The 47,483-nt window shown below is 65.3% G+C and carries 44 protein-coding genes, 1 other RNA gene and 2 pseudogenes (1 of these 47 running past the window's edge); 22 read left to right on the top strand and 25 right to left on the bottom strand.

Annotation, left to right across the window (positions count from 1 at the left end; all coding sequences use genetic code 11):
* Positions 1 to 276, top strand: a 276-nt coding sequence (locus EAV90_RS16575; RefSeq protein ID WP_129144028.1) for an ISAs1 family transposase, incomplete at its 5' end; no start/stop codon positions are given.
* A 29-nt stretch (positions 277 to 305) separates the two neighbouring features.
* Here the strand turns inward: EAV90_RS16575 and EAV90_RS16570 are convergent.
* Both EAV90_RS16570 and EAV90_RS16565 read right to left on the bottom strand, forming a co-directional pair.
* Positions 306 to 1,379 (bottom strand): tartrate dehydrogenase, encoded by a 1,074-nt coding sequence (locus EAV90_RS16570; RefSeq protein WP_129144027.1) that lies wholly within the window; start codon positions 1,377 to 1,379, stop codon positions 306 to 308.
* Positions 1,380 to 1,400: 21 nt separating this feature from the next.
* Positions 1,401 to 2,699, bottom strand: a complete 1,299-nt coding sequence (locus EAV90_RS16565; protein ID WP_129144026.1) for an MFS transporter — start codon at positions 2,697 to 2,699, stop codon at positions 1,401 to 1,403.
* Positions 2,700 to 2,979: 280 nt separating this feature from the next.
* On the opposite strand from EAV90_RS16565, the gene EAV90_RS16560 reads away from it, so the two are divergent.
* Both EAV90_RS16560 and EAV90_RS16555 read left to right on the top strand, forming a co-directional pair.
* Entirely contained in the window at positions 2,980 to 3,897 is a 918-nt protein-coding gene (locus tag EAV90_RS16560) for a LysR family transcriptional regulator (RefSeq protein ID WP_129144025.1), read from the top strand.
* 36 nt (positions 3,898 to 3,933) lie between these two features.
* A complete protein-coding gene (locus EAV90_RS16555; RefSeq protein WP_129144024.1) occupies positions 3,934 to 4,758 on the top strand; it encodes an aspartate dehydrogenase in 825 nt (274 codons plus the stop codon).
* Positions 4,759 to 4,761: 3 nt separating this feature from the next.
* Here the strand turns inward: EAV90_RS16555 and EAV90_RS16550 are convergent, their stop codons facing one another.
* The 8 genes from EAV90_RS16550 to EAV90_RS16515 form a co-directional block, all read right to left on the bottom strand.
* The gene (locus tag EAV90_RS16550; RefSeq protein WP_129144023.1) at positions 4,762 to 6,066 is read right to left on the bottom strand and encodes a PQQ-dependent sugar dehydrogenase; all 1,305 of its coding nucleotides are present in this window, start codon (positions 6,064 to 6,066) and stop codon (positions 4,762 to 4,764) included.
* A gap of 171 nt (positions 6,067 to 6,237) precedes the next feature.
* Entirely contained in the window at positions 6,238 to 6,864 is a 627-nt protein-coding gene (locus tag EAV90_RS16545) for a methyltransferase family protein (RefSeq protein ID WP_028178310.1), read from the bottom strand.
* Between the two features lie 27 nt (positions 6,865 to 6,891).
* Positions 6,892 to 7,923 (bottom strand): NAD-dependent epimerase/dehydratase family protein, encoded by a 1,032-nt coding sequence (locus EAV90_RS16540; RefSeq protein WP_129144022.1) that lies wholly within the window; start codon positions 7,921 to 7,923, stop codon positions 6,892 to 6,894.
* 28 nt (positions 7,924 to 7,951) lie between these two features.
* Entirely contained in the window at positions 7,952 to 8,470 is a 519-nt protein-coding gene (locus EAV90_RS16535; protein WP_162500174.1) for an Mpo1 family 2-hydroxy fatty acid dioxygenase, read from the bottom strand.
* A gap of 170 nt (positions 8,471 to 8,640) precedes the next feature.
* A complete protein-coding gene (locus EAV90_RS16530; protein ID WP_129144021.1) occupies positions 8,641 to 9,309 on the bottom strand; it encodes an OmpA family protein in 669 nt (222 codons plus the stop codon).
* Positions 9,309 to 9,725, bottom strand: coding sequence for a hypothetical protein (locus EAV90_RS16525; protein ID WP_122402002.1), 417 nt, complete (start codon positions 9,723 to 9,725; stop codon positions 9,309 to 9,311). The genes EAV90_RS16530 and EAV90_RS16525 overlap by 1 nt, the downstream gene beginning before the upstream one ends.
* 88 nt (positions 9,726 to 9,813) lie before the next feature.
* Positions 9,814 to 10,101, bottom strand: coding sequence for a type II toxin-antitoxin system HicB family antitoxin (locus tag EAV90_RS16520; RefSeq protein ID WP_129144020.1), 288 nt, complete (start codon positions 10,099 to 10,101; stop codon positions 9,814 to 9,816).
* An 8-nt stretch (positions 10,102 to 10,109) separates the two neighbouring features.
* On the bottom strand, positions 10,110 to 12,677 hold the full coding sequence (locus tag EAV90_RS16515) for an ATP-dependent helicase (protein ID WP_129144019.1): 2,568 nt from the start codon (positions 12,675 to 12,677) through the stop codon (positions 10,110 to 10,112).
* A gap of 235 nt (positions 12,678 to 12,912) precedes the next feature.
* Between EAV90_RS16515 and EAV90_RS16510 the strand changes: the two genes are divergently transcribed.
* Positions 12,913 to 13,086, top strand: a complete 174-nt coding sequence (locus EAV90_RS16510; protein ID WP_008556598.1) for a DUF1328 domain-containing protein — start codon at positions 12,913 to 12,915, stop codon at positions 13,084 to 13,086.
* 56 nt (positions 13,087 to 13,142) lie between these two features.
* Here the strand turns inward: EAV90_RS16510 and EAV90_RS16505 are convergent, their stop codons facing one another.
* Positions 13,143 to 13,649: a thioesterase family protein gene (locus tag EAV90_RS16505; protein WP_122402005.1), complete on the bottom strand. Its 507-nt coding sequence runs from the start codon at positions 13,647 to 13,649 to the stop codon at positions 13,143 to 13,145.
* Between the two features lie 83 nt (positions 13,650 to 13,732).
* Between EAV90_RS16505 and EAV90_RS16500 the strand changes: the two genes are divergently transcribed.
* The 3 genes from EAV90_RS16500 (at position 13,733) to EAV90_RS16490 (ending at position 16,977) form a co-directional block, all read left to right on the top strand.
* Positions 13,733 to 15,157, top strand: a complete 1,425-nt coding sequence (locus tag EAV90_RS16500) for an FAD-binding oxidoreductase (protein WP_122402006.1) — start codon at positions 13,733 to 13,735, stop codon at positions 15,155 to 15,157.
* Between the two features lie 99 nt (positions 15,158 to 15,256).
* Complete coding sequence (locus EAV90_RS16495; RefSeq protein ID WP_164936966.1) at positions 15,257 to 16,579, top strand: Spy/CpxP family protein refolding chaperone; 1,323 nt, start codon at positions 15,257 to 15,259, stop codon at positions 16,577 to 16,579.
* Positions 16,580 to 16,611: 32 nt separating this feature from the next.
* The gene (locus EAV90_RS16490; protein ID WP_129144017.1) at positions 16,612 to 16,977 is read left to right on the top strand and encodes a hypothetical protein; all 366 of its coding nucleotides are present in this window, start codon (positions 16,612 to 16,614) and stop codon (positions 16,975 to 16,977) included.
* A gap of 133 nt (positions 16,978 to 17,110) precedes the next feature.
* Here the strand turns inward: EAV90_RS16490 and EAV90_RS16485 are convergent, their stop codons facing one another.
* Positions 17,111 to 18,586 (bottom strand): caspase family protein, encoded by a 1,476-nt coding sequence (locus EAV90_RS16485; RefSeq protein WP_129144016.1) that lies wholly within the window; start codon positions 18,584 to 18,586, stop codon positions 17,111 to 17,113.
* A 424-nt stretch (positions 18,587 to 19,010) separates the two neighbouring features.
* On the opposite strand from EAV90_RS16485, the gene EAV90_RS16480 reads away from it, so the two are divergent.
* The 5 genes from EAV90_RS16480 to EAV90_RS16460 all read left to right on the top strand — a co-directional run bounded on the left by EAV90_RS16480 (position 19,011) and on the right by EAV90_RS16460 (position 25,752).
* On the top strand, positions 19,011 to 20,042 hold the full coding sequence (locus tag EAV90_RS16480; RefSeq protein ID WP_129144015.1) for a TRAP transporter substrate-binding protein: 1,032 nt from the start codon (positions 19,011 to 19,013) through the stop codon (positions 20,040 to 20,042).
* A 22-nt stretch (positions 20,043 to 20,064) separates the two neighbouring features.
* The gene (locus EAV90_RS16475; protein ID WP_164936969.1) at positions 20,065 to 21,918 is read left to right on the top strand and encodes a TRAP transporter large permease; all 1,854 of its coding nucleotides are present in this window, start codon (positions 20,065 to 20,067) and stop codon (positions 21,916 to 21,918) included.
* A gap of 12 nt (positions 21,919 to 21,930) precedes the next feature.
* A complete protein-coding gene (locus EAV90_RS16470) occupies positions 21,931 to 22,908 on the top strand; it encodes a hydroxyacid dehydrogenase (protein ID WP_129144014.1) in 978 nt (325 codons plus the stop codon).
* A gap of 250 nt (positions 22,909 to 23,158) precedes the next feature.
* On the top strand, positions 23,159 to 24,454 hold the full coding sequence (locus EAV90_RS16465) for an MFS transporter (RefSeq protein ID WP_129144013.1): 1,296 nt from the start codon (positions 23,159 to 23,161) through the stop codon (positions 24,452 to 24,454).
* Between the two features lie 368 nt (positions 24,455 to 24,822).
* Positions 24,823 to 25,752: a helix-turn-helix transcriptional regulator gene (locus tag EAV90_RS16460; protein WP_129144012.1), complete on the top strand. Its 930-nt coding sequence runs from the start codon at positions 24,823 to 24,825 to the stop codon at positions 25,750 to 25,752.
* Between the two features lie 8 nt (positions 25,753 to 25,760).
* Here the strand turns inward: EAV90_RS16460 and EAV90_RS40610 are convergent, their stop codons facing one another.
* Positions 25,761 to 26,048: a hypothetical protein gene (locus EAV90_RS40610; RefSeq protein WP_245509541.1), complete on the bottom strand. Its 288-nt coding sequence runs from the start codon at positions 26,046 to 26,048 to the stop codon at positions 25,761 to 25,763.
* A 39-nt stretch (positions 26,049 to 26,087) separates the two neighbouring features.
* Positions 26,088 to 26,699, bottom strand: coding sequence for a TetR/AcrR family transcriptional regulator (locus tag EAV90_RS16450; protein WP_129144011.1), 612 nt, complete (start codon positions 26,697 to 26,699; stop codon positions 26,088 to 26,090).
* A 131-nt stretch (positions 26,700 to 26,830) separates the two neighbouring features.
* Here EAV90_RS16450 and EAV90_RS16445 point away from each other — a divergent pair, with 131 nt between their 5' ends.
* The 4 genes from EAV90_RS16445 (at position 26,831) to EAV90_RS16430 (ending at position 33,491) form a co-directional block, all read left to right on the top strand.
* Positions 26,831 to 28,060: a cytochrome P450 gene (locus tag EAV90_RS16445; protein WP_129144010.1), complete on the top strand. Its 1,230-nt coding sequence runs from the start codon at positions 26,831 to 26,833 to the stop codon at positions 28,058 to 28,060.
* A 130-nt stretch (positions 28,061 to 28,190) separates the two neighbouring features.
* Complete coding sequence (locus EAV90_RS16440) at positions 28,191 to 31,844, top strand: AsmA family protein (RefSeq protein WP_129144009.1); 3,654 nt, start codon at positions 28,191 to 28,193, stop codon at positions 31,842 to 31,844.
* Between the two features lie 239 nt (positions 31,845 to 32,083).
* On the top strand, positions 32,084 to 33,208 hold the full coding sequence (locus EAV90_RS16435) for a DUF2336 domain-containing protein (protein ID WP_129144008.1): 1,125 nt from the start codon (positions 32,084 to 32,086) through the stop codon (positions 33,206 to 33,208).
* Between the two features lie 40 nt (positions 33,209 to 33,248).
* Positions 33,249 to 33,491 carry a hypothetical protein gene (locus tag EAV90_RS16430; RefSeq protein WP_122402016.1) on the top strand — a complete coding sequence of 81 codons (243 nt, stop codon included), beginning with the start codon at positions 33,249 to 33,251 and terminating at the stop codon, positions 33,489 to 33,491.
* A gap of 121 nt (positions 33,492 to 33,612) precedes the next feature.
* Here EAV90_RS16430 and EAV90_RS16425 read toward each other — a convergent pair whose 3' ends face one another.
* From EAV90_RS16425 to ssrA, 11 genes and pseudogenes are all read right to left on the bottom strand, one after another.
* Positions 33,613 to 34,110, bottom strand: coding sequence for a GNAT family N-acetyltransferase (locus EAV90_RS16425; protein WP_129144007.1), 498 nt, complete (start codon positions 34,108 to 34,110; stop codon positions 33,613 to 33,615).
* A gap of 223 nt (positions 34,111 to 34,333) precedes the next feature.
* A complete protein-coding gene (locus EAV90_RS16420; RefSeq protein ID WP_122406510.1) occupies positions 34,334 to 34,567 on the bottom strand; it encodes a hypothetical protein in 234 nt (77 codons plus the stop codon).
* 280 nt (positions 34,568 to 34,847) lie between these two features.
* A pseudogene (locus tag EAV90_RS16415) lies at positions 34,848 to 35,343 on the bottom strand (GNAT family N-acetyltransferase).
* A 168-nt stretch (positions 35,344 to 35,511) separates the two neighbouring features.
* Positions 35,512 to 35,793, bottom strand: a complete 282-nt coding sequence (locus EAV90_RS16410; protein ID WP_122402019.1) for a hypothetical protein — start codon at positions 35,791 to 35,793, stop codon at positions 35,512 to 35,514.
* 908 nt (positions 35,794 to 36,701) lie between these two features.
* The gene (feoB, locus tag EAV90_RS16405; RefSeq protein WP_129144006.1) at positions 36,702 to 38,573 is read right to left on the bottom strand and encodes a ferrous iron transporter B; all 1,872 of its coding nucleotides are present in this window, start codon (positions 38,571 to 38,573) and stop codon (positions 36,702 to 36,704) included.
* 36 nt (positions 38,574 to 38,609) lie between these two features.
* The gene (locus tag EAV90_RS16400; RefSeq protein WP_122402022.1) at positions 38,610 to 38,885 is read right to left on the bottom strand and encodes a FeoA family protein; all 276 of its coding nucleotides are present in this window, start codon (positions 38,883 to 38,885) and stop codon (positions 38,610 to 38,612) included.
* Between the two features lie 117 nt (positions 38,886 to 39,002).
* Positions 39,003 to 39,254, bottom strand: coding sequence for a ribbon-helix-helix domain-containing protein (locus EAV90_RS16395; protein ID WP_025038043.1), 252 nt, complete (start codon positions 39,252 to 39,254; stop codon positions 39,003 to 39,005).
* Entirely contained in the window at positions 39,251 to 39,439 is a 189-nt protein-coding gene (locus EAV90_RS16390) for a DUF4169 family protein (protein WP_122402023.1), read from the bottom strand. Before EAV90_RS16390 ends, EAV90_RS16395 begins: the two co-directional genes overlap by 4 nt.
* Positions 39,440 to 39,710: 271 nt before the next feature.
* Positions 39,711 to 41,138 (bottom strand): class II fumarate hydratase, encoded by a 1,428-nt coding sequence (fumC, locus tag EAV90_RS16385; protein WP_129144005.1) that lies wholly within the window; start codon positions 41,136 to 41,138, stop codon positions 39,711 to 39,713.
* A gap of 89 nt (positions 41,139 to 41,227) precedes the next feature.
* The gene (locus EAV90_RS16380; RefSeq protein ID WP_122402025.1) at positions 41,228 to 41,746 is read right to left on the bottom strand and encodes an SspB family protein; all 519 of its coding nucleotides are present in this window, start codon (positions 41,744 to 41,746) and stop codon (positions 41,228 to 41,230) included.
* A 117-nt stretch (positions 41,747 to 41,863) separates the two neighbouring features.
* Positions 41,864 to 42,231: a transfer-messenger RNA gene (gene ssrA / locus EAV90_RS16375) on the bottom strand.
* A 138-nt stretch (positions 42,232 to 42,369) separates the two neighbouring features.
* Here ssrA and EAV90_RS16370 point away from each other — a divergent pair.
* The 6 genes and pseudogenes from EAV90_RS16370 to EAV90_RS16345 form a co-directional block, all read left to right on the top strand.
* Positions 42,370 to 42,848: pseudogene (locus EAV90_RS16370) on the top strand (chromate transporter).
* Between the two features lie 95 nt (positions 42,849 to 42,943).
* On the top strand, positions 42,944 to 43,705 hold the full coding sequence (locus EAV90_RS16365) for a tripartite tricarboxylate transporter TctB family protein (RefSeq protein WP_129144004.1): 762 nt from the start codon (positions 42,944 to 42,946) through the stop codon (positions 43,703 to 43,705).
* A gap of 7 nt (positions 43,706 to 43,712) precedes the next feature.
* The gene (locus EAV90_RS16360; RefSeq protein ID WP_162500176.1) at positions 43,713 to 45,227 is read left to right on the top strand and encodes a tripartite tricarboxylate transporter permease; all 1,515 of its coding nucleotides are present in this window, start codon (positions 43,713 to 43,715) and stop codon (positions 45,225 to 45,227) included.
* Between the two features lie 179 nt (positions 45,228 to 45,406).
* On the top strand, positions 45,407 to 46,384 hold the full coding sequence (locus tag EAV90_RS16355) for a tripartite tricarboxylate transporter substrate-binding protein (protein ID WP_129144003.1): 978 nt from the start codon (positions 45,407 to 45,409) through the stop codon (positions 46,382 to 46,384).
* A gap of 186 nt (positions 46,385 to 46,570) precedes the next feature.
* Positions 46,571 to 47,365 (top strand): thymidylate synthase, encoded by a 795-nt coding sequence (locus EAV90_RS16350; RefSeq protein ID WP_122402029.1) that lies wholly within the window; start codon positions 46,571 to 46,573, stop codon positions 47,363 to 47,365.
* A 5-nt stretch (positions 47,366 to 47,370) separates the two neighbouring features.
* Positions 47,371 to 47,483 carry the 5' portion of a GNAT family N-acetyltransferase gene (locus tag EAV90_RS16345; RefSeq protein WP_129144002.1) on the top strand. It continues 373 nt past the right edge of the window, so 113 of the gene's 486 nt are visible here — the first part of the coding sequence; the start codon lies at positions 47,371 to 47,373; its stop codon lies beyond the right edge, outside the window.

Here is a 47,483-nt window from a genome sequence, read left to right as displayed (position 1 = left end):
CTCGCCTCGCGCTTGCTGTCGGCCAAAAAGCTGCTCGAGGTCGTGCGTGCCCACTGGAGCATCGAGAACAACCTGCACTGGGTCCTCGACGTCCTGTTCGACGAGGATGCCTGCCGCAGCCGCAAGGGTCACGCCGCCGAAAATCTCGCCCTCATCCGCAAGCTGGCCATCAATACCCTGCAGGCAACGCCCGGTCCTGCCCGCATCGGCCACAAAATGCTCCAAGCCAGATGGAATAATGACTTCCTTCTCTCCGCCCTCGCCCATATGCGATAGCCCTACCGCGTGCGGGGAGTGGAAGAGAGCTACACATTCGACCCCTGGATCGCGTCGATCACGGCGTCCGTCACTTCCTTCGTGGTCGCCTTGCCGCCGACATCCGGCGTCAGCACGCCGGCCGCGGAGACGCGCTCGACGGCCGCCATCAACCGGCTCGCCGCATCCTTCTCACCGAGATGCTCGAGCATCTGCACACCGGTCCAGAACGTCGCGACCGGATTGGCGATGCCCTTGCCGGTGATGTCGAAGGCGGAGCCGTGAATCGGCTCGAACATCGAGGGAAAGCGCCGCTGCGGATCGATGTTGCCGGTCGGCGCGACGCCGAGGCTTCCCGCCAGCGCACCGGCAAGATCCGAGAGGATGTCGGCATGGAGGTTGGTCGCGACGATGGTGTCGAGGCTCTTCGGTTGCAGCGTCATGCGCACCGTCATGGCGTCGACCAGCATCTTGTCCCAGGTGACGTCGGGGAATTCGGTCGCGACTTCCGCGGCAATCTCGTCCCACATCACCATGCCGTGGCGCTGCGCATTCGACTTGGTCACGACGGTCAGTAGCTTGCGTGGACGCGACTGCGCGAGCTGGAATGCATAGCGCATGATTCGCGTGACGCCGACGCGTGTGAACACGGCAACCTCGGTGCCGACCTCTTCCGGCAGGCCCTTGTGGGCGCGGCCGCCCATGCCGGCATATTCGCCCTCCGAATTCTCGCGCACGATCACCCAGTCGAGATCGCCGACGCCGACATTGCGCAGCGGTGAGGCGACGCCCGGCAAAATCTTGGTCGGCCGCACATTGGCGTATTGGTCAAAGCCCTGGCAGATCGGCAGGCGCAGCCCCCACAGCGTGATGTGGTCGGGCACATCAGGCGCGCCGACCGCGCCGAAATAGATCGCGTCGAACTTCTTCAGTTCGCTGAGGCCGTCGGCCGGCATCATCACGCCGTGCTTCTTGTAATAGTCCGAGCCCCAGTCGAACGTTTTCACGTCGAAGGCGAGGTCGCCGCTGCGTTTTGCGAGAGCCTCCAGCACGCGGATTCCGGCCGAGATGACCTCGGGGCCGATGCCGTCGGCGGGAATGGCTGCGATCGAATGGGTACGCATGGGAAGGCTCCGTTTGAGAAGTCAGCGAGATTGCGGGACGGGTTCGATGGGCGCGGTTTTCGCACGCGACAATAGCAGGGTCAGGACCGCCGAGAGAACGAGCAGGCCGGCGCCGAAATAGAGCCCGCCGACGAAACTGCCGGTCTGGTCCTTGATCCAGCCGATCATGGCGGGACCAGCGAAGCCGCCGAGATTGCCGATCGAGTTGATGGTGGCGATGCCCGCTGCAGCCGCAGGGCCGGACAGGAACAGCGTCGGCATGCTCCACAGCGGCGGTTTTGCCGAGGAGATGCCGATGTTCACGAGCGTCAGCGCGACCAGCACCGCGATCACGCCAGCCGCAAGGCCGGCATAGGCGAGGCCCAAAGCGGCGATCAGGCAGGCCCAGACGACGTGCCAGGTGCGCTCGCCGGTACGGTCCGAATGCCGCGCCCACAGGATCATGGCGATGACCGCAGCGGTTGCCGGCAGCGCATTGAGGAAGCCGACCTGGAGCGAGGACAGGCCGAACTGCTTGATGATCTGCGGCGCCCAGACGCCGAGCGTGTAGAGGCCGGCCGAGGTACCGAAATAGATCAGCGACAGTGCCAGCACGCGCGGATCGGCAAGGCCGCGCCAGATGCTGTGGCTGGCGCTGGCAGCCTTGCTGGTGGTTTCCACGTTCATGGTCTCGACCAGCCAGCGCCGCTCGGGATCACTGAGCCATTTCGCTTTCTCCGGGCGATCGGTGAGGAAGCCGAGCACGACAAAGCCGAGCAGCACGGCCGGCAGCGCCTCCAGCACGAACAACCATTGCCAGCCCTTGACGCCTAGCAGCCCGTCCATCTCCAGCAGCGCGCCGGAGATCGGTGAGCCCAGCACGGTCGAGAGCGGCGCGGCCGCCATGAACAGCGCCGTCACCGCCGCGCGTTGCCGCGCCGGGAACCAGTAGGAGAGATAGAGGATGATGCCGGGAAAGAAGCCGGCCTCGGCGACGCCGAGCAGGAAACGCAGGATGTAGAAGCTGGTCGGCCCCTGCACGAACGCCATCGCGGCCGAGACCAAGCCCCAGGTGATCATCACCCGCGCGATCCAGATCCGCGCGCCGATCCTGTGCAGGATGATGTTGGAGGGCACCTCGAACAGGAAATAGCCCCAGAAGAAGATGCCGGCGCCAAAGCCGTAGACCGTGGGCGACAGGCCGACGTCCCTGTTCATCGTCAGCGAGGCAAAGCCGATATTGACGCGGTCGATGAAGGCGACGAAGTACAGCAGCATGATGAAGGGAACGATGCGCAAGGTGATCTTGCGCAGCACGCGGGTCTGAATCTCGCTTGCCACCCTGGCCTCCCGGTTGCCTTGTTGTCGTGTGGCGGACCGTGAGAGGTCCACGCCGGCAATGAGCCTAGGCGGGCGGAAGAGGCATACTCAATTGGCGCTGGTTTATACAAAAAAATGATATAATCCTCGAAAGGCCGCCACGACGTCATGGCCGGGCTTGACCCGGCCATCCACGGCTTGCGCCGCGGCAGGAGAACGTGGATGCCCGGGCCTTCGCCTCGCCGAAGCGGCTTCGGCCGCGCTGGCGGGACCAGCCCGGGCATGACGATGAGGACGGCAGATGGAATTGCACCAACTCCGATGCTTCGTGGCGGCGGCCGAGCAATTGCATTTCGGCCGCGCGGCGCAGCAGCTCCAGATGCTGCCCTCCGCGCTCGGCCGGCAGATCCGGCTGCTGGAGGAGGATCTGGGGACGCGGCTGTTTGCGCGGACCACGCGCGCGGTGTCGCTCACCGAGGACGGCGCGACGCTGCTGCGCGATGCCCGCGCCATCCTCACCAAGGTCGAGGCGGTCGAGAGCAACTTGCGCAACCGCTCGCGCGCGGGGGCCGGGCGGCGGTTGCGGGTCGGTGCCATCGACAGCGCGGCGGCGGGATTGCTGCCGCCGCTCTTGCGCGATTTCCGTGTCAGGCATCCCGAGATTGCGGTGCAGCTGCTCGAAGACAAGACCGTCCGGCTGCTGCCGAAGATTCTGACCGGCGCGCTCGATCTCGCCTTCGTCCGTCCGCCTGACCGGCGGGACAAGCGGCTTGAATTCCGCGACCTGCTGCAGGAGAGCGCCATCGTGGCGTTCCCGCAGCGGCATGCGCTGGCCGGACGAAAGTCGATCACACTGGCCGACATCGCCGAAGAAGCGCTGCTGGTGCCGGACCGCCGCTCGCGGCCGCACAGCCACGACCTCACCATCAAACTGTTCGAGCAGGCCGGCCTGACGCCGCGCATCGTGCAAGTCGCCGACGAGAAGCAGACCATCATCAACCTCGTGGCAACGAAGCTCGGCGTCGCGATCGTGCCGCGCTGGACCGCGCGGATGGCGGTCTCGGGCGTGCGCTTCGTGCCGCTTCGGCCGAAGCAGAGCGGCCCCGTCGGCCGCCTGCCACTCGCCGCCGCGTGGCTGCGCGGTTCGCGCGATCCGGCCCGCGACGCCATGCTGGCGGTACTCGAGGCGCATCTGCGCAGCTATGCGCGAGAGGCGTGAGCGGCTATGACCTAAGCTGGAGAGAAGGTGGATGCGATGAATGAACCGAATGCGTCGAATGGATTGCGGGTGGCCATTGCAGGGCTGGGCTCGATCGGCACCAAGATCGCGACGGCGCTCGACCAAGGCATCGAAGGGCTCGCGCTGTCGGCCGTCGCAGTGCGCGACCCCGCAAGGCATCAGGCCTTCATGAACGGCCTGCGCCGTTCGCCACAAATCCTGGCGATCGACCAACTCGGCGAGGTCGCCGACATCGTGGTCGAATGCGCTCCGAGCCAGCATCTGCGCTCCATCGTCGAGCCCGCGGTGAAGCGGGGCAAGTCGGCGGTCGTCGTCAGCGTCGGCGGCCTGCTCGACAATTTCGATCTGGTCGATCTCGCCCGCGCCAATGGCGGCCGCATTCTCGTGCCGACCGGCGCGCTGATCGGCCTCGACGCCGTCAACGCCGCCGCCATCGGCACCATCCATTCGGTGAAGATGGTCACGCGCAAGCCGATCGACGGGCTGAAGGGCGCCCCCTTCATCGTCCAGAACAACATCGACATCGATAATCTGCGCGAGCCGCTCAAGCTGTTCGAGGGCAGCGCGCGCGAAGCGGCGAAGGGCTTTCCGGCGAACGTCAATGTCGCCGTTGCGCTGTCGCTGGCGGGGATCGGGCCCGATCGCACCCGGATCCAGGTTTGGGCCGACCCGACCGTGACGCGCAACGTTCATCGCATCGAGGTCGAGGCGGATTCGGCGCGGTTCTCGATGGGCATCGAGAACATCCCGTCCGAGAATCCCAAGACCGGACTGATCACCGCACTCTCTGTGATCGCGCTGCTCCGCAAGCAGCGTGCCACGTTGTGCGTGGGGACGTAGCTCTTACGCCCCCGTCACGCGCCAAATCACGTTGCCGACGTCGTCGGCCATCAGCAGCGACTTCTTGTCGGGGCCGATCACGACGCCGACCGGACGGCCGTAGGATTCCTTCTCGTCCGGGGACAGGAAGCCCGACAGGATGTCGCGACCGGGCCCGGACGGCTTGCCGTTCTCGAACGGAATGAACACCAGCTTGTAGCCGGACAGCTTGCTGCGATTCCACGAGCCGTGCTGGCCGATCACCATGCCGTCGGGGAAGCCGGGCAGGGTGCCTGCGGGCATCCAGCACAGGCCGAGCGAGGCGGTGTGGCCGCCGAGCGCGTAGTCCGGTTGAATTGCCCTGGCGACCATCGCCGGATCCTGCGGCACGCGGTCGTCGACGGTCTTGCCCCAGTAGCAATAGGGCCAGCCATAGAATCCGCCCTCGCGCACCGAGGTGAGATAGTCCGGCGGCGTCTCGTCGCCGAGGCCGTCGCGTTCGTTGACGACGGTCCAGAGCACGCCCGTCGTCGGCTCCCAGGCAAGGCCGACCGGATTGCGCAGGCCGGCCGCAAAAATGCGATGCGTGCCGGCGACGAGATCGAGCTCGTAGACCGCGGCGCGGCCTTCCTCGACCTCCATGCCCATTTCGGCGATGTTGCTGAGCGAGCCGACGCCGGCATAGAGCTTCCTGCCGTCGGGGCTGGCGAGCAGGCTGCGCGTCCAGTGTCCGCCTGGCTTGAACGTGGTGAGCCGCTTGCCCGGCGCGGTGATGCGATCGGCATTGGCGAGGTAAGGAAACGCCATCACGCCATCGGTGTTGCCGACATAGAAGGTGTCGCCGACCAGCGCCATCCCGAACGGCTGGTTGAGGTTCTCCATGAAGGCGCCGCGAACTTCGGCGACGCCATCGCCGTCCTTGTCGCGCAGCAGCGTGATGCGATTGGCGGAGACACCGAGCGCCGCGGCGCGCCGCATCGTCGCCTGCATCGCATAGTGAAATACTGTGCGCGGGGGACCTGCGATCTGCGTCGCCTCAGCGATCAGCACGTCGCCATTGGGCAGCACCTCGATCCAGCGCGGATGGTCGAGGCCGCTCGCGAACGCATTGACCTTGAGCCCGGACGCGGCGGTCGGCTTCTGGCCCTCGCGCCAGCCGCGCGCGGTCGGCATCTTCAGCGTCGGGATCGCGCCTTGCGGCTTCGCCTCGGGAATGGCCGGCCGCTCTCCCCACGCCGGCGCGGGCTCGGTGCCCGACAGTTTTCGCCATTGCAGCGCGATGCCGCCGATGAACGCGACGAACTGCGCGAAGATGCTGGAGAACGTCATGAGAACCCCTGTTTGCGCGCGCATCCAACTGGCTGACGGGGCACACGTCAACCTGTGCGACACGCCGGCGAGGCCTATTCCCGTGGAATGGCGGCCGATCGAATTTGCATGGGACGAACGCTACGCGTTGCAGCGTCCGGGAACACGAAAGTGGCGCGACTTGCTACGCCTTCACCGCGGCGACAGGAACGGAATGATCATCGGGACGCGGCGGCAATAGGCGCCGTAGGCGTCTTCGCCGAGCTCCTTCGACAGGAACACCTCTTCCATTCGGCCCTTCTGCCACATGCCGAGCGAGATCAGGATGGCGCCGAGGATCGCGGTCACCGTGCCGACCGCGATGCCGGTGGCCAGCATGCCGGCGATCAGGCCGGTGTAGATCGGATGACGGACGATGCCGTACGGGCCGGTGTCGATGACGCGATGGTCTTCCTTGTGAGTGATGGTGTTCGACCAGAACTTGCCGAGATGCAGCCGCCCCCACCAGGTGAAGGAGATGCCGGCGAGCACGATCAGCGCCGTGATGTAAACGGCCGTATTGCTGAACACCCAGAGCGGCTTTTCGTTCAGCACCTCGGCGGTCCACGGCGTGAACAGGATGCCGCCGACCAGGATCGGAATGCGATAGCGGCCGGACTCCAGAGTCATCACCTGCTTCTGCGTGCGCCCTTGCCAGAACGAGGCGCCGACCCAGCTCGCGAGCCAGGCGAGCCAGATCAAGGCGAGCAGTTGCGTCGGCCAGGTCGTGGTCCAACCGCCCCAGGCGACAGAGAGAAGTTTGCTGAAATCGAAGGACATGAAGGTTCTTTGCGTTTGGGCGGCGGCTCAGCTCGCGCGCGAGGAGAGCGCGGGATGCTCGATGGCGCCGGAGGGCTGCTGGCCGTTGCGGGCGAGGAGATGGGTGATGGTTTCGCGCAGGACCGGCTCGATCGGGCGCGGCGAATAGCCGAGCTCGGTGCGCGCCTTGCCGATCGAGAGGTCGCTCGCGGCGAGCGCGATGCGCACGCCTTCGGCGGTGCCGTTGGGCGGCCGGCGGGTGACATGATCGGCGATGTATTCGAGCATGATGGCGGAGAGCTCGGCGATCTTTCCGGGCACGACGACCGGAAAATGCCGGCGGCCGCTCATCGCCGACATCATGCGCAGGATGTTGCCGAGCGGGACGCAGTCCCCGCCGAGGATGTAGCGATGGCCGAGGCGCCCGCGTTCCATGGTCAGAACGAGGCCCATGGCGACGTCGCGGACGTCGACGAGATTGACCAGGAAGTTGAGATGCGGCTGCACCTTCTTCTGCAGGAAGTACCAGAGCATCGCGGTCGGCGGCGTCAGATTGTGGTCGGCGGCGCCGATCGGCATGGTCGGCGTGCCGATCACGAGCGGGAAGCCTGCGGCCGCCGCCTTGGCGGCATGGTGCTCGGCGAGCGATTTCGATCGCGTATAGGCGCCGGGCATCGCGTCGGCCGGCTGCAGCGCTTCTTCGGCGGGAACACCTTTGAGATCGGAATACGGAAACAGGATCGATTCGGTCGAGCAGTGCAGGAAGCGCGACACGCCCCGCTTCATTGCCGCCGCGAGCACGATTTCGGTGCCGCGGCAATTCACGTCGTGAAAGTCCTGCTTGTTGGCGACCCACATGCCGGGCAGGCCGGCGAGGTGATAGACCTGATCGACACCGGCGATCGCAGCGTCGACCGCGGCGCCGTCCAGCACCGAGCCGTGGACGTGTTCAACGTCCGCGTTCGCCGCGGTCGGCGCACGGACATCGAGAACACGGACCCGCTGCCCACGGGCGCGGAGCGCTTCTACGAGGTGATGTCCGATGAAGCCACTGCCACCGGTAACCAGGACGAGAGCCATGCAGGAGGTTGCTGTTTCGCTTTTGGAGTTATCGGGTTGAAAGGGAATTGGCCGGAAGAGGCGCCAGAATCGCGGCAAGGTCGCGACGGAAGCCCAATGCAATGAATAATTTTGCCATCACGAACATCGGCCCCAGCAAAAGATGCGAGGGAAAAGTGAATAACGAGGCCTCACGGCCTTCGAAAACCTTGTGGCCGATGGCCTGCGCGGCGAGGCCGAGCACCACCAGCGTGGCGAAAATCGCCCACATCGACGCGGTGCTGACTTGCGCCGCAATGGTCGCCGCAACCGAAAACAGCACGACGGAGACGGCCAGAATACCGAGCCCGAGCGCCGCGTCGAGCAGCAGCCAATAGATCAATACCGGCAAGGCCAGGATCACAGCCAGGCTGACGTTGAACCCGAGCAGCGGAAGCTTGACCAGCGTCAGCGGCAGTACGGCGCCGGTGAACAGCAGCAGAATGCCGACCACATGCATCGCCGTATTCCGGGGATCACGATGGTACTCGACATACACGGCAAGTTGGCGCTGGAAAAAGCCACCCATTTCGGTCTCATGCAGCACAGGGTCGGGAAGGGCGAACATTGGCTATAGCACTGGACCGGGCGGTGCACAAACCGGCGCTTTTGTCGCGTGAAACCGCATTCGCGCGCCGGGGCCAGGCTGCAAAATGGTCAGCACTTCAAGGGGTTCCTCAGCTGCGAGATCGCGTTCGCTCAGCGCTTCTTGGCGGGTTTTTTCGCCGCAGGCGCAGGAGCCGCAGCCGGACGCGGCGCCTCCTCGGGCAGCTTGGCATAGGTCAGGATCTGCAACTGGCCGTTGACGGCCGATGTCGGCTTGGCCCGGTCGAGAAATTGCTCCTCACCGAGACCGATCGGATGCAGCCGCTTGGTCGAGATCTTGAACGTGTTCACCAGGACGTCGCGGATCGCATCGGCCCGGCGCTGGCTCAGGATCGCATTGGCCTCGCGCGTCTTCGAATTGGATTCGACATGGCCGACGATCAGGAAGGTGTAGGGCAGCAGCGAGGAGTGAACCAGCGCGTCCGCGATGCGGCCGACGGTCTGGTAGGACGCCGGCTGGATGATCGGCGTATCGGCGTCGAACTGGATCTGCGCATTGAAGGCCGGCAGCTTGGCGAGATCAGGCGCGATCAGCGGCCGGTTCACCGGTCCCGGATCGTTCTTGATCCTGGTCTTGGCGCGCTCCATCACCTGCTGCTTCAGCGCGGGCAGATCGACCTCGGCGGCTTCTTCGAAATGGTTCAGCTTGCCGACGATGTCGTCGCGGGTCGGCGCCTCCGTTTGTGCTCCGGCGGTGCCCGCAAACAAAGCGAGCCCCAGCGCAACAATCGTTTCGGCAATGAAGAGCCTGTTCGCGCGCATCAACGATACCCCGCGTCGTCGACGGCCTTGAGGCAGTTGTTGCTGATGCCCTTGGGCGTCGAGACCAGGCAGGGGATCGACTTGCTGGTCTCCTTGGTCGAGCCGCCGCAGACCTTGACGATCTCGCGCTGGCAGGCATTGGCCACCGTGACGCGCGCGGCGATGCGCTTCTGGATGGCGTCGAAGACGCCGAGATAGTCGCTCGCGCATTGCGGGGAGAGTACGTCGCGGTTGCGCGACAGGCACTCCTTCAACCGGGTCGAATCCGGGTTGACGCCGCGGCAATTGGCGACGATTTCCGCGCCGCAGCTTGTCGCCAGCTTCCCGATCGAATCGCCAAAGCTCATGGTCTCCGCCGCCGCAAGCGACGGCATAACCAATGCAAGCACGATCAATGTGATGGAGCCCCGGACCATGGGTTTATCTGATACGGGGAAGTTCGCGGTGGTCAAGGGGCGTTCGGGCGAGAACTGTCGAGAGTTCGACAGGTGCGGCGAACAGTCCTCACTCCGTGGTCTCGTTCACGGGAGGCCATTCGATCAGGACGGCCGTGTGGTTTCTGAGGTCGTCGGCCAATTCCGGATCGGCCTCGAGCTCAGCCAGCGTCCGCGGCGAAGGAAGCTGGCGGCCGTCCTCGATCAGGTCCTGCGCATAGAGCGCGAGCGCCTCGGGCGCATTCTCGAGGGCCTCATCGACATCGTCGCCGCCGGAGATGCAGCCGGGCAGGTCCGGAAACCACAGGCTGACGGCGTCCGGATCTGCTTCCTCGATGATGGCGACGTACTGAGCCATATCGGGCCTCACGCCCTTTGCACAAAACTGTCCACGACCTTCTTCTCGCCGGCCTTGTCGAAGGCGATGGTGAGCTTGTTGCCGTCGATCTTGGTGACACGGCCGTAGCCGAATTTCTGGTGGAAGACGCGGTCGGACAACGAGAATTCCGAGGTGGTGCCGGTCGACTTGGCCACCAGCTCGCCCTCGATGGTCAGGGGCCCGCGGCGGCGCGAGGAGAAGCTGCCGAGATCGGGGCCCGCCGATGAGGAGGATGAGAACGTCGCAGCTTCTTCCTCGAAGCCGCCGCGTCCGCCACCGCGGTTGCGGTTGGCCTGCGCGCGCTGCCAGCCCGGCGTCGTGTAGCTGGAGCCGAACGCCTCCATGTCGTCGAAGCGCGAGGCGCCGTAGCCGCCGGCGCCGCCCCAGGCCGAGCCGCCCTTGGATTCCGTGATCTCGACATTGGCCGCGGGCAATTCATCGAGGAAGCGCGATGGAATCGTGGTCGACCAGGTGCCATGGATTCGGCGGTTGGTCGCAAAGTAGATCTTTGCGCGGCGGCGCGCCCGGGTCAGCCCGACATGGCCGAGCCGGCGCTCTTCTTCCAGGCCGGCGCGGCCCTGTTCGTCCAGCGTGCGCTGGCTCGGGAATAGCCCTTCCTCCCAGCCCGGCAGGAACACGTTGTCGAATTCGAGCCCCTTGGCCGAATGCAGCGTCATCAGCGACACGGCATCGTCCTCGGCGCCGCCCTCGCGGTCCATCACCAGGGAGATGTGCTCGAGGAATCCTTGCAGGTTCTCGAACTCCTCCATCGAGCGTACGAGCTCTTTCAGGTTCTCCAGCCGGCCCGCGGCGTCCGCCGAACGGTCCTTCTGCCACATCTCGGTGTAGCCGCTCTCGTCGAGCACGATCTGGGCGAGGTCGGTATGCGCGGTGACCTCGCGCTGGGCGCGCCAGCGGTCGAACTGGCTGATGAGATCGCGAAGCGAGCCGCGCGCCTTCGGCTTCAGCTCGTCGGTCTCGACCACCGCGCGCGCCGCCTCGAACAAGGGGATGCGGCGCTTGCGGGCGTGGTCGTGCAGCATCTGCACGGTGGCATCGCCCAAGCCCCGCTTGGGGGTGTTGACGATGCGCTCGAAGGCGAGATCGTCGGCCGGCGAATTGATGACGCGCAAATAGGCCAGCGCGTCGCGGATCTCGGCGCGCTCGTAGAAGCGGGGGCCGCCGATGACGCGGTAGGGCAGGCCGAGCGTGACGAAGCGGTCTTCGAACTCGCGCATCTGGTAGGAGGCGCGCACCAGGATCGCGATCTCGTTGAGCTTCTCGCCCTGGCGCTGCAGCTGCTCGATCTCCTCGCCAATGCCGCGCGCTTCCTCTTCCGAATCCCAGGAGCCCGTGACCGTGACCTTCTCGCCGTCCTGGTCCTCGGTGCGCAGCGTCTTGCCGAGCCGGCCTTCGTTGTGCGCGATCAGATGCGAGGCGGCGGCGAGGATGTGGCCGGTCGAGCGGTAATTGCGCTCGAGGCGAATGACCTTGGCGCCGGGGAAATCGTGCTCGAAGCGCAAGATGTTGTCGACCTCGGCACCGCGCCAGCCATAGATCGACTGGTCGTCGTCACCGACGCAGCAGATGTTCTTGGTGTGGGGCGCGGCAGCCACCGTCACTCCGGGATGCGCCGAAGGCGCAGACCCGGAATCTCGAACTGATGACTCATCTCCAGATTCCGCGTTCGGGCCTTCGGCCTGCCCCGGAATGACGGCATGTTGCGAAGGCCGCGCCGCCGGCGCCTGCGACAGCAGACGCAGCCACAAATATTGCGCGACGTTGGTGTCCTGGTACTCGTCGACCAGGATGAATTTGAAGCGCTGCTGGTACTGCCTGAGAATGTCGGGGTGCTCGCGGAAGATACGGATGTTCTCCAGCAGGAGATCGCCGAAATCGGCCGCGTTCAAAATCTTCAGCCGCTCCTGGTAGCTCGCATAGAGCTTGCCGCCTTTGCCGTTGGCGAACATTGCGGCCTCGCCCGAGGGCACCTGCGACGGCATCAGGCCGCGGTTCTTCCAGCCGTCGATCAGGCCGGCCAGCATCCGCGCGGGCCAGCGTTTTTCGTCGATGTTCTCGGCCTGGAGCAGCTGCTTGAGCAGCCGGACCTGGTCGTCGACATCGAGCACGGTGAAGTTCGACTTGAGCTGCGCCAGCTCGGCATGGGTGCGCAGGATGCGGCCGCCGATGGAGTGGAAGGTGCCGAGCCACGGCATGCCCTCGACGGCGTGGCCGAGCATCTGGCCGAGCCGGTGCTTCATCTCGCGCGCGGCCTTGTTGGTGAAGGTCACCGACAGGATCTCGGAAGGGCGGGCGCGGCCCTGGCTCAGGATATGGGCGATGCGCGTGGTCAAGACGCGCGTCTTGCCGGTGCCGGCGCCGGCCAGCACCAGGACCGGGCCGTCCAGCGTCTCCACCGCCTCGCGCTGCTCCGGATTGAGTCCGGAAAGGTATTTCGGGCCCACCGAGGCGCGCGCACGCGCGGCGATGCCGCCGGCTGCGGGCTGGTAGTCGGGTACGCCTGTGATCTTGCTCGGCTCGGTCATGCGAATCATTGGCCCCACGATGGCACCGCGGGGTGACGGAAGGGAGCCTTCTTAACAGGGATTGGTGCTTATATGGGGGCGCCAGGAAGGGTTTTCCACGTGCGTGGCAGGCCGATTTGTTCCAGCACGGGGCGCGAATTTCGCTCCCGCCTGGGCCGGAACTATCGTTCCGGCGTCGAGATTGTCAGGCAGGTGGCGCGGCGAGCCGCGTCGACGCAGACGACATCAAGACGAGGGTTTGACCATGCTTGGCTGGGTTGTGACGTTCCTGGTTATCGCACTGATCGCCGGCATCCTGGGCTTTGGCGGCATCGCCGGCGCTTCGATCGAGATCGCCAAGATCATTTTCTTCATCGCAGTTGTCCTGTTCCTGGTCTCGGCCGTGGTCGGCCTCGCCCGCGGCCGCAACAGGATATAGCGGCTATCTTCACCTCTCCCCGTCGGGGAGAGGTGAACTACGACGCGGGCTAGGTGTCACCGCTTCGACGGCATCGCCACGCTTCGGCCGATGCCCTCAGGCCGCGGCACGGCGCTGTGGGCCTTTGTGACCGCAGCGATGCGCTCGCGGATATCGGACGGAAATGGCGCAACACGTCGCGCGGTCATGTCCATGTGCAGCGACATGTTCTCGGATGTTGCCGACAACCAGCCTTCGGTTGCGTGCCGCATCTCCTCGAATGTGTGCAGCCGCTTGTCGTCGGCCTCCAGCAGCCAGACGAAAATCTGCACGGGATCGCCGAGGTGGATCTCGCGCAAGTACCGGACGTGGCATTCGGCGGTGAAGGTCGAGCCGCCTCGCTCCTTCATGTAAGTCGGCCCGATCCCGAGCTCGAGCCAGAGCTGGTCGATCGCGCGGTCGAACATCACATTGTAGTAGGCCATGTTGAGATGGCCGTTATAGTCGATCCACTGCGGCTCGATCTGCATGATCGAGGTGCGAAACGGCTCGGCTTTGGGTGCTGAGGCGGCGGTCTCCGGCATTGTTCCTTCCAGCTATGCGTCCGGTCGCTTGACTTGACCGGTTTTATGTCCTTTGCCACGGTTCTTCTGTCGGGAGGAATTCCGTGGGTACGACCATCACCAATAATCCGCCGCGGCCGGAGCCGAAAGCCCTCGCAAGCGCGCTGGAGCAGCTTGCCGCACGTTTCGGCAACCGCCTCATCACCTCGCAGGCCGTGCGCGAGCAGCACGGCCATACCACCACATGGATCCCCAACCAGCCGCCGGATGGCGTGGTGATGGCGCAGGAAACTGCCGACATCCAGGATGTGGTGCGGATCTGCGCGAAACATCGCGTGCCCGTCATTCCCTTCGGCACCGGCACCTCGCTCGAAGGCCAGGTCAACGCGCCCGCCGGCGGCATCTCGATCGACCTGCGCGACATGAACAAGGTGCTCGCGGTGCATGCCGAGGACCTCGACTGCGTGATCCAGCCCGGCGTCACTCGCAAGGCGCTGAACGAGCATCTGCGCGACCAGGGCCTGTTCTTCCCGATCGATCCCGGCGCGGATGCTTCGCTCGGCGGCATGGCCTCGACCCGCGCCTCCGGCACCAATGCGGTGCGCTACGGCACCATGCGCGACAGCGTGCTGGCACTGAAGGTGGTACGCGGCGATGGCGAGATCATCACCACAGGCACGCGCGCGAAGAAGTCTTCCGCCGGCTACGATCTGACCCATCTGTTCGTCGGCGCCGAGGGCACGCTCGGCATCATCTCGGAACTCACCATTCGCCTGCGCGGTATCCCCGAGACCATCGCGGCCGGCGCGGTGTCGTTCGAGACCGTGCACGGCGCCTGTCAGGCGGTGATCCTGGCGATCCAGACCGGCATTCCCGTGGCGCGCATCGAGCTGCTCAATGCCGCACAGGTGAAGGCCTGCAACGCGTACTCGAAGCTGACGCTGCCCGAGACGCCGCTGCTGCTGCTGGAATTCCACGGTAGCGAGATCGAGGTCGCCGAGCAGTCCAAGGCGTTCGGCGAGATCGCGAAGGAATGCGGCGGCGGCGATTTCTCCTGGACCACCAAGCCGGAGGACCGCACAAAACTGTGGCAGGCGCGGCACGACGCATACTGGTCAGTGAAGGCGCTGCGGCCCGGCGACAGCATCGGCGTGGTTGCGACCGACGTCTGCGTGCCGATCTCGCGGCTCGCCGATTGTGTCAGCGAGACCGAGGAGGATCTCAAGCGCCTCAATTTGCTGTCGCCGATCGTCGGCCATGTCGGTGACGGCAATTTCCACTGTTCGCTGGTTTGCGACACCAACGATGCCGCCGAGATGGCGCGCGGCGAGGAGTTCATGCATCGCCTGGTCGAACGCGCGCAGGCGATGGACGGCACCTGCACCGGCGAGCACGGCATTGGCCAGGGCAAGCAGAAATATCTCAAGGCCGAGCTCGGCCCCGAGGCGCTCGATGCGATGCGGGCGCTGAAGAAGGCGCTTGATCCGCTCAACATCTTCAACCCCGGCAAGATCGTGCCGGAGGCGTAGCACCGCGCCGCACGACCCGGGAACTTTAGGCATTCTTCCCGGTTCCAATTCCCGCCAAGTTCCGATGCCTCAATGGCAGGCTGTGCGCGGGAGGGTGCGATGGTGCGACCGGTCATTCGAATTGCCGCGGTGGCCTTTGCCTGCATGCTGGCGGGTGCGGCGCTGGCCAAGGGCGGACATGGTGGCGGACATGGCGGCGGCCATGGCGGCGGACATGGCGGTGGGCATGGCGGCGGGCACGGCGGTGGGCATCACGGCGGCGGCCATTTCCGTGGGCATGCCGGCGGGCACGCGCACGGCGGCGGGCATTATCGTGGAATGCGGTTCACAACCGGCGCCCGGCGTGGCGGCCCGAATTTCGGTCAGATCCGAAATGCCGCCATACGGCCGGCGAACTTCCGCAAGGCCCTGAACGCCAGCGCATTCCGGAACGGGCGGCTGATCAGCAATCCGGCGGCCCGCGCGCAGATCGCTGCGGCAGCCGCGCTCGCTGGCTGGAGCGGCGCGAGCAGTGGATGGTGGCAGCATGCGGGCGGCGGCTATGGCTGGGTCGGACCGCTGTTCTGGCCGTTCGCCTATAACGACCTCTACGATTACACGGTCTGGGGCGACGGGCTCGGCTTCTGGGACTACGGCTATCCGGACATCTATGCCGGCATTTTCGGCCCCTACGGCTATGATCGCCTGTCGGCCTATCTGCCGCAGCAGCCGCAGGGACGACGGCGGGCGCGCAGCGCGCCGCTCGATCAGCTCTGCGGCAGCGATCGCCGTGCCACCGTCGGTGTGCCGATCGATCAGATTGCAGCCGCGGTGCAGCCGACGGATGCGCAGGGCGCCGCTCTCGATGCGCTCGGCAACGCCTCGATCGACGCGGCAGCGCTGATCCGTGCGTCCTGTCCGACCCAGGCCGCAGCGACTGCGCCGGGCCGGCTCGCGGCGATGCAGCAGCGTGTCGAGGCGATGGAGAAGGGGGTCGATCTGGTCCAGCCCGCGCTCGAGACGTTCTATGGTTCGCTTAACGACGAGCAGAAGGCACGTTTCAACGCGCTGGCCGAGGATCAGCGTCGTGCCACGGCATCGAACAATGCGAGCGGATCGCCGGTACAGAATTGCAGCGTGTCCGCCGCGTTCGATTGGCCCGGCGCCACGATCGAGGAAAGAGTTCGGCCCAACGATACTCAGCGCGCGGCGCTCCAGGTGCTCCAGGACACCAGCGCCAAAGTCAGCGCATCGCTCAAGGCGGCCTGCGAGCCCAATGATGTGATGACACCGCCTGCCCGCATGGCCGCGATCCGCAAGCGCCTCGATGTCATGCTGGACGGGATCAAGTCGGTGCGCGCGGCGCTCGACGATTTCTATGCCACGCTGAGCGACGAGCAGAAGGCGCAGTTCGAGGCGATCGGGTCGCGTCGCATGTCCTGAACGTCGCGAGCAATCAAATCAAGGGTGGGGCAATGAAGTGGTTCGCAACGCGGCAGCCGGCCGACATCTGGGATGAGCCGGTCGAGGGACCTGTCGGCGACATCGACGCGGTCGCGCGAATTCGCAACATCTGCCAGGCGGCGAGGGCGAGCGCCGAAGCTGTCGCAGGTTCCGCGCAGACCGGCAAGCGCGAGCGCTACGAACGGGCGGCCCGCGTCGCGATGGAAATCGCGATGAAGATCGCCGACGATCTGATGCGCGACGATGCGGTGCGCCGCATCGTCGACCTCTGCATGAAGGCTGAGGACATCAAGACCGCACAGATCCTCTCACGTGCAATCCAGGCGGCCTGGATCCGGGAGGCGTTAGCGCGGGATCATCCGACATTGGTGCAGTGAAAGTGCAGGGCCACGAATAGCCTTTGGGATCCGTGTCCCGGACGCGCTGCAACGCGTGGCGTTGCTGCGCTGCGTCCGGGGCACGAGAGTTCGTCGCCGGCCATCGACGGCAAGGTCCGCGCGGGTGGTACCCTCAGTACCGGCCGCGATCGTGATAGTCTCCGCCGCGGCCGCCCATTCCCATGCCGAGGCCGATACCAACACCGATGCCGATGCCTTGCATGACAGCCTCGGGCGGCGGACCGCGATCCGGCGGCGGCGCGCGATCGTAGACCACCTGGTCGGACGGCGGTCGTCGCTTGGGTGGCGTCTCGACCACCTTGCGCTTCGGCAGCGTGTCGTCGACGCGCTTCTTGATGACGGGAGCGACCGCCGGGTTGACCGGCGTTGCCGGTGTCGTGGGCGCCGAGCACGGACAGGTCGGAGCCATCGCGACCGCGACAGGCGTCGCCGCGGCGGCAACCGGCAAGGCATAGTTGCGGTTCTGTACGCGCAGCAGCAGCCGGCGCGCGGTTGCCGCGAGATCGCTGTTGTCCCAGTTCGCGAGGTAAGCCTCGAACGAGGCGCGGGTGTTGACGGCGACCGCGCGCTCCCAGGCCAGCATCTGGCGCCGGCGCTCCAGCACCGTGCGCAGGCGCGGCGTGTAGGAAGCCTGCGCGTAGAGCTCGATATAAGCCTGATACGCTTCGACGGTGTCATCCGCGATCACGAGCTCATAGGCGGCCTTGGCATCCTTGCCCTGCAAATCCTTGCGCCAGTCCGCGACGCTGCGCGTGCCGCTGGCGAACGCCATCGCGGATGCGCCGGGAATAGCAGGCTGACTGCCGCTGCTGTCGCCGAAGAACTTGAAGTCGGTGGTCAGTGACGAGCTCTCCCAGGGGATCTGCCGGCCGTCGGTCGATTGCGCCACGGCGACGCGGATGCGCTTGAAGACCTCCTCGATCGGCAGATTGGGCTGCTTGGCGATGGTCAACGCAGCAGTGGTGTAGGGGCTGTCGATGCCGTTGCCGTCCTCGGCCTCGGCGCCGGGCGAGGTCGAATAGGAGATGAAGGAGCCGGGCGCGCCGGCCTTGGTGTCGACGATCGCAAGGCCGTGGCCGGCGCCGCTGAGTGCGGGGAACGGGTTGTTGCGGCAGGCATCGAGCATGAAGATGCGCGCCCGCGTCGGCAGTGCGCCGAGCGTGTTGAGCAGATCGTTCAGCCGCACGCCCTGGAGCGGAATGTCGGCCTCGCGCTTGGGGTCGAGGTCGACGGGCACCAGATAGTTCTCGCCGTCGATCTGCAGCCCGTGGCCGGCATAGAACACCAGCGCGACTGTGTCGGCGCCGCTGGCGCCGACCTTGCCGGCGAAGTCCGAGATCGCCGCGCGCATCTCGGTCTGCGCCAGGTTGGCGGCCGTGGTGACGGTGAAGCCGGCACTGCCAAGCAGCTCGGTCATCGCCTTGGAGTCATTGGCGGCGTTGGGCAGTTCCGGCACGGTGCGATAGGCGGATTGGCCGATCACCAGTGCAAGCCGCGCTTCCGCGGCGGCCTCCGTTGGCGTCATCAATTGGGCGAGTGCGAGAAGACCGGAGGCAAGGAACAAATTGCAAAGGACTGGATGGCGCATGATGTCACCTCCATCGGCAATGCGCACGATGATGTCACTTTTTGTAGGTCTGCGCCATGAAGCCGTCTGTGCGCTGGATCACGCAGGGGCCGCGGCAAAATGGGGCAGGGAGCCTGCCGAAGGCGCAGCATCGGTTCGGGGCAATCCATGTGAATTGCGCATCGATCCATGCTCCAATTGGATCGATGCCCAACGTGCGCGACGGCGTCCTGCTCGGACATCGGCCGGCAAGCCGATCCTCAGGGATGATTTCCGGAAAAATCCCGTCGTTTCACCGTGTGGCCGCACTGCCGATGATCACCACGCACTGCTCCGCGACGGCTAGCCGCCACGCTTGCCTGTGCCGTCGCTTTGACCATACAGTCCCGCGACAGCCTGCGGCAACGACCGCAGCGAACAAAAAGAATCGGGGAGAGACCGCACCATGACCATCGTGCCCGTGAACCGTCGCGCGTTCATCAAGTCATCGGCGGCGGTCACCGCCGGCCTCGTGCTCTCTCCCGCCATCATCGGGCGCGCCGAAGCTGCGACCCTGAAGCTGAAATGCTCCTCGTCGCTGCCGAACGATCCCAAATATGCCAACGGCCGCGTCTACTATGACAATCTCGTCAAAAACCTGAAGGCGAACGGGCTGGGCGAGCAAGTCGAGGTCGCCTTCTTTCCCGACAACCAACTCGGCCAGGAGATCGACGTCATCAATTCGGTGAAGCTCGGTGTCATCGACCTCATGGTGTCGGGCTCGTCGATCTCGGCCAATCTGGTGCCGCTGGTCGGCACCTTCGATCTCGGCTTCCTGTTCTCGAGCTTCCCGCAGCAGACCAAGGCGTTCGACGCCGGCGCCGCCAAGCCGATCGAGGACGCGCTGCTTAGGGGCGGCAACATCCGCATCATCGCCTGGGCGTATAATTTCGGCTCGCGCAGCGTGCTGGCGAAGAAGGCGGTGAAGACGCCGGAGGATCTCGCCGGGCTCAAGATCCGCACCCTGCCAAATCCCGTCATCACCGAATGTCTGCGCCTGATGGGCGCGGCCGCCACGCCGCTGGCGTTCGGCGAAATCTACACGGCGTTGCAGGCCGGCGTACTGGATGGCCTGGAGCACGATCCGCCGACGATCCTCGCCAGCAAGTTCTTCGAGACCGCGAAATTCTACGCGCTGACGCAGCACAATTTCTCGCCGCTCGCGATCTACTTCAGCGACATGACCTACAACCGCATGGATCCGAAGCTGCGCGAGGGCTTTCTCGATGCCGCAAAGAAGGCCGCAGCAGACACCCGTGCCCATGGACTCGCAGTCGAGAAGGAGGCGCTCGCGGCCTTGGCCGAGAGAGGCGTGACGGCGGCCGAATGCGACCGCGAGGCCTTCAAGAAGCGCGTCGCACCGCAGACCGAGAACTTCATCAAGGCGCGGCCGGAGTCCAAGGCCGTCATCGACATCATCCGCGCGACGCAAGCCTGAGATGACCAAATCCGACGTGGCAATGTCGGCCGCCGTGCCCGTCTCGGGCGGCCGCCACGGAAGCATCACCCTGCTGCTTCGCGTCAGCGATGCGATCGCGGCCGTCCTGCTGGCCGCCGATCTCGTCGTGGTGTGCGCCTCCGTGCTGCTGCGCTTCTTCTTCAACGCACCGGTCGAATGGTCCGACGACGTCGCGCGCGGATTGATGGTCGGCTCGGCCTTCTTCGGTGCGGCGAGCGCACTCGCGCGCGGCGAGAATGTCGGCGTCTCCTTCTTCCGTGATCTCTTGCCGCTGCGGCTGCAGACGCTGGTCGATGCCGCCAGCGCGCTGCTGATCGTGCTGATCTCCGGCTACGTCGCCTATAACGCCATCAAGCTGGGTTCGCTCACCGCCGGCCAGACCACCGGTTCCGGCCTGCCGCTGGAGCTGACCTTTTATCCGATGGGCATCGGCGCGCTGTTCATGACGGTGTTCGCAATCGATCATCTCTGCGCGCGGCCGTTCCCAGACATTTTCAGGGGCCTCGCTGCGATCATCGTCGTGACCGGCCTCTATCTCGCCTGGGACTATCTGTTGCCAGCCTCGGTGCCGTCGGCGGGCACATTGATGCTGATCGGCTTCTTTGCAACCCTGTTCGGCGGTTTGCCGATCGGCTTCGCGCTGGCGCTCGCCGCGCTGATCTTCATCTGGGTCGAGGGCGCGCTGCCCGGCGTCATCTTCGCCCAGCAGATGGCGCGCGGCATCGACAATTTCGTGCTGCTCGCGATTCCCTTCTTCATCCTCGTCGGCTATCTCATGGAAGCCAACGGCATGTCGTTGCGGCTGATCGAGCTGCTGCAGCGCGCGGTAGGGCGTATGCGCGGCGGCCTCAACGTCGTGATGGTGGCCTCGATGGTGCTGTTCTCGGGAATATCAGGCTCCAAGATGGCGGATGTCGCCGCGGTCGGCTCGGTGCTGATCCCGGCGGCGCGCCGTTCCAGGCAGAACCCCGGCGGCGCGGTGGCGCTGCTGGCGGCCTCCGCGGTGATGGCGGAGACCATCCCGCCCTGCATCAACCTGATCATTCTCGGCTTCGTGGCGAACCTGTCGATCGGCGGCCTGTTCATGGCCGGGCTGCTGCCGGCGGCGCTGATGGCGCTGGTCCTGATCGCGGTGTCCATCATGTTCGGCAAGCGGCCGGCGGAGGCCGAGGACGTTGCGCCACAGGCGCCGGTGTCCGGGCTCTGGAGCGGTGCGATCGCCGCGTTCGGCCTGATCTTCATGATCTTCTTCGGCTTCAAGACCGGCTTCGCCACCGCGACCGAGATATCGGCCTTCGCCGTGGCCTATGCGCTGGTCGTCGGCAGCGCCGTGTTCCGCGAGCTCGGCTTCAAATCGGCCGCGCATAGCTTCGTCCAGGCGGCGACGCGCGCGGGTCTCGTGCTGTTCATCGTCGCTGCCGCGCAGTCGCTCGCGTTCACGCTGACCTTGCAGCAGGTGCCGCACGCGGTCGGCGATTTCATGCTGGGATTGTCGAAGACCTCGGGCGTCTGGCTGTTCATCCTGCTCGCGATCGCCGTGCTGATCGTGATGGGGTCGGTGCTGGAGGGCGCGGCCGCGCTGATCATCTTCGGGCCGCTGCTGCTGCCGGTCGCCGTGCAGCTCGGCGTCGATCCCCTGCATTTCGGCGTCGTTCTCGTCATCGCCATGGGCATCGGCCTGTTCGCGCCTCCTCTCGGGCTCGGCCTCTACGGCGCCTGCCTGATCGGCAACGTGCCGATCGAGCAGACGGTGAAGCCGATCATGGGCTATCTCGGCCTGCTGTTCCTCTGCCTGCTCGTCATCGCCTTCGTGCCATGGCTCTCGACCGCGCTGCCGCGGGCATTCGGCTACTGAAGGAGTTTTGTCGTGAAGGTCCTGCTCGCGCACACCCCGGAGATGCGGCGCAATTATTACGGCGATCGTAGCCTGAACGGCCTGCGCGCGGCCGCGGAGGTGGTCCTGCACGAGGGCGATGATCCGCTGGACGCAACCGGCCTCGTGCGCGCCGCCAAAGACGTCGACATCATCGTCGCCGATCGCATGACGGAAGGACGCGGCGAGATCTTTGCGCAACTGCCGCGCCTACGCGCGTTGGTCCGCTGCGCCGTCGACATCCGCAACGTCGACGTGGACGCGGCTTCACAAGCTGGCGTGCTCGTGACCCGCGCCGGTCCCGGCTTCGTGCAAGCGGTGGCCGAGCTCGCGCTCGGCTTCATGGTCGATCTCTCCCGCGGCGTGTCGCGGACCACGGCGGACTATCGGGCCGGGCGAAAGCCCGAGGCGCGGATGGGCCGCCAGCTCGCCGGCAGCCGGATCGGCATCATCGGCTATGGCAGTATCGGGCGCTATCTCGCCGAGATCGCAAAGGTGCTGCGCATGGAGGTGCTGGTCTCCGATCCCTTTGCGGCCGTCCGCGACAGCGCAATCCGGCAAGTCGGCCTCGACGAGCTGCTCGCCGCATCGGACTATGTCGTCTGCCTCGCTATCGCCAACGAGCAGACCGAGAACCTGATCGGCGAAGCGGCGCTGGCACGCATGCAGAAGCATGCCGTCTTCATCAATCTCTCCCGTGGCAATCTCGTCGACGAAGCGGCGCTGGCCCGCGCTCTGCGCGAAAACCGCATCGCCGGCGCGGCGATGGATGTCGGCCGCGCTCCCGACCAGATGCCGACACCCGAGCTGGCGAGGCTTCCCAACGTCATCGCCACCCCGCATGTCGGCGGACTGACGCCGCAGGCCATCGAATACCAGTCGCTCGAAACCGTGCGGCAGGTGGAAGCGATCGTGCGGGGCGAGGTGCCGCAAGGCGCCGTCAACGCCGAGCGCTGGACGCGCCGGCCCTGAGCTGCCCTACAGCCGGTCCACCGTCTTGAACGTCCCGTCCTTCTGAACTGGATTGGCGACAAATTGACGCCAACGTTCTCTGTGCTGGGGCAAGGCGTGGATGGCCGGGTCAAGCCCGGCCATGACGTTGTGCAAGCTTTGGCGCCCAAACTTTGACGTCACGTCGCGCAGCGGGCATGCGCGAAAAGCGCTTGACCGCAATATCCCAAGATGGTCCGAGAGTACCGTCTAGGGATGAAATAAGCACACCATGCGGCTTCCGTTCTTCTACGGCTGGGTCGTGGTCGCCGTGACCTTCGTCACCATGGCCATCGGCGTCAACGCGCGCACCGCCTTTTCATTGTTCTTTCCGCCGATCATCTCCGAATTCGGCTGGGAGCGCGGCGTCACCGCGGGCGCCTTCTCCTTCGGCTTCGTGGTGTCGGGCGTGGTCAGCCCGCTGATCGGCCGCCTGATGGATCGCGCTGGTCCGCGCGCGGTGATGGAGCTCGGCGTCGTGCTGATGGGCGGCGGGCTGCTGCTCGCACCGCTGACCAGCCAGCCCTGGCATCTCTATGTGACCATCGGCGTCATGGTCGGCGCCGGCAGCGTCTGTCTCGGTTATTCCGGCCAGTCGCTGTTTCTGCCGAACTGGTTCATCCGCAAGCGCGGCTTCGCCATCGGTATCGCTTTCGCCGGCGTCGGCATCGGCTCCGTGACGCTGCTGCCGTGGGTGCAGCACATGATCGAACAGACCGGCTGGCGCACCGCCTGCACGGCGATGGGACTGCTCGTCCTGATCGCGCTGGCGCCGATCAATCTGCTGCTGCGCAAGCGCCCCGAGGACATCGGCCTTCAGCCGGACGGCGATGCCGCGCCGGCCGCAGGCGCGACGAAATCCGTCTCCAACATCGTCGATCCGGTCTGGGCCGGCACCGAATGGACGCTGCAACGCGCCGTCACGACCGCGCGTTTCTGGTGGATCGCGCTCGGCTATTTCTGCGGCCTTTACATCTGGTACGCGGTGCAGGTGCACCAGACCAAATTCCTGCTCGACATCGGCTTCAGTCCCAGCGTTGCGGTGTGGGCACTCGGCGTCGTCAGCCTGCTCGGCATTCCCGGCCAGATCGCGCTGGGGCATGTCTCCGATCGCATTGGCCGGGAATGGGTCTGGGCGATCAGCTGCGCAGGCTTTGTCGTCTGCTTCGCTGCGCTGATCGCGCTGAAGTATCAATCTTCGTTCTGGCTGGTTTATCTCATGGTGTTCACGCAAGGCGCGCTCGGCTACGGCCTCACCTCGATCATGGGCGCGGTGGTGTTCGAGATTTTTCAAGGCAGGCATCAGGGCAGCATCTTCGGCACGATCATGCTGGCGGCGCTGGCGGGTGGTGCGGCCGGACCGTGGGTGACGGGCTTCCTCTATGATCGCGCCGGTGACTACACGCTGGCTTTCGCCGTCGCAATGGTCGTGAGCGGATTGTCGGCGTTCGCGATCTGGCAGGCCGCGCCGCGCAAGGTGCGGGCCGTGGCCGGCCGGCTGCACGAGCTCGAAGCAGGATCCGAATAGGTTGCGTGCGCATCAAGATGCAATGAAGCCAGCAAGAAGTCCACGCTCACGGCGAACCCGGCGCTCGATGCTCACGCTCGGGCGTCGGGGAAATTCACCGCTGGCCGGCATTTGGTCCAAGTAGACGCCGACGCGCTTTCACAAACGCACGATCGACAGACGACGAGCTGTCGAAGCATTGAACGGAGATCCCGCGAGATCCGTTGAAATCTCTTGTGAAAACGCCTTGTGACAAGGGATGCGGCAGCAGTCACTCGGCTACGGTTCCAACGCGCAGGTCTGGACCGTCGTTTGCCGATGTCGGATAATTGAATCTGATTTGGCGGTGGCGCTGCGCTCCCCAATCTCCTCACATAGAGATGCATCCCATGGCACAGGGCGCCTTCGCGCAGAAGCTCGAACGATTTTTGCATTTGAAGGATGCGCCGCCGACGCTGGTCACGCGTTCGCTGCGCAGCGCCGAGCTCGCCGTCACCGAAACCCGCGATGATCATCCCATGACGCGTCTTTCCGAGTCGATGCCCGCGGAGGACGCCTATCTCGTCAGCCTCAAATTCCGCGATTTCGCCGATTGCGAGTGCTGGGAGCGCGGCCGATGCGTGGTCAAGAGCGATATCCGCGCCGGCGCCACCTATCTGTACGATCTGAAACGTGATCCGCGCTACGTGATCGACAAGCCCTTCCATTCCCTGTTCTTCCATCTGCCCCGGTCGGCGTTGGACGACATGGCGAGGCAAGCCGGCGCACCGCGCATCGGTGAGCTCGCCTATCAGCCCGGCGTCGGCCATGACGATGTGACGGTCCGCCATCTCGGCGCATCGTTCCTGGCGGCGTTGCGGCAGCCTGAAGAGGCCAACCAGCTCTTCATCGACCACATGATGCTTGCGCTCACCGCACATGTTGCGACGACCTATGGCGGTTTGCGGCGCGCCGCCGAGCCGGCGCGCGGCGGCCTTGCCGCCTGGCAGGTGAAGCGAGCTTGTGAAAGGCTGGAGTCCGATCTCCGCGGCAAGCTCTCGCTGGAGAAGATCGCAGCCGAGTTCGATCTCTCCGTCAGTCATTTTTCCCGCGCATTTCGCGTCTCGACCGGCCTGCCGCCGCACCAATGGCTGCTGCGTCAGCGCGTGGACACGGCCAAGCAATTGATGAGGGCGCGCGAGCTGTCGCTGGCGGAGATTTCGATATCGGCCGGGTTCGCCAATCAAAGCCACTTCACGCGCGTGTTTTCCTCGGTGGTCGGCATCAGCCCGGGAATGTGGCGCCGTGAGGCGCAGGGCGCGCTGGACAGCGAAACCTGAGCTTCCGCTCAGCGGCGCCTGGTCCGGGAGATGGCGTAGGCAGCGCGCCGCGCCGCAAACATCTCGTCCGGCGGATGGCCGATGCCTTCGGCAAGGTTGGCTAGATTGAACAGAGCCGCGTCGCACGCCTTGTTTGATTCAGCGCCTGTTATCACGACCGCCCGCAGGGCCTCGACAAGGGATGTCGGCGTGGCTGCGCCGCTCGGGAACTCTGGCAGGACGGAACCCTGGCTTCGAACGATGGGGTCTTGTTTGTGGCGCGGCGCGGATCGAAGCGTCTTTCCCAAAGCGAGCATGGCTTGTCCGATCCTGCGACAAATCCCGCAGCCCGCCTGCTAGGCGGAAGCCAGCCCCGTCCTGCGCCTGAGATCCGTGATGGCGCGCAGAAAACTGTCGGCCGGCGTCGTCTCCGGATCGATCAGCCGGTGCAGGCGAAAGCCATCCTCCAGCGCGAGCACGACGGAGGCGATCCAGGGCGGATTCAGATTGTCGTTGCGCCCGTTGCTCTTCAATGTCGCCTCGACGATGTCGGCGACCAGCTTGCGTCGCGCCCGCAGGCGTTTGGCCAGTTCGGGCCGGCGCTTCTCGGCGCGCGCGACGAACAGGATCATCTCCATGTGGAGGAGGGGCGAGCGGCCGAGTGGATCCTGTCGGCTGCGATCCATCGCCTTCAGCGCCGCGATGAAGTCGTCGAGATTGTCGTGCTGCGCGAGGATGTCCAGGTTGCGCCGGATCGACTGCTCGACGTGGTCCTCGAGCATGGCGATGATCAGTTCGTCCTTGCTCTTGAAGTTCGAATAGAACGCGCCGCGGGTAAAGCCCGCCGCCGCCGCGATCGCCTCGATGCTGGCGCCGCCGATGCCGTCTTCTTCAAACACGCGGGCGGCCGCTTCGAACAGCTTGTCGCGCGTGTCGTCCCTGGTCGGTCTGGTTCTCACCCTTGACATCGGCGCAGATTAGGGCAGACTGCAACTCGATACAACAATGTATCGAGTTGATAATTTCAGGGATGGTTACGCCGGGCGATTGAGGGCAGCCTTGCGTATTCGTGTCATGCGGCAACTGATCTGAGGTCACCATGAACGAGCACGTGCAACCCGCCGGCGGACCGCTGTTCAACCCGCTCGCGCCGGATTTCATCCGCGATCCTTATCCGCACTATGAACGGCTGCGCACGATCGATCCGATCCATGTGACGCCGTTCGGCCAGTTCGTCGCCAGCCGCCACGCCGAAGTGAGTCTCGTGTTGCGCGACAAGCGCTTCGGCAAGGATTTCGTCGAGCGCACCACGCGCCGCTACGGTCCTGAGATCATGAAGGAGCCGGTGTTTCGCAGCATGAGCTACTGGATGCTGCAAGCCGATCCGCCGGACCACACCCGCCTGCGCGGCCTCGTGGTCAAGGCCTTCACCGCCCGCCGCGTCGAGGACATGCGGCGGCGGATCCAGGAGATCGTCGACCAGGCCATCGATGCCGTGATTGACCGCGGCCACATGGACCTGATCGAGGATTTCGCCTTCCGCCTGCCTGTCACCATCATCTGCGACATGCTCGGCATCCCCGAGGAACATCGCGAGGTGTTCTACAAGAGCTCGCGCGACGGCGGGCGGCTGCTCGACCCTGTGCCCCTGTCTCCGGAGGAGATCAGCCAAGGCAACGCCGGCAACCTGATGGCCCAGATGTATTTCCAGCAGCTGTTCGAGCTGCGCCGCCGCAGTCCCGGCGACGATCTCATCACCCAGCTGGTGCAGGCCGAGGAGGACGGCCACAAGCTCACCAACGACGAGCTGACCGCCAACATCATCCTCCTGTTCGGCGCCGGCCATGAGACCACGGTCAACCTGATCGGCAACGGCCTGCTCGCGCTCCACCGCAATCCGGATCAGCTTGCGCTGCTCAAGGCGCGGCCGGAGCTGATCGAAGGTGCGATCGAGGAATTCCTGCGCTACGATTCCTCGGTGCAGATGACCGGGCGCGTCACGCTGGAGGACATCGACGATCTCGGCGGCGTGAAGATTCCCAAGGGCGAGACCGTGCTGTGCCTGCTCGGCTCGGCCAACCGCGATCCCGCGGTCTACCCTGATCGGCCCGACCGGCTGGATGTCACGCGGACGAACGTCAAGCCGCTGTCGTTCGGCGGCGGCATCCATTTCTGTCTGGGTGCCCAGCTGGCGCGCATCGAGGCCGAGATCGCCATCGCCACGCTGCTCCGGCGGCTTCCGGACTTGCGCATCGATGACGTCGAAAACCCGGAATGGCGGCCGACCTTCGTGCTGCGCGGGCTGAAGCGGCTGCCGGCGAGCTGGTGAGGGCCGCGCGTTAACCTCCGCGTGCAACAGTCGCTGTGACTTCGCCACACTTCCCCCTATATAAGGGGCTGTTCCGGCGCTCCTGAGGCCCTCAGGTTCGGCCCGGGCCGGTTTGGCCGAGGGGAGACCCGTGCAGACGACGCTGCTCGGATTGGCGATTGCCTTCATCATTGCGCTGCTGGCAGCGTTGATCGGGCCTTACTACATCGACTGGAACCAGTTCAGGCCCCAGTTCGAGGCGGAGGCTGGCAAGATCATCGGCGTGCCGGTGCGGGTGGGGGGTGAGCTCGACGCGCGGCTGTTGCCGACGCCGACGCTGCGGCTGCGCGCCGTCACCTTCGGCGGCAACAACGATCTCGGCCGCCTGCGCGCCGACAAGCTCGACGTCGAGTTCAGCCTGGGCTCCCTGATGCGCGGCGAATGGCGTGCCACCGAGCTTTCCGTGGGCGGCATGGCGGTCGATGTTGGCCTCGATGCGCGCGGGCGGGTCGATTTGCCGTCCACCGCGAGCGGCACCTTCAATCTGGCGTCCCTCGCCATCGAGCGGCTGAACCTCAGCGGCCGCATCGCCTTGCATGATGCCGCCAGCCGCTCGACGCTGGAATTGAACGACATTGCCTTCTCAGGCGACGTGCGCTCGCTCGCAGGCTCGGTGCGGGGCGACGGCAGTTTCACGACTCGTGGAGTGCGCTACCCGTTCCGCGTCTCCTCCGGCCCCAGCGCCGACGGCAGCGCGACCCGTCTCCACCTCAACGTCGATCCCGGCGAGCGCGCCATCCTCGCCGATCTCGAAGGCGTGCTAGCCTTCGACAACCGCCAGCCGAAATTCGACGGCGCGCTGACGCTCGCGGTGCCCGCGACCAAGAAGGCGGGCGAGGTGGGGCCGACGCCCTGGAAGCTCGCGACCAGGCTCAAGGCCGATCCGGCCGGCGCGAAATTCGATCAGATCGACGCGAGCTTCGGCACGGAGGACACTGCGCTGAAGCTCGGCGGCGTCGGCGATCTCAGGTTCGGCGCCTCGCCGCTGCTGCGCGCGGTGCTGTCGGCGCGGCAGGTCGATGCCGACAGGCTGACCGCCAAGGACGATGCCGATCCGCAGCGCGTCGTGGCGGCGCTACGCGCTGGGCTCGCGGCGATCCCGCAGGTGCCGATCCCGGCGCAGATCGAGTTCAATGCCGATCAGATCATGCTCGGTGGCCGTCCGCTCCAGAACATCGCGACCGAGCTTGCGACCGACGGCAGGTCCTGGACCTTCCGGCGGCTCGAGCTGCGCGCGCCCGGCATGACGCAGCTCTCGCTCAACGGCGCAGCTCCCGGCGCCGACAGTTTCAGCGGCCGGCTCAGCGTCGAGTCCTCAGACCCCGACACGCTGGTGGCCTGGCTGCAGGGCCGCAGCGAGATCAACCGCCGCAGCACGCGGCCGCTGCGCCTCGCCGGCGACGTGACCATCGCCGCCAATCATTTCGCCATAGACAGGCTGAAGGCCGACATCGACGGCGGGGCGGTGGAAGGCCGCATCGCCTTCGTGCAGACAGGCGCGAGCAAGGGCTCGGGGATCGATGCGGCGCTCAGGGCCGACCGGCTCGATCTCGATGCCGCCGCGAGCTTCGTGCGCGCGCTCGCCGGCCCGCAGGGCGAGTGGCCGGAGGAGGCAAAGCTCTCGCTCGATATCGGCCGCGCGATCTCCGCCGGCCAGGAGCTGCGGCCGTTCGCAGCCAAGCTCTCTTACAGCCCAGCATCGCTGTCGCTGGAGCAGTTGCGCTTCGGCCAGCCCGGCGGCGTGACCACCGAGGCGAGCGGCAGCTTCGACCGCACCAACGCCACCGGCAAGCTCGCGCTGAAATCCTCGGCCAATTCGCTGCGTGAGCTCACCGCGCTGATCGAGCCGTTCGCGCCCGCGGTGCGCGCGCGCTTCGATGCCCTTCCGTCATTGCCTGGCGCGACCCGCATCAAGCTCGATCTCAGCCTCGACAAGAACGCCGAGCATACGGATCGCAGCAATGCCCGCGTCGCGCTCGAGCTCGACGCACCGCAGCTGAAGGCCACGGCGACGCTGGCGGCGCAGACACCGGCCGCCGCCATCGGCGGCCTCGACCTCGACCGCCTGCGCAACAGCGACTTCACGCTGGACTCGAAAGTTTCTGCGCCGCAGGCCGGCGTGCTGTTGGCGCTGCTCGGGCTCGATCGCATGGCGGCCGCGGGCGAGGGCGCTTCGCAATTCGAAGGCCGGCTGAGCGGCGCCTGGCACCGTCCAATGCAATTGAACGCAAAGCTCAGCGGCGGCGGCCTTGATGCGGACGCGCAGGGCAGCGTCGACCTGTCGGAGCCCAAAGGCAGCGTGAATTTGCGCGTGCGCAACGTCAACCTCGCGCCGCTGTTCGGGACCGGCACGACCGACAAGTCGATGCAGGGCGTCAGCCTGTCCTCGCGCCTCACGCTCTCCGGCAACCGCCTCACCTTCAACGATCTCGACGGCAGCGCGGCTGGCGCGCATCTGCGCGGGCGTTTCGCGGTGACGCTCGATCAGGACAAGAACGTCGACGGCGAGGTCGGTCTCGACTCGCTCGATCTGGCGCCGGCGCTCGCAATCGCCATCGGCGCGGCCGGACATGAGTCCGGCGAGCCGCTCAGTGCAGGACTCGTCAGCGGCTGGCGCGGCCGCATCGCCTTCCAGGCGTTGCGCGCAACGTTGCCCGGCGGCATCGAGCTGCGCCCCTTCGGCGGCGTGATCCGGAGCGACAGCCAGTCGCTCGCGCTCGATGCGCTCAAGGGCGGCCTCGGCGGCGGCGAGATGTCCGCGAGCCTTGACGCGCGCAATGGCGCGGCTGGTCTTGCGCTGAACGCGCGCGTCGAGCTCAGCAATGTCGACGCGGCGGCGCTGCGCTATCGCGACCTTGCGCTGCCCAAGGGGCGCGCCACGGTGCAGATGGCGCTGACCAGCCAGGGTCGCAGCGTCGCGGCCTTGACCGGTGCGCTCGCCGGCAACGGCACGGTGACGCTCGAGTCCGCCGAGATCACCGGCCTCAATCCCCGTGCCTTCGAGATCGCCATCCGCGCCAGCGACGGCGGCCAGGTCAGTGACGACAACCGGCTGCGGCAGCTGGTCGAGCCCGCGCTGTCGGCGGGTCCCATTGCGGTGCCCTCGGCGCAGATTCCGTTCACGATCCGCGACGGCCGCCTGCGCGTCGGCGCGACGCCGTTGGAAGCGAAGAACGCCCGCGCCATCGTCTCCGGCGGCTACGACATTCCCGCCGACCAGGCCGACATTCGCGCCAGCCTGACGCCGATCATGACCGGCCTCTCCGGCGCACCGCCCGAGATCCAGCTGTTCGCGGCAGGGCCTCCCGACAAGCTGAGCCGCACCATCGACCTCGCGCCGCTGTCGTCATGGCTTGCGGTGCGCACGATCGATCGGGAGACGCGGCGGCTCGATGCCATCGAGCGCGGCGAGCCGCCGCCGGCCACTGCCGCGCTGCCGACGCTGGTCTCGCCCGATCCGGAGCCCCCGCTGCTGGATGTGCCGCTGCCCGGCCGCGATCCGCGCCGCGCGCCGCCCAAGCCGAAGGCCGCGCCGACGCCGAAGGCGCCGCAGGCCGCTCCCGCCGCGCCAAGCCATCAACTCACAAGCCCTCAACTCACAAGCCCTCCACTCACGAGCCCGCCGCTCGCAAGCCAGCAGGCCGCGCCGCTGCCGCCGCCGATCGACGTGAAGCCTGCCCCCGGCCCGCCACCTCCCAAGCCCAGGCCAAAGCCGCCGCTGGTGCTGACGCCGCAGAATCCGTGAGGCGACAGCGTTGGCGGCTGGGCTCGATTCACCTCTCGCTACGGGAGAGGTGAAGCACCTTGCCCGCCGGTTAACCCATTCCCTCGCATTTGAAGGAATTTTCGTCGGCAAAACTGATTTGCCGATTTTACTGAATTCTCGCGTTTCATCTCTAGCGTCGGTTCCCAGAGGAATTTGGCGTCTCGCCGCGAGCGGCGGGACGGCGTGCCAAAGGGCTACCAAGAACTGGGGTGATCGAGATGAACGGGGCGAAATCGCTTCTACAGGATCTGGACGACGCGATCGCGCGCGGCACCGACGAAAGCAGGGCGAAGGCGTTGTGGCATGCGACCGATATTCTGATCACCGGCCGCTACAGCGACGATGAGATCAGCATGTTCGGCGAGGTCATCGGCCGGCTCGCCGACGAGATCGAGGTTGCTGCGCGCGCGCAGCTCTCCGAAGTCATGTCGGCGTGCGATCACGCCCCGCTCAACGTCATCGAAAAGCTCGCCCTCGACGACGAGATCGAGGTCGCAGGCCCCGTGCTGCGCGACTCCACGCGTATCGACGAGAAGATGCTGGTCGAGAGCGCCATGACCAAGGGCCAGGCGCATCTGCTCGCGATTTCCCAGCGCCAGTCGCTCGGCGAGGCCGTGACCGACGTGCTGGTCAAGCGCGGCAACCAGGAGGTCGTGACGTCGGTTGCCAAGAACGAGGGGGCGCGTTTCTCCGGATCTGGCCTGCTGCACATGGTCCGCCGCGCCGAGGGCGATTCGATCCTTGCCGAACAGCTCGGCCTGCGCAAGGACGTGCCGCGCCACATCTTCCAGCAGCTGATCGCGAAGGCGTCGGAAGACGTCCGCCGCCGCCTCGAGACCGAGCGGCCCGAGATGATGGCGCAGATCCAGAGCTCGGTGACCGGGGTCACCGGCGATCTCCAGTCCAAGTTCGGCCCGTCCTCGCGCAGCTATTTCGTCGCCAAGCGCGTGGTCACGACCCAGTACCGGCAGGGCAACCTCAATCAGGACTCCATCTCGAACTATGCGCGTCAGCACCGTTTCGACGAGGTGCAGATCGGCCTGTCGCTGCTCTCGTCACTGCCTGTGGACGTGATCGAGCGCGCGCTGATGGACCGCAACCGCGAGATGATCCTGGTCTTGTGCAAGGCGCTCGACTTCTCCTGGGACACGACGATGTCGCTCCTGTTCCTGGGCGCCAAGGATCACCTGATCACGGCGCGCGACCTCCAGGACAACGAGCGCGAGTTCGGCCGGCTCAAGATCGAGACCTCGCGCAGCATCCTGAAGTTCTACCAGTCGCGCAAGACCGGCGCGGGTGCCGAAACCGCGACGGGCCGTCAGCCCGAGCTGCAAATACACTGAGCGGGTTCATTCAGCGGGAATCGAGAGGGGAGTATCTGCAATGTTGCCTCAATTCGGCACCGCCGTTCGCAAGAAGAATCTCGGCAATGCCGTCACCGCCGATCTCGGCGGCGCAGCTCCGGACAAGGCCTCGGTGGATGCCGCCTGGCTCGTGCTGGAAGCCGCCAACGACCTCGGCGACCACGCCGCGGTGGACGCCTGCCGGCGCGTCATCGACGCCGAGCTGAACGGCACGGCAGCGCGCAGCTCGGACGTCGATCTGGTGCTGGGGTATTTCAGGTAGGGCGCGTCCCTCGCGACCGCACCAAGACCGTCATTGCGAGTGAAACGAAGCAATCCAGAATCCTTGCCTGGGACAGTCTGGATTGCTTCGCCGCGCTCGCAATGACCGACGGTTGTCTCGCTCATCGCCGCTTTCGATAGATCACGACGTCCTCGCCTTTGCGGTTCGTGCTCCGCTCGAGGAGATAGTTTGATCTTTCCAGCACGCGGCGGGATGCAGCGTTGGCGACATTGACGATGCCGATGAGGGACGGCAGCTTCAGGTGGGACAGCCCGATGTCCGTCAGCGCGGTCGCCGTTTCGCTGGCAAATCCCCGGCCCCAGAACTCGCGCTTTAACGCGTAGAGAATCTCGATCTCGTCGATGTCGTCCACGAGGATGTGCCGGAGGCCCGCTCGTCCGGCGAAGGCTCCATCTTTCGTTTGCAGTGTCCAGAGCCCGAAGCCGTGCTGGTCCCAATGGGCCATGTTGGTGGCGAGATAGGCCTTCGTTGTCTCCGCCGAACGCACCCCGCCGAGATAGCGTGACACCTCGGGATCCAGATGGAGCGCGACGAGATCGGCAAGGTGACTTTCGTTCAGCCTCTCGGCGGTGAGTCGGTCGGTCCTGAAATGGTTCATGGAGACAGATCGCCGCTTCCGTTGGCGGGTCGTTCATGCCGCTATCGCTGCGGGCTGATCATGGCATCATGCCCCTGTTTTGCCCGACGGGTCAACGGGCGTAGTCCGTAGATGGGGTAGCGGGCCGACCAACCAAGCCGTTGCGTCCGACGCAAAACACAAAGAGGAAAACACAAAAAGGCCCCGCCGAAGCGGGGCCCCTTGTTCGATCGTGTGGCTCGCACTAATCGTCCCAATGATGATAACGACGGATCACGACGCCGCGGTCGTAGTCGCGGTCGTGATAGTACCAGCCACGATGCCAGCCGCGGTCATGCTCGTATACGCGCGCGCGGGGGCCGTCATAATAGTCCCTGTCGCCGCCGACATAGACGCCGAAGCCGCCCGCGTTGGCGATGGTGGGGGTACCGATTGCAAGCGTCGCTAGCGCTGCGAGAGCGTAAGTCAGCTTCTTCATCTGTTCCTCCTTGGTTTGCGTCCGTCGCGAGTCAACGATCGCCACCATCGTCTGTTGCAGGAACGGGCAGGAAACTTTCTTGAATGGCTGTTCAGGTGGGTTGCGTTCAAGAACTTCATCGAAGCAGCCCGATGGAACTGCGCTAGGCGAGTCCCGCTGTTCCAATTGGTCCCCAATGACACGAGACATTGAACGGGCTGTCGCATATGGGGCAGAATGTGTGAGAGCGGTTCGGCCTTCGACTGTGTCGCCATCCTACGATGCTAAGGTTGCTGCGTTCTCACCGTTTGATGCGATAGATCACGACGTCCTCGCTGTGATGAATCGTGCTCTTCTCGAGAACATAGTTCGCCTTCTCCAACACGCGGCGGGATGCGACATGGCCGACGAAGACGAGGCCGATGAGGGATGGCAGCTCGAGTTGCGCCAGCCCGATGTCGGTCAGCGCGGACGCGATCTCGCTTGCAAGTCCGGCCACCCAGAATTCGCGCTTGAACGTATGGGCGATCTCGATCTCGTCCACGTCATCCACGAGGATGTCCCTGATGCCCGATCGCCCGGCGAACGCGCCGTCTTTCGTTCGGAGCGCCCACAGGCCAAAGCCGTGCTGGTCCCAATGGGCCATGTTGACGTCGAGAGGTCTTCGCCGCCACCGCCGAGCGCACTCCGCCGAGATAACGCGACACCTCGGCATCGAGATGCAGTACGACGAGGTCCGGGAGATGATCTGCGTGGAGTCGCTCGGCGATCAGCCATTCCGTGCTGAAGCGATCCATGAATTCTGATGGCGATTGGGTTGGCTGCGATCCCGACTGCTTGAAGGCCGACGATGCCATCCTGCCAGTATTTTTCCCGACGGGTCAACCGGCCCAAGTATCGAGACCGGAGGCGGCTCAAGTTGCCTCCGGTTGATTGGATCGATTGTTGATGCGCTCGCGCGCGTCTCAATAGCAGGGCGGATAGGGGTAATATCCGCAAGCCCGGCGATAGCCATAGGCCCCATAGGCCGCAGCTCCCGCCGCTGCCGCGCCGTAATACGCCCGCCGATGGACCCTGCGGTTGACGCCTGCAACGCTCATCGGCGTCAGGGGACGCCCGACGCGGGCTTCGGCGGTATCGACGGATACGGCGAGTGCATCCGCCGGCGAGTAGCGGAGCGACAGGGGCGCTGCCGTGAACAGCGCGGCGGTGACGAACAATCCGATCAGCTTGGCATGTCCAGCCATGTACTCTCTCCCTTTGCAGGACGACGAGCTAGCCTGACAGGCCGATGACCTCCGCCATTGACTAAAATCAAAGGTCGCAGTTCCGACGGGATCGCGAGTATCGCCCCGCGACGTCGATTGCCGTCCTCACCCCAAATTCGACGAGCCGTTCGATTTGATCTGCATCAAGCGTGGCGGTCGCGCCCGCACCGCAGCGACAAGTCGGCCGCTTGTGCTGGATGGCTTCGCGCGGCGGCGAGTCCGCGCGCACCATCGCAAGTGCATTGGCAACCGCGGTTGTCTCCGCTCGAACGACCGGCAGCTCCGCAGGGGCGCGGGGTGCAGGCTCAGTGATCGAAGGCGCGGATGTCTCCGCAGCGACCGCCGGCAAGGTCGTGTCGAGGATCACGCGCTCGGGCCATTTTCGGTCCGAGTGAATGCGTATGGCCGGCCGCTCCACGGCCGTCCTCTCGGTGACGGCGCCTTGGGCACACAAAATTCCGCCCCGAAGAGGAGCGCGAGCAATGCTGCGCCGATCTTCCAGAAGTACGCCAGCAACGGCATCTCGGTCGCTCCGTGCCCCCCACAATGGGCCCAGCTTGCGACGACCTTGCGTCATCCTTGGATTTGCTGCGAGAGCCGGCTTGATTCAAATCAAGCGCGCGAAGAAATCTCCAGCACCGCGTGGGTCATTGTTCGACCATGCCATGGTGCCCGTGTTTCGCCCGACGGAGCAACAGGTACGTCGGGATCAAGGCATGTGAGCGCGGAGGGGGTCCAGCGATGCGTTATGCGAGGAAATGCCGGGTTTTGCGGCGCGCCATCCGGGCGACGGCCGGATGGTTCCTTGCACAGGCGTAAGCCCTTGATTTCACAATCCCCGTCTACTGTGCATGGGGTTGTTTTCGCCGTTTTTGTTTTGGGAGGGGCTAGCCCGCCGCAAGCGCGACGGCGACGTTGTACGTCACGAGGCTCGCGGCATAGGCCAGCACCAGCATGTAGGTGAAGGTCACGCCCATCCATCCCCAGCTTCCGGTTTCGCGCCGGATCACGGCGAGCGTGGAGGCGCATTGCGGGGCGAAGATGTACCAGGCCAGCATCGACAGGGCGGTTGCGAGCGACCATTTGGTCGCCAGCACCTGGCCGATCTGCTCGGCCGCCTCCTTGCCGCCTTCGATCGCATAGACGGTGCCGAGGGCTGCGACCGCGACCTCGCGGGCCGCCATGCCGGGGATCAGCGCAACCGCGATCTGCCAGTTGAAGCCGACCGGCGCGAGCAGCGGCGCAAGCGCCATGCCGATCATCGCCGCCAGGCTGAAATCGATGGCGGGCTCGGTGCTGCCTGCCGGCGGCTGCGGGAACGAGGCCAGGAACCAGATCAGCACCATCATCGAGAAGATCGTGGTGCCGGCGCGCACCAGGAACATCTTGGCGCGGGTGTAGATGCCGATCGCGATCGATTTCAGCCGCGGCATTTTGTAGTCCGGCAGCTCCAGCATGAACGGTGCCGGCGCAAAGTCGCGCAGCATGAAAAACTTGATCAGGAACGAGACGACGAGCGCGCTGGTGATGCCGGCCGCATAAAGGCCGAACATCACGAGGCCCTGGAGATTGATGAAGCCCCAGACGTCCCTGGCCGGAATGAAGGCGGAGATGATCAGCGTGTAGACCGGAATGCGCGCCGAGCAGGTCATCAGCGGCGCGATCAGGATCGTGGTCAGCCGGTCGCGCTTGTTGTCGATCACGCGCGTCGCCATGATGCCGGGAATGGCGCAGGCAAAGCTCGACAAGAGCGGAATGAAGGCGCGGCCGTGCAGGCCGGCGCCGCCCATGATGCGGTCCATCAGGAACGCGGCGCGCGCCATGTAGCCGAAATCTTCCAGGAGCAGGATGAACAGGAAGATAATGATGATCTGCGGCAGGAACACGATGACGCTGCCGACGCCCGCTATCACGCCGTTCTGAAGGAAGCTCTGCAACAGACCGTCGGGGAGGGTGGCGTGGACGAACTCGCCGAGTACATCGAAGCCGGACTGCAGCAGCTCCATCAGCGGCTTCGCCCAGGCGAACACCGCCTGGAACATCACGAACAGGATCAGCGCGAGCACGATGAGGCCGGCGACCGGATGCAGCACCACGGCGTCGATCCGCGCGGTCCAGGTGTCGGGGCTAGCAGGCAGGCTGACGCAGTCGGCGATGATGCGGTCGGCCTCGCGCTGGGTGGCGCGCAATTCGCTGACGCTGAGCGCGCGCCAGCTGTTCTCCTGTGGCTCGGCGGCAAGCTTGGCCGAGATCTCGTCGGTCAGCGCGAGCAGGTCGGCCGTGCCGCCCCTGCGCACCGCGATCGAGGTGACCACGGGCACGCCGAGCTCCTTGGCGAGCCGCTCGACGTCGACAGTGATGCCGCGGCGGCTCGCGATGTCGAACATGTTGAGCACGAGGATCATCGGCCGTCCGGTGCGCTTGAGCTCGAGCAGCAGGCGGATGGTCAGGCGCAGATTGGTGGAATCGGCGACGCACAGCACGAGATCGGGCACCGTCTCGCCGGTGGCCTTGCCGAGCACGAAGTCGCGGGTGATCTCCTCGTCCGGGCTGCGGCCGCGCAGCGAGTAGGTGCCGGGCAGGTCGACCACCGAGACCTGGCGTCCCAAGGGGGTGACGAAGAAGCCTTCCTTGCGCTCGACGGTGACGCCGGGATAATTCGCGACCTTCTGCCGGCTGCCGGTCAGGGCGTTGAACAGCGAGGTCTTGCCGCTGTTTGGCGTGCCCACCAGGGCGAGATGCAGCAGGGGTAATTCCATGTATCAAGGGCCCGGGATGAGGCGTCCCGTCGCTATCTAAGCGACGATGATGGCCATGGCTTCGCGACGGCGGACCGCGATGGTGATGCTGTCGACTCGCACGGCGATCGGGTCGCCCCCGACCAGCCCCTCATGCAAGATCTCGACCCGGGCGCCCTCGACGAAGCCGAGTTCGATCAGGCGGCTCTCGAGCTCGACATCCGAGAGCGCCGAGCCCGCCTGCTTGGCGGCAAGGTGCTGGATGACGCCGGTATAGCCACGCTGGGCCAGGCCCAGCGGCATATGCGAACGCGTGTCGGTGGTGTCGGTCATGCCCTGTATTTTCAACGCAGGGCATTGAGGTCAAGCGCGCGCGCCCGCCGAAGCTGCATCTTAGAGTGATTTTAAACTGCAGAGGCCGGGGCGCCGTCGAGGGCGCCCCCTGACGGGCTATTGCGCCGGGACCTTGTCCGGCTGGGCGGCCATGGCCCGGCTCTTGAAGTAATCCAGGACGAAGAGACGGATCGCCGACGACAGATTGCCCTGCTGGCGGTTGTTGTCGATCTCGCCGACCAGCTCGGACAACGTCATGTTGCGCAGGCCGGAGATTTCCTTCATGCCGTTCCAGAACGCCTCTTCCAGGCTGACGCTGGTCTTGTGACCGGCGACGACGATCGACCGTTTCACGACCGGCGACTTCATGGCTGCTCCTCGCGATCGATCCGGTGCTGGTCCAGATGCTGCTTGGCCTGGTCCCCCCGCTTCTCCTCCGCCGACCGTTCCGCCTTCGTGCGCCCGAATTTCGCCCGGTTGGCGTCCGCCTGTTTCGCCGAGGCTTCCCGCTCGGCGCGCTTCCTGAAACGATTCAGGTTGATGACGTTCCCCATGCCGCGTCTCCATCATCCGCTCCTCTTCAGGCAGGATGAAACATTCAGAAACAGGGTGCCGCGTTGCGCCCCACAAGAGTTGATCGCCATTCGCTCGTCCTCGTCAATCGGCCCCTCGGGCCACCAAACGATAAATTTCGCCCGGTCGAGGGGCGGAAGGGCTGCGTAGCACGCCGCCCCGCCGCGACATTGACGGTAATCAAATCCCGCCCGCAAAACCGCATATTTTTGAGCGCCGAGCGTCCGTATCATTACGGAGGACTATCGGAATCTATCCCGGGCTGGTCATCTTCTCCGGGCGCACCAGGCGGTCGAACTCCTCCGCCGAGACGAAGCCGAGCCGCAGCGCCTCCTCCTTCAGCGTGGTACCGTTGGCATGCGCGGTCTTGGCCACCTTGGCGGCGTTGTCGTAGCCGATCTTCGGGGCCAGCGCCGTCACCAGCATCAGCGAGCGCTCCATCAGGTCTTTGATGCGCTTTTCGTCGGCGCGGATGCCGCTGACGCAATGCTCGGTGAAGGAGCGCGCGGCATCGGCCAGCAGGCGGATCGAGTGCAGCATGTTGTAGGCCAGCACGGGCTTGTAGACGTTGAGCTCGAAATGGCCCTGGCTGCCGGCGACGGTAATGGCGGTGTGATTGCCGAATACCTGGCAGCACACCATGGTCATCGCCTCGCACTGCGTCGGATTGACCTTGCCCGGCATGATCGAGGAGCCCGGCTCGTTCTCCGGCAGGATCAATTCGCCGAGGCCCGAACGCGGGCCAGAGCCGAGCAGGCGGATGTCGTTGGCGATCTTGAACAGGCCGGTCGCGACCGAATTGATGGCGCCGTGCGCCAGCACATAGGCGTCGTTCGAGGCCAGTGCCTCGAATTTGTTGGCGGCGCTTGTGAAGGGGAGCTTCGTGATCCCGGCAACGTGCTTTGCGAACAGTTTTGCAAAGCGCGGCTTCGAGTTGAGGCCGGTGCCGACGGCAGTGCCGCCCTGCGCCAGCGGATAGAGGTCCTTCACCGCGACCTTGAGCCGGGCGATGCCGCTTTCGACTTGCGCGGCATAGCCGGAAAATTCCTGGCCGAGCGTCAGGGGCGTCGCATCCTGCGTATGGGTGCGGCCGATCTTCACGATCTTCGAAAACTCCTTCTCCTTCTTGCGCAGCGCGCGCAGCAGCTCGCCGAGGGCGGGGACGAGATCGGCATTGATGCGGCTTGCGGCCGCGATGTGCATCGCGGTCGGGAAGGAGTCGTTCGACGACTGGCTCATGTTGACGTGGTCGTTGGGGTGCACCGGCTTCTTGGCGCCGAGGTCGCCGCCGAGCAGCTCATTGGCGCGGTTGGCGATCACCTCGTTGAGATTCATGTTGCTCTGCGTGCCCGAGCCGGTCTGCCACACCACAAGCGGGAAATGATCGTCGAGCTTGCCCTCGATCACCTCGCGCGCGGCGCGGATGATGGCATTGGCGCGGCGCTGGTCGAGCAGGCCGAGCTCGAGATTGGACTGCGCGGCGGCCAGTTTGACGATGCCGAGCGCATGCACCAGCGAGATCGGCATACGATCGGTGCCGATGCGAAAGTTCTGGCGCGAACGCTCGGTCTGCGCCCCCCAATAACGATCGGCGGGCACCTCGATGGGACCGAAGCTGTCGGTCTCGGTGCGGGTTGCGGGGCGTGAAGCGCGGGTCGTTTTGGCCATGAGCACATCCATTCTGCCGCGCGAAATGCCGCACGGCCTTTTCGTGTGCTTCTCTATATAGGCAGTTTGACCGTGTGCGACGGGCGCGGGCCCAACCTAGATCATTTCTTGCGGAAACGATCGAGCCGCACGACTTCGGCGCCGCCCTGGCTCGGCGGGGGCGGTTCATCGGCAGCTTCTGCTTTTTCCGTGGCAGGTGCCGGGACCGACACGGCCGATGGCGCGGGCGCTGCCGGCAAATTCTCGGGTGCGACCTCGGCGACGTCCGAGGTGTCGAACTGGAGGCCGAACTTCACGGATGGATCGAGGAAGCTCTTGATGGCACTGAACGGCACCACCAGCCGCTCCGGAATGCCGCCGAAGGACAAGCCGACCTCGAAACGGTCCTCGAGCACGGTCAGGTCCCAGAACTGGTGCTGGAGGATGATCGTCATCTCGTCCGGATATTGCGCGAGCAGCCGCGGCGACAACTTCACGCCTTCGGCCTTCGATACGAAGGTGATGAAGAAATGGTGCTCGCCCGGCAGGCCATGGGCCGCGGCATCGGTCAGCACCTTCCGCAGCACGCCGCGCAGCGCGTCGCGGGCCAGCACATCGTATCGGATATGATCGGTCGCCATGGTGGTCCTGTTGCATCCCCGAAGCCGGACCCTGCCGGCCCGACTCGCCAAGCCGCAATAGTACCGCGCCTGACGGATGAGCAGGAGTCCCCGCCGGGGAAGAAATCAAAAGAGTAAAGTGGAGGCTTCTGTTGCCAGGTGCCTCCGAACCCCGCCTAGCGGAGCTTAACCCACTAGGACTTTAGAGTGGTCTTTCAAACTGCGTTACGCAGCCTGAGCAACCGGAGCAAAGTTGTCGTTGGCAACTATTGCAGTAGCCCGATAACGGCGGAACAATACCGGGAAAAAGTACGCCCTTTACGCCCTCGTCGATCCTATTTCGCCCCCGCCAAAGCTCAGCTTCAGAACACGCCCGATACTGGGCTTTGGTGGAGGCGCCGGGTACCGCCCCCGGGTCCGAATGGTTTATTACGACGACCGTTTATTTCCATAGCCGGCGAACCGGCACCCCCAATATAGGGGGTAAAGGTCACAAAAAACAGAGGCTTGGAAGGGCGATCCTGTGGTTCCCTTTGGATAGGTTCCGGACCGTCCTGTCCTCGGATTCAGCACCGGCCGTCGAAGAGCCGGATCTCGCCGCCGCACCGCTCGGCCTGGTCGCCCTGTTCCTGGCCTTCGCCACGATGTCGCTGTTCGCCGTCGGCGGAGCCGCGGCGGCGGTGCCCGAGATGCACCGCATCGCGGTCGAGGTGAATCACTGGATGACCGACAAGCAGTTCACTGACGCCTATGCGATCGCGCAGCTCTCGCCAGGTCCAAACGTGCTTATCGTGACGTTAATCGGCTATGCCGTCGCGGGCATCCCCGCCGCGCTGGCCGCAACGCTGGCGATGTGCCTGCCGACGGCGCTGCTTGCCTGTTATGTCAGTCGGCTCCTGAACCGCCCCAGCCAATCGCGCTGGCCCGGCCTGATCCAGGCTGCACTGGTTCCGCTCTCGATGGCTCTGATGGCAGCGAGCGCCTTGATCCTGGCCCAGTCGACCGATCGCTCAATTGCTGCATTGCTTCTGACCGCGATTGTTGCGGTGGTTGCGTCCATTTCGCGCATCAATCCACTCTGGCCCCTGCTGGAGGCGTGTTGGGTTTTGCTGGCATTGTGTGATGAAAATCGCTAGGCAGTGATCCGGGCGGGGTATCCAGTTCCAGCCGATTTAGAACAACAGTGCTCGTGACTTAAGGGTCGCGGAGGAGACAAGCATGGCCGACACGATGGGCCACTCAGCGACGGCCACCCGAAATACCAAGGTGGCGCTCGGCTTTTGTCTGCTGGCGATTGCGCCGCAGATATTCGAATTGATCTGGTCGATCGGGACGATCTTCGGCTGGGGCACCGGCCGCGGCCCGACCGCTGTGGTGATCAGCCACGCCACGGCGTTGCTTGCCGGCGCGCCTGGAGCCTTGATTGGAGCGGCCAGCGGTGACACCAAGAAGGTATCGTCCGAGGTGCTGCTCGCGCTGATCTATTCCTACCCGCTGTTCGTGGTGGCGATCCTCACGTTTTTCATGACGATCCGGTCGGCTCAGGATTATGTCGGAGGCGTCGTCCTCATGGCGGTTGCGCTGTTCGCGCTGTGGGCAGGGAGCGACCTGCAGGGCATGCGGGGCTTCTCTTTCGGGGCGGGTACGGCGCCACGCATGTTCGGCGGACTCCTGGTCGCGTTATCGGCCGGAATCGCCTTGACCGGTCTTCTGACCGATGGGCCGCCAATGGCCCATTATTCCTGGCGCGGGCCGCTGTTCGTGATGGCCGGGATCCTGTTCTTCGCGCTGGCAATCCGGCCGCTCGGCCTCGTGGTCACGGGCTTTATCAGCTTCATGATCGCGGCGGCGGGCTCGCAGGAGACGCGCTGGCTTGAAGCGGCCATCGTCGGCGCCTGCCTGACGCTGGGTTGCGCAATCCTGTTTCCATACGTGCTCGGGCTGCCGATGCCGATGTTCCCGCGTTTCCTGGCTCAGTGAGGCTGTGATGGAGCTTTTTGCCAATCTCGCTCACGGTTTTGTCGTCGCCTTCTCTCCGATCAACCTGTTGATGTGCCTGATCGGTGCGCTGGTCGGCACGCTGGTCGGCGTGCTCCCGGGCATCGGCACCATCGCCACCGTCGCGATGCTGCTGCCGATCACCTTCGGCCTGCCGCCGGTCGGCGCACTGATCATGCTCGCCGGCATCTATTACGGCGCGCAATATGGTGGCTCGACCACGTCGATCCTGGTCAACATACCCGGTGAGGCGACGTCGGTTGTCACTGCCATCGACGGCCACCAGATGGCCAGGCAGGGCCGCGCCGGCCCGGCGCTGGCGATCGCCGCGATCGGCTCGTTCTTCGCCGGCTGCGTCGCGACCGTGCTCATCGCCGTGCTCGGCGCGCCCTTGACCAAGCTCGCGCTGGCGTTCGGTCCGGCGGAGTATTTCTCGCTGATGGTGCTCGGCCTGATCTTTGCGGTCGTGTTGGCCAAGGGCTCGGTGCTCAAGGCGATCGCGATGATCGTGTTCGGCCTTTTGCTGTCGATGGTCGGCTCGGATATCGAGACCGGCGCCTCCCGCATGGCCTTCAACATTCCGGAACTCGCCGACGGCCTCGGCTTTGCGACGGTCGCGATGGGCGTATTCGGCTTTGCCGAGATCATCCGCAATCTCGACGCCGGCGCCGAGATGAGCCGCGATCTCGTGCAGCAGAAGATCACCGGTCTGATGCCGACCAGAAAGGATCTGGTCGATTCGACTCCCGCGATCCTGCGCGGGACCGTGCTCGGCTCGATCCTCGGCATCCTGCCCGGCGGCGGTGCGACGATTGCATCATTCGGGTCCTATACGCTCGAGAAGAAGCTCGCCAGGAACCCGTCGCGGTTCGGCCGCGGCGCGATCGAGGGCGTCGCGGGGCCGGAGAGCGCCAACAACGCCGCCGCGCAGACCTCCTTCATCCCGCTGCTCACGCTCGGCATCCCGCCGAACGCGGTGATGGCGCTGATGGTGGGCGCGATGACCATCCACGGCATCGTGCCGGGCCCGCAGGTGATGCAGAAGCAACCCGACCTCGTCTGGGGCATGATCGCCTCGATGTGGATCGGCAATCTGATGCTGATCATCATCAACCTGCCGCTGGTGGGAATCTGGGTCCGCCTCCTGCGCGTGCCGTACCGGCTGATGTTCCCCTCGATCGTGATCTTCTGCGCGATCGGCATCTATTCGGTGAACAACGCGCCGGTCGACGTCATCCTTGCCGGTGTGTTCGGTCTCGTCGGCTACTGGCTGATCAAGCACGATTTCGAGCCTGCCCCGCTGCTGCTCGGCATGGTGCTGGGACCGCTGATGGAGGAGAACCTCCGCCGTGCGCTGCTGATCTCGCGCGGCGACTGGAGCGTGTTCGTGATGCGTCCGTTGTCGGCGGTGCTGCTGGCGGTCGCGGCGGGCCTTCTCGTCCTTACGGTGCTGCCTGCGTTGCGATCGAAGCGCGACGAGGTGTTCACCGAATCCGAGAACTGAAACATGATCCGGAAAAGCGCGAAGCGGTTTTCCGGAAACATCATGCTCATATGAAAGCCGTGCTCGCCTGCGTCGACGCGCCGCATTCGGAAGTCGAATCGACTTGTGTGACGGCTTCGTGAAATGAAAATGCCGGCCTTTGGGCCGGCATCTTTGTTTGTGTTCAAGGGACCGATACCATGACCTTCATTCGCGCGCTCACGGGCGCATGTGCCGTAGCGCTCGCCTCGTTGGGCCTTGTTGCACCGGCTGAGGCGCAGACCTATCCGACGCGCAGCATCACCACGATCGTGCCGTTTGCGGCCGGTGGCCCGACCGATGTCGTCGCGCGCATCATCACCGCGCACATGGCGCAGACGCTGGGACAAAGCATCATCATCGAGAACGTCGTCGGTGCCGGCGGCACCACCGCGACGACGCGCGCTGCGCGCGCGGCCAATGATGGCTATACGCTGATCACCGGCCACATGGGCACCCATGCGGCATCGGTGCCGCTCTATCCGAAGCTCGCCTATCATCCCGAGAAGGATTTCGAGCCGATCGCGCTGCTCGCGGGCACACCGATCCTGATCCTCGCACGCAGGGACTTTCCGCCGAAGGATCTGAACGAGTTCGTTACCTATGTGAAGGCGAACACAGAGAAGTTGAATGCCGCGCATGCCGGTGTCGGATCGGTCTCGCACGTCTCATGCGAGCTTCTGCACTCGATCCTCGACATCAAGCCGGTCGGCGTGCCCTTCAACGGTACGGGCCCTGCGATGAATGCGCTGGTGGCGGGCCAGGTCGACTACATGTGCGACCAGATCGTCAACGCGGTGCCGCAGATCAATGCCGGCACCATCAAGGCCTATGCGATCGCAACACCGGAGCGCAATCCGTCGCTGCCGAACGTGCCGACGACGGTGGAAGCGGGCTTGCCGAAGTTCCAGGCCCAGGCTTGGAATGCGATGTTCGCCCCGAAGGGAACCTCGCCTGCGATCGTGGCGAGTCTGAACGCAGCGGCCGCCAAGGCGCTCGATGACGAGACCGTGCGCAAGCGCCTGCTCGAACTCGGCAGCGTCATCCCGGGTCCCGCCGAACGGACGCCGGAAGCGCTGGCCACCCTGGTCAAGAACGAGATCGCGAAGTGGACCCCGGTGCTCAAGCCGGCGACTTAGGCAACGCAATCAAGCTGATAGGCAGAAGGGCGGGACGTCAGTTCCGTCCTTGTCGTTTGTGCCGGGAACACTCATTTTTCCGGGTATAATCGATGGGAGTAGCGAATCGCCGCTGTCGCAGCACCGGGGTGGCCGTTAAGTTCGCCGCCTCCCCAAAGGCTGCCGTCTTCTTGAGGTTTTTGGCACATGCACCAGTATCAGGACCTGCTCGAGCGGATTCTTTCAGACGGCGCCGAGAAGACCGACCGAACGGGCACCGGCACGCTCTCGGTGTTCGGCCACCAGATGCGCTTCAATCTGTCCGCCGGCTTCCCGATGCTGACCACCAAGCGGCTGCCGCTGAAGGCGATCGTGCACGAGCTGCTCTGGTTCCTGAAGGGCGACACCAACATCAAGTATCTGCGCGACAACGGCGTCACCATCTGGGACGAATGGGCGGATGCCAATGGTGATCTCGGCCCGGTGTACGGTCATCAATGGCGCTCCTGGCCCACGGCCGACGGGCGCAGCATCGACCAGATCGCCAATGTCATCGATATGATCAAGCGCACTCCAGATTCCCGCCGGCTGATCGTCACCGCCTGGAATCCGGCCGACGTCGAGAAGATGGCGCTGCCGCCTTGCCACCTGCTGTTCCAGTTCTATGTCGCGAACGGCAAGCTGTCGTGCCAGCTCTATCAGCGCTCGGCCGACGTCTTCCTCGGCGTGCCCTTCAATATCGCCTCCTACGCGCTGCTCACCATGATGGTCGCGCAGGTCACCGGCCTGAAGCCGGGCGACTTCGTGCACTCGCTCGGCGACACCCACCTCTACTCCAACCATCTGGAGCAGGCGCGGCTTCAGCTCACCCGTGCGCCGCGCGCGCTGCCGGTGATGCGGATCAACCCCGATGTGAAGGACATCTTCTCGTTCCGCTACGAGGATTTCGAGCTCGTCGGCTACGACCCGCATCCGCATATCAAGGCGGACGTCGCGGTCTAGCGCAGATGTCGGTCAACATCCGCCGCGCGCGCGCCGGCGAAGCCGGGCTCGTTCTTGCTTTCATCCGCGAGCTCGCCGAGTACGAAAAGCTTTCGCACGAGGTCGAGGCGACCGAGGC

The organism is Bradyrhizobium vignae, from assembly GCF_004114425.1.
Taxonomy (GTDB): domain Bacteria; phylum Pseudomonadota; class Alphaproteobacteria; order Rhizobiales; family Xanthobacteraceae; genus Bradyrhizobium; species Bradyrhizobium vignae.
This window is presented reverse-complemented; position numbering and strand designations above follow the sequence as displayed.

What these genes read in the sequence shown, in the direction of transcription:
- EAV90_RS16570 (WP_129144027.1), bottom strand. Translation starts at nt 1,379, where the DNA reads ATGCGTACCCATTCGATCGCAGCCATTCCCGCCGACGGCATCGGCCCC.
- EAV90_RS16560 (WP_129144025.1), top strand. Translation starts at nt 2,980, where the DNA reads ATGGAATTGCACCAACTCCGATGCTTCGTGGCGGCGGCCGAGCAATTG.
- EAV90_RS16555 (WP_129144024.1), top strand. Translation starts at nt 3,934, where the DNA reads ATGAATGAACCGAATGCGTCGAATGGATTGCGGGTGGCCATTGCAGGG.
- EAV90_RS16550 (WP_129144023.1), bottom strand. Translation starts at nt 6,066, where the DNA reads ATGACGTTCTCCAGCATCTTCGCGCAGTTCGTCGCGTTCATCGGCGGC.
- EAV90_RS16545 (WP_028178310.1), bottom strand. Translation starts at nt 6,864, where the DNA reads ATGTCCTTCGATTTCAGCAAACTTCTCTCTGTCGCCTGGGGCGGTTGG.
- EAV90_RS16540 (WP_129144022.1), bottom strand. Translation starts at nt 7,923, where the DNA reads ATGGCTCTCGTCCTGGTTACCGGTGGCAGTGGCTTCATCGGACATCAC.
- EAV90_RS16535 (WP_162500174.1), bottom strand. Translation starts at nt 8,470, where the DNA reads ATGGGTGGCTTTTTCCAGCGCCAACTTGCCGTGTATGTCGAGTACCAT.
- EAV90_RS16530 (WP_129144021.1), bottom strand. Translation starts at nt 9,309, where the DNA reads ATGCGCGCGAACAGGCTCTTCATTGCCGAAACGATTGTTGCGCTGGGG.
- EAV90_RS16525 (WP_122402002.1), bottom strand. Translation starts at nt 9,725, where the DNA reads ATGGTCCGGGGCTCCATCACATTGATCGTGCTTGCATTGGTTATGCCG.
- EAV90_RS16520 (WP_129144020.1), bottom strand. Translation starts at nt 10,101, where the DNA reads ATGGCTCAGTACGTCGCCATCATCGAGGAAGCAGATCCGGACGCCGTC.
- EAV90_RS16515 (WP_129144019.1), bottom strand. Translation starts at nt 12,677, where the DNA reads ATGATTCGCATGACCGAGCCGAGCAAGATCACAGGCGTACCCGACTAC.
- EAV90_RS16510 (WP_008556598.1), top strand. Translation starts at nt 12,913, where the DNA reads ATGCTTGGCTGGGTTGTGACGTTCCTGGTTATCGCACTGATCGCCGGC.
- EAV90_RS16505 (WP_122402005.1), bottom strand. Translation starts at nt 13,649, where the DNA reads ATGCCGGAGACCGCCGCCTCAGCACCCAAAGCCGAGCCGTTTCGCACC.
- EAV90_RS16495 (WP_164936966.1), top strand. Translation starts at nt 15,257, where the DNA reads ATGGTGCGACCGGTCATTCGAATTGCCGCGGTGGCCTTTGCCTGCATG.
- EAV90_RS16490 (WP_129144017.1), top strand. Translation starts at nt 16,612, where the DNA reads ATGAAGTGGTTCGCAACGCGGCAGCCGGCCGACATCTGGGATGAGCCG.
- EAV90_RS16485 (WP_129144016.1), bottom strand. Translation starts at nt 18,586, where the DNA reads ATGCGCCATCCAGTCCTTTGCAATTTGTTCCTTGCCTCCGGTCTTCTC.
- EAV90_RS16480 (WP_129144015.1), top strand. Translation starts at nt 19,011, where the DNA reads ATGACCATCGTGCCCGTGAACCGTCGCGCGTTCATCAAGTCATCGGCG.
- EAV90_RS16475 (WP_164936969.1), top strand. Translation starts at nt 20,065, where the DNA reads ATGTCGGCCGCCGTGCCCGTCTCGGGCGGCCGCCACGGAAGCATCACC.
- EAV90_RS16465 (WP_129144013.1), top strand. Translation starts at nt 23,159, where the DNA reads ATGCGGCTTCCGTTCTTCTACGGCTGGGTCGTGGTCGCCGTGACCTTC.
- EAV90_RS16460 (WP_129144012.1), top strand. Translation starts at nt 24,823, where the DNA reads ATGGCACAGGGCGCCTTCGCGCAGAAGCTCGAACGATTTTTGCATTTG.
- EAV90_RS40610 (WP_245509541.1), bottom strand. Translation starts at nt 26,048, where the DNA reads ATGCTCGCTTTGGGAAAGACGCTTCGATCCGCGCCGCGCCACAAACAA.
- EAV90_RS16450 (WP_129144011.1), bottom strand. Translation starts at nt 26,699, where the DNA reads ATGTCAAGGGTGAGAACCAGACCGACCAGGGACGACACGCGCGACAAG.
- EAV90_RS16445 (WP_129144010.1), top strand. Translation starts at nt 26,831, where the DNA reads ATGAACGAGCACGTGCAACCCGCCGGCGGACCGCTGTTCAACCCGCTC.
- EAV90_RS16435 (WP_129144008.1), top strand. Translation starts at nt 32,084, where the DNA reads ATGAACGGGGCGAAATCGCTTCTACAGGATCTGGACGACGCGATCGCG.
- EAV90_RS16430 (WP_122402016.1), top strand. Translation starts at nt 33,249, where the DNA reads ATGTTGCCTCAATTCGGCACCGCCGTTCGCAAGAAGAATCTCGGCAAT.
- EAV90_RS16425 (WP_129144007.1), bottom strand. Translation starts at nt 34,110, where the DNA reads ATGAACCATTTCAGGACCGACCGACTCACCGCCGAGAGGCTGAACGAA.
- EAV90_RS16420 (WP_122406510.1), bottom strand. Translation starts at nt 34,567, where the DNA reads ATGAAGAAGCTGACTTACGCTCTCGCAGCGCTAGCGACGCTTGCAATC.
- EAV90_RS16410 (WP_122402019.1), bottom strand. Translation starts at nt 35,793, where the DNA reads ATGGCTGGACATGCCAAGCTGATCGGATTGTTCGTCACCGCCGCGCTG.
- feoB (WP_129144006.1), bottom strand. Translation starts at nt 38,573, where the DNA reads ATGGAATTACCCCTGCTGCATCTCGCCCTGGTGGGCACGCCAAACAGC.
- EAV90_RS16400 (WP_122402022.1), bottom strand. Translation starts at nt 38,885, where the DNA reads ATGACCGACACCACCGACACGCGTTCGCATATGCCGCTGGGCCTGGCC.
- EAV90_RS16395 (WP_025038043.1), bottom strand. Translation starts at nt 39,254, where the DNA reads ATGAAGTCGCCGGTCGTGAAACGGTCGATCGTCGTCGCCGGTCACAAG.
- EAV90_RS16390 (WP_122402023.1), bottom strand. Translation starts at nt 39,439, where the DNA reads ATGGGGAACGTCATCAACCTGAATCGTTTCAGGAAGCGCGCCGAGCGG.
- fumC (WP_129144005.1), bottom strand. Translation starts at nt 41,138, where the DNA reads ATGGATGTGCTCATGGCCAAAACGACCCGCGCTTCACGCCCCGCAACC.
- EAV90_RS16380 (WP_122402025.1), bottom strand. Translation starts at nt 41,746, where the DNA reads ATGGCGACCGATCATATCCGATACGATGTGCTGGCCCGCGACGCGCTG.
- EAV90_RS16365 (WP_129144004.1), top strand. Translation starts at nt 42,944, where the DNA reads ATGGCCGACACGATGGGCCACTCAGCGACGGCCACCCGAAATACCAAG.
- EAV90_RS16360 (WP_162500176.1), top strand. Translation starts at nt 43,713, where the DNA reads ATGGAGCTTTTTGCCAATCTCGCTCACGGTTTTGTCGTCGCCTTCTCT.
- EAV90_RS16355 (WP_129144003.1), top strand. Translation starts at nt 45,407, where the DNA reads ATGACCTTCATTCGCGCGCTCACGGGCGCATGTGCCGTAGCGCTCGCC.
- EAV90_RS16350 (WP_122402029.1), top strand. Translation starts at nt 46,571, where the DNA reads ATGCACCAGTATCAGGACCTGCTCGAGCGGATTCTTTCAGACGGCGCC.